The following is a 55,829-nucleotide window of genomic DNA, read 5'->3' as shown; positions in this document are numbered from 1 at the left end:
GAAGCAGGCCCTCGCCGCGCTCAAGCAGAGCACCTGATCCCCGGGCAGCCGACCCGACGGGAGCCGGGCCCTTCGGCCCGGTGTCCCGCGGGCCGTCCTCATTCTTGCGCGAAGGTCGAGCGGTCATGATCGCGACGGTGCAGCGGGTCTTCGTCGGCCTCATCGGGGCCATTGCCTTGCTGATGTATTCCTACCAGATCGTCTCGGTCTGGCTGTTCCGCCCCTTTGCCATCACCTGGTTCGGCGAGGTGGCGGTCTATATGCTGGTCTGGGCCATGTTCGTGGGCATCAGCGAACTGGTGCGCATCGATTCCCATGTGCGGGCGGACTTCCTCATCTCCCACCTGCCGGTGCGCACGCAGCGCTGGATGGAGGTGGTGAACTGCCTGGTGGGCATCGTCTTTGCCGCCTGCCTCATCTGGTACGGCTGGCAGATGACGTTCGACGCCTGGGACCTGGACGAACGCAGCCCCACCGGCCTCGCCTTTCCCTTGTGGATCTATTACGCGGCGGCCCCCGTGGGCGGCGCGCTGCTGCTGCTGCGCTTCGTGCAGCGCTTCTGGGCCTATCTCGCGAAGTTCGATGAAAAGACCATGGCGCTCCACAGCGCGGCGGAGATCTGAGCCATGACGATCCAGCTTTTCGGCATCGTCTTCTTCGCCATGCTCGCCATTGGCATGCCGCTGTTCCTGGTCCTGGGCGCGGTGGCGATGCTCATGTACGCGCTGAACGGCGACCCGCTCATCGGCGTGTTCCAGAAGATGCTGGACGGGCTGAATTCCGAGACGCTGCTGGCGGTGCCCTTCTTCGTCATGGCCGCCTCCTTCATGCAGAAGGGGGGCGTCGCCAAGGCGCTCATCGACATGGTGAGCATGCTGGTGGGCTCTGTGCGCGGGGGCCTGGCCATCGTGGCGGTGGTGGCCTGTGCGCTCTTCGGCGCCATCTGCGGCTCCTCGGTGGCCACCGCCGTCGCCATGGGCGGGATCCTCGTGCCCGCCATGCGCCAGCGCGACTATCCCATGCCCTTCACGCTGGGCGTGCTCGCGGCCTCGGGCACCCTGGGCATCCTCATCCCGCCCTCCCTCGCCATGATCCTGTTCGCGCTGATCGCCGAGGAATCCGTGCCGCGCCTGTTCCTGGCCGGGGTGGTGCCGGGGCTGATCCAGGCGGCGATCTTCGTCGGCTATTCCATGTATTACGCCTATCGCCACAAGCTCCCGCGCGAGCCCCGCCGCAGCCGCGAGGATGCCGCGCAGGTGGTGCTGCATGCGCTGCCCGCGTTGAGCCTGCCCGTGGTGGTGGCGGTGGGCATCTATGGCGGCTATGTCACCGTCACCGAGGCTTCCGTGCTGGCGGCGGCGCTCTCGCTGCTCATTGCCCTGTTCTATTACAAGGGTTTTTCCTGGAAGGACTCGCTCTCCGAGATCGGCGATTCCGTGCAAGGGGCGGCGGTGATCACCATCATCATCGCCACGGCCCTGGCCTTCGCCCAGTGGCTGACCGCCTCCGGCGTGCCCGGCGCGGTGGTGCGCTACATCACCGAAATCGGCCTCCAGCCCTGGCAGTTCATGCTGATCATCAACGTGCTGCTGATCATCATGGGCATGTTCCTGGAAGCCATCTCCATCATGCTGATCACGCTGCCCATCCTGGTCCCGCTGCTGGGCCCCATGGGCATCGATCCCGTGCATTTCGCGGTGGTCATCACCATCAACATGGAACTGGCCTTGCTGACCGCACCCGTGGGCCTGAACCTGTTCGTGCTCTCCAACGTGGCCAAGCAGCCGCTCAGCGTGGTCACCAAGGGCGTGTTCCCGCTGGAGTGCCTGCTGTTCGTGCTGCTGATGGTGGTCAGCTACGTGCCGTTCCTGTCGCTCTGGCTGCCCAACCTCGTGTTCGGCAAATAGCCTGCCCCGTCCCCGCCGGGCGCCCGGCGGGGTTACAGCCTCCCCAAGAAGGTCGATGCCGATGAGCAGATCCCCCGTCCTCTCCGATGTCTCCGGCGCTGTCTGGAAGATCCTGGTGTCGGTGGGCGACACCGTCGCCGAGTATCAGGAGCTGATGCTCATCGAATCCATGAAGATGGAAATTCCCGTTCTGGCGCCGCGCGACGGGCGCGTGGCCGAGCTGCTGGTGGGCGAGGGCGATGCGGTCGCCGCCGAGCAGATCGTGGCTTGGATCGACTGACATGGCTTTCGAGACCGAACGGGCGGAGCTGGAAGCCCGCCGCGCCCGCGCCCTCGCCATGGGCTCCCCGAAGCGCCTCGCCGAACGCAAGGCGGCCGGCATCCTCAATGCCCGCGAGCGGGTGGCGCATCTCACCGATGCCGGCAGCTTCGCCGAATGGGGCCTGCTGGCCGTGTCCGCCCGTGCGGAGGATCATCATCGCGCGCCGGCCGATGGCTATGTGAGCGGCACCGCCTTCGTGGAGGGGCGGCCGGTGGTGGTGCATGCGGCCGACTTCTCCACGCTCGGCGCCTCCACCTCCGCCATTGGCGACAAGAAGTTCCACCACGCCAAGGCCAATGCGGCCAAGAATGGCGTGCCGCTGGTGCTGCTGAACGAATGCGCGGGCTCGCGCATCCCCGACATCATGGGGGCACAGGGCCTGCACCGGGCGGGCGAGCACTCCGAACTCTGGCGCGACCGCTCCTCACCCTGGGCGGCGGCCATTCTGGGCCTGACCTATGGCGACGGCTCCTTCTACGCCTCCATGTCCGACTTCGTGGTGATGCGGAAGGGGGCGGTGATGGCCGTCTCCAGCGAGCATGTCACCTCCGTGGCTCTGGCCGAGGCCAATGATCCGCGCGAGTTCGGCGGCTGGGAGGTGCAGACCCAGGTGACCGGCGTGGTGGACCGGGCGGTGGACACCGACGAGGAGGCCCTCGACCTCATCAAGCGCTTCCTGTCCTACTTGCCCTCCCACGGCCAGGAATTGCCGCCCCGCATCGCCCCCGGCGCGCCGGGCGGCGACCAGGACAAGCTTTTGGACCTGCTGCCCGAGAGCCCCAAGCGCACCTATGACGTGCGTCGCATGCTGGAGATCATCTTCGATGCCGGCACCCTCTTTCCGCTGAAGGAGCGCTTCGCGCCCGTGGCCTATACGGGCCTTGCGCGTCTGGCGGGCGAGACCGTGGGTGTGATTGCCATCAATCCCCTGCACAAGGGTGGGGCGCTCGATGCGGATGCCTGCGACAAGGTGGTGAGCTTCATCGTCCTGTGCGACAGCTTCAACATCCCGCTTATCACCTTCGCCGACACGCCCGGCTTCCTGGTGGGCGCGGCGGGCGAGCGGCAGAAGATGCCGGGCAAGATCATGAACTATCTCCAGGCGCTGGGCGCGGCCACCGTGCCGAAGCTCTCGGTCATCCTGCGCAAGTCCTATGGCCAGGCGCACCTCAATATGGGTGCCGGATATGCGGACGAGATGGCGGCCTGGTTCACCGCCGAGGTCAGCCTCATGGGCCGCCAGCCGGCCATGAACGTGCTTCATCGCCTGAAACCCGGCGAAGGACCCGAGCGCTATGCGGAGCTGGAGGCGGAGCTGGCCCGCGACACCTCGGCCTATGCGCTGGCCGAGCCCTTCATGGCCCAGTCGGTGATTTCGCCGCCCGAGACCCGCGACTGGCTGATCCGCATGCGCGCGCTCCATGCCCGGCGCCCCACCGGCGGCATCGGCCTGCGCCGGCTCGCCACCTGGCCCACCACCTATTGAGGCCGCCTATGTCTGGCACCAGCGACACCCCTCCCGCCATCGACCTGCGCCAGCGGTCCGCGTTCGGCTTCTTCACCACGGAGCAGATCCGGTTCGCCGACCTCGACCTGAACGGCCACGTCAACAACCTGTCCTTCCTCGCCATGATGGAGAGCGCCCGCCAGCGCTTCATCGCCGGCCATACGCCCTTGGTGCTCACCGACGCGCAGACCTACATGCTGGTCCATATGGAGGTGGATTTTGTGGGCGAGCTTCACTATCCCGGCGCGGTCGAGGCCGCCTGCCGGGTGGTGGAGGTGCGCCGCTCCTCGGTGGTGTTCGGGCAGGCGCTGTTTGCCGGCGAGCGGGCGGCCGCGACGCTGAAGGCCGTCACGGTCAATGTGGACCGCCGCATCCGCAAGGCCGCGCCCTTCACCGACGAGGCGCGGGAGAAGCTGCTGGCCCTCCTTGCCGCCTGAGACGGAGCCTCAAATACGAACGGCCCGCGAGACCATCTCGCGGGCCGTTTTTGTTGGCTGTCCTGCCCTCAGGCGATGCGGTCGCCAGGCTTGATCTGCACCGTGCGGCTGTCGACGCCCGGCAGCATCTTGGAGGGGTCGCGCGTCACCACCACGTCGATGACGGTCGGTACGCCGCAGGGCACCAGCGCCGCCTTCAAGGCACCCGCCACATCCTTCGGCCGCTCCACGCGGATGCCGCGGCAGCCCATGGCATTGGCCACCGCCGCATAGTCGATCTCGCTCAGGTCCGAGGACTGGTAGGCGCCCTGGCCATACATGAGGTGCTGGAGCGCTTTCACATAGCCGGAGGCGGCGTTGTTGATGACGATGACGGCGAAGTCCAGCTCCAGCCGGCGGGCGGTCTCCAGCTCGCCGAGCATCATGTTGAAGCCGCCATCGCCGGTCAGCGCGAAGACCGGGGCCGGTCGGGCGGCGAGCGCCGCGCCGATGGCACCGGGCAGGCCATAGCCGATGGAGGCCGAGCCGCGGTCGGGCACGAAAGAGCGGCCGGCGCGGGGGGAATCGAACAACAGTCCACCCCAATGGGCCGCGAAACCGCCATCGGCCACCAGATAGCCGTCCTCCGGCATGGCGGCGTTGATCTCGGTGAGGAGGCGGGCGATGTCCACCGGCGTCTCCTGGGAGTTGAGCCGGTCACCCACCTTGGTGCGCCAGGCCGCCATGCGGGCGGCGATGTCGGCGGGGCGGCCGGCCCAGCGGGCCGCGAGCGCCTCGCGGGACGGGGCGAGCGCCGTGGCGAGATCCTCGATGCCGAGGCGGGCATCGCCCCACAGCTTCACGGCGGACGGCACCGTGCGGTCGAACTCCTCGGCCACGCAATCCAGGTGAATGAGTGCCTTGCCCGGGGAGGGGATGGTGTAGCGCTTGGTGGCGATCTCGCCCAGCTTGCAGCCCACCACGATGAGGAGGTCGGCCTCCTCGATCAGCGGGTTTGCGATGCGGTCATAGCGGCCGAACAGGCCCGCATTGAGCGCGCTGGCGCAGGGAATGGCGCCCTTTCCGGAGAGCGTATGGGCGACGGGAATGTTGAAGGCTTCGGCAAAGGCGGTGAGCGCCTGGGCGGCGCCGGAAATGTGCACGCCGCCGCCCGCCAGGATCACCGGCGCCTTGGCCTCCGCGATCCGGGCCGCCGCTTCCGCGATGCTCTCCCCATCGGGGCGGGTGCGCAGGGCCGGAACGCTCTGGAAGCGGGTGTCCACCTCGAAGGCGCTCACGGGGAAGTCGTGGACCGCGTGCGAGATGTCCTCGGGAATGTCCAGCACCACGGGGCCGGGCCGGCCCGAAGTGGCGACCGTATAGGCCCGGCGCACCAGTTCGGGAATGCGGGAGACCATCTCCACGCGGATGACCTCCTTGGAGACCGGGCGCAGCAGGTCCACCTGCCGGCATTCCTGCGTCATGTTCTTCCAGGAATGGGCGCGGTGGGTGTCGCCGGCCAGCACCACCAGGGGCGTGCCCGCATTCAGCGCTTCCATGAGGCCGGTGACGAGGTTGGTGGCGCCAGGTCCCAGCGTCGCGTCGCACAGGCCCACACGGCCGGAGACCTTGGCATAGGCGTCGGCCGCGAAGATGCCGGCGCGCTCGTCATTGATGAGGATGTGCTTGAGGCCGAGGCGCCGGGCGGCATCATAGAAGGGCAGGAGCTGGAAGCCGCCCATGCCGAACACCACGCCGCCGCCATAAGCGAGGATCATGCGCGCGACGGCCTCGCCGCCGGTGATGGAATAGACGCCGTTGACGGCAGCGGACTTGAGGTCGACGTGCTGGTTCATCTGAAGGGTCCTTGAGGCAAAGCACGGCCCGTCCCGCCGCGTCCGAGCGGCAGGAAGGGGAAGTCAGGGGCCGGGGCGCGCTGCGCCGCCGGCGGGTTGAGACCGGAAAAGGTCAGTTCACTTCGGCGCCGGAGGTCTTCACCACCTTCGCCCACTTGGCGGTTTCCGAGGAAATGAGCTTGGCCAGCGCGGCCGGAGTGCTGGAGGCGGGATCGGCGCCGATATTGTCGAACTGCTGCTTGGTGCTGGGATCGGCGAGCAGCTTCACCACCGCGGCGTTCAGCTTGTCGATGATGGGCTGCGGGGTCTTGGCCGGGGCCACCAGCGCGAACCAGGACAGCACCTCGCAATCGGGCAGGCCGGCTTCCGCCATGGTGGGGATGTCGGGGGCGGCGGGGGAGCGGGTGGCGGAGGTCACCGCCAGCGCGCGCAGCTTGCCGGCCTTGATGTAGGGCAGGGAGGAGGACAGGTTGTCGAACATGGCCTGCACCTGGCCGCTCATCAGGTCCACCACCGCAGGCGCGCTGCCCTTGTAGGGCACGTGGGTGAGCTTGACGCCCGCCACCATGTTGAACAGCTCGCCCGACAGGTGGATGGACGATCCGCTGCCGGAGGAGGCGAAATAAATCTTCTCGGGGTTCTTCTTCGCCAGCGCGATGAATTCCTGCACACTATTGGCGGGAACACTGGGATTGACCACCAGGACGTTCGGCACGGTGGCCACCAGCGAGACCGGCGCGAAGTCGCGCTCGAAGTCGAACGGCAGCCGGCGATAGAGCGTGGTGTTGATGGTGTTGGCGATGGTGCTCATGAACAGCGTGTAGCCATCGGGCGCGGACTTCGCGACGAAATCGGAGGCGATGGTGGCGCCCGCGCCGGGCTTGTTGTCGATCACCACCGGCTGGCCCAGCTCCTCGGAGAGCTTCTGGCCGACGATGCGGGCGATCTGGTCCGTGGACCCGCCGGCGGCATAGCCCACCACCAGATGGATCGGCCGGGTGGGAAAGGCTTCCGCCTGCGCGGGCAGGCTGCCCATGAGCGGGGCGGCAAGAAGCGCCGTGGCGCCCGCAAGGGTGGACAGCAGCAGATGTCGGCGATCCATGGCGTACCTCCGTCGACGGGGAGGAAGTTGACTTGTCCATATATTGGACTATAATTTCCCGTCTGATCGTGATGGAAGCTACGTAGGCCGAACAAACAAGTCAACACATAGGTTTTGGTCAGGTTTAGTGACATAAAAATAGTCCAATATATGGATATTACGGGAGGGCGGAAATGGCGGGTGGGGAGGGGGAAGCCGGTGGCACGCAGAGCATCCGGCGCGCGGCCAGCGTGCTGCGGGTGCTGGCCCAGCGCAGCCAGTCCGGCGCGCGGATGGTGGACATCACGCGGGAGACGGGGCTCATCCACGCCACCGCCCACCGCATCGTGCAGGGGCTGATCGGCGAGGGGCTGGCGCGGCAGAACCCGATGACGCGCCGCTATCATCTGGGCGCCTGGATCTATGAATTAGGCCTTTTGGCCGAGCCGCGCCTCGCGCTCAGTGACATGGCGGGCGAGGCGGTGGATCGTCTGGCGGAGAAGACGGGCGACACCGTCTTTGCCGCCGTGCGGGCGGGCGGCGATGCACTCTGCATCAAGCGCGCGGCCGGCAGCTTTCCCATCAAGGCCTTCACCATCGATGTGGGCGCGCGCATTCCGCTCGGCATCGGCTGCGGCGGCCTTGCCATGCTCGCCGCCTTGCCGGAGGAAGAGGCGAACGCCATCATGGCCTCCAACGGGCCGCGCCTGTCCGCCTTCGGCGATCTCGGCGTGGAGGCCATGGCGCGCCTGGTGGCCGAGGCGCGGGCGCGGGGCTACGCCACCAATCTCAGCCGCGCGCCGGGCGTGGTGGCGGTGGGCGTCGCCGTCCTCAATCCCGATGGCGGCCTTGCCGGCTCCCTCTCCGTCGCCGCCATCGAAAGCCGCCTCACCCCCGAACGCGTCGACCAGATCGCCCGCCTGCTGCGGGCCGAGGCGCGGCGGATCGAGAAGGCGGGGGAGGGGGATAAGGGCGGTTAGGGAGGCTGGCGGTCTAAAAATACCGCTCTTCCTGCAATTTTGCTTGAAAATCGTGGCCCAGGCGCCTCCCTCAGGCGCCTATACGCGCTCTGATGCCCGCGATTCACCCATTTGGGTGATGTGCATTCCGCTTGGGCAATCAACCCTGTCCCCCGGGTGATCGAGCCGGAGTCCGCCCGCTGCTGCGGTGCCGCTGGGCTCTTCATGGGTGGGGTGAGCCATGCTGTACGACTTGACGCAGACTGAACTGATCCAGGGCGATCCGACGCAAGATTTTCTTGGGCTCGATTCATTGGGTATGTCGGCGTCAGAGCAGGCTGAGATTATCGCGGCCCTCACTGCGGCTGGTGTTTATAGTCCGGCAAACCCAGATGCTCTGGCTTCAGTTCGAGTAAGTGCGGAGGTGACGCGCGATGAAGCGATTGGTAACACTTCAGATGCGCTTATTTATACGAATTTTTCGGGTGTTTCTGTCCGTATTGAGAATGAAGGGCCAGGGGGAGGTATTATCGCCGCCAGTTGGGGTGCCGACTTTCTGGATAGCGCCGGCTCCCACAATGTCCTGATCGGTGGCCCCGGAAACGACCTTTTGGGAGTCTCGGAACAAGCGCGGGGAGACACCCTATTTGGGGGGGAGGGATGGGATGGATTATATTCGAACGCAGCCGCGCTTGCATTTATTCCGAATACAAATCCCGGCGAATTCAACGTTCTTTATGGCGGCGAAGGCGGCGATAACATTTCTACTCTTTTCTCTGGCAGTGTCCTTTACGGCGGTGCCGATAATGATTCGTTATATGCTGCCACGGAGGTGAACCAAGGTCAGTTCGCCGGCGACACGCTTTATGGCGGCGATGGAGACGATTGGCTTTTTGGCGCAAATAGCCCCACATGGCACGTTATTAATGGGGTTACTGTCTCGGGCGGGGCCATTATTTATGGAGACGATGGGAATGACTTTTATTTCGGTCAGAATTTTTTTATTTTGGAGTACGGGCCTAATGTAGGAGCGTCCGACACCGTTTATGGTGGTCTGGGGGACGATACCTTATCAGCCGTGTCTGGGATCTCGTTGCTTTATGGGGATGCGGGTAACGATAGGATTTACAGTCCCTATGACCCTATTTATGCGAGTGTGAGCGGCGGTCTCGTTGCCCCAATGCTGGGGGGAACAATATACGGCGGAGAGGGCAGCGATTACATTTCTTTGAGTGGGGGCGCGGTTTCGGCCTATGGAGGGGAGGGAAACGATACAGTAGAAACTTACGGGGATAATGGATCGCACCTCATATATGGAGGTGATGGAAATGACTTTATTCAAATCTTCACAATGTGGAGCGGTTCCTCGTATGGAGAGGACGGAAATGACACAATCGGTGGGTCGGTAGGTGGTCTTGATACGGCTTACGGGGGAAACGGGGACGACTATTTGTTCACCGATGGTGGATCTTCTGTCCATTATGGGGATGTAGGCCTCGACCGTCTGGAGGGGATCGGAAACAGCACCCTGTACGGTGGATTTGGCGCAGACACCATGTCCTCTACCGGCGGAGACGTCCTTTACGGCGATGCCGATGCTGACGTGATCAATGTCGGAGCGGGTGCGACAGGTGTGGCGACGGTCTATGGCGGCGACGGTGGAGATTCCATCACGTCCTCCTTGCCCCAAGGGAGCGTTTTTATTTCGGGAAATCTTCTGTACGGAGACGCCGGCGCCGATACGATTGCTGGCGGGGTCGGAGCGGCTACCATTTACGGTGGAAGCGACGCCGACCAGCTCTCAGTAGCCCTCGGTTCCAACCTGCTCTACGGCGATGCTGGCGCCGATTATATGCTCGGTGGTCTGGACACGACGTCCGGCACAAAGGACACCCTCTATGGCGGCGACGGCAATGACGAGCTGAGCAGCCGCACCACCCACGCTTTCATGGATGGCGGCACGGGGGCGGACACCATCGCTGGCGCGAGCGGCGCGGACACCATATTCGGCGGCGACGGCAATGACCTCCTCTGGGTGACCCTGGGCAGCAACATCATCTATGGCGATGCCGGCGTGGACGTGATCACCGGCAGCGCGCAGGCGGGGGGCATCGACACGCTCTTTGGCGGCTTCGGCGACGACATTCTGGCCACCCGCGCGGCGGCGGGCCTGCTTTATGGCGATGCCGGCAACGACCAGGTGAGCGGAGACAGCGGGGCCGACACCCTCTATGGCGGCCTCGGCGATGACGACGTGTGGGTCACCCGCGGCAGCAATGTCCTTTACGGCGACGAGGGCGTCGACTTCATCCGCACCGGGACGCTGCCTCCGGCCGGCACGGTCGACACCGTCTATGGCGGCGCCGATGGCGACAATATCGCCTCCAATGTGAATGGCACGCACGCTCTGCTCTATGGCGATGCGGGCGCCGACACCGTGGTGGGGGCCAGCGGCCAGGACACCCTCTTTGGCGGCGAGGATGCAGACCTCATGTGGGTGAATGGCGGCTCCAACCAGCTCTATGGCGATGCCGGCGCCGACAGCCTCGTGGGCGGAATGACACCTGCCAGCACCGATACCCTTTATGGCGGGCTCGGCGACGACAGCCTCGTCACATTGGAGGACGGCTCCCATGGCGTCCTCTATGGCGGCGAAGGCGCGGATGCCGTGGTGGGCGCCAGCGGAGCCGATACGCTCCACGGCGATGCCGGCGCGGACGAGATGTGGGTGAATGGCGGCTTCAACCTGCTCTATGGCGAAGACGGCAACGACACGATCACCGCCTCCGTCGCAGGGCCGTCGGGCGGCATCGACACCCTCTTTGGCGGTGCAGGACAGGACGAACTGATCGGCAGCCTCAGCCCCAATTCCATGCTGGCCTATGGCGGAGCGGATGGGGATAGCCTCGTGGGCGGCGCCACAAATGCCACCCTTTATGGCGGCGAAGGGGACGACAGCGCCTGGGCCTCGGTGGCCGGAAACCACCTCATGTCTGGGGATGAGGGCAACGACACCCTGTTGGTGGCGGGGGGCGGCAACACGCTCTATGGCGGCGAGGGCAATGACGACCTGTTCGTCACCGCCGCGGGTGCCACCAGCATGTTTGGCGGGGCGGGGAGCGATGACTTCACCGTCCTGGCCCGCGGCGGCAGCGGCTCCGTGGATGGCGGCACGGGCGAGGACGGGCTGTGGTTCAAGGCTTATGCGGCCGCCGACGTGCAGTCCCACGTCCTCGCCAACGGGGTCACGACCATCACCTTCACCGATGGCGCCGTCTATACGGTCAGCGATGTGGAGGTGGGGGCCTTTGGCGCCAACGCCGACACGGTGGCCTTCAGCACCTGGTCCTGATGGCGGGGGCGGAGCGCTTCCAGGAAGGCGGCCGGCAAGCCGGCGCGCGGCCTGCGGGCGGATGACGGGAGCGGCACCGACGCGCGGTGCTGTTCCCGGTCATCGGACCAGCAGGCGCCCTCAATGGCGCAGGCCCGGCGCCTCCTGGCCGGTGCGGGCCACATATTCGGTGTAGCCGCCGCCATATTGGTGCACGCCCTCCGGGGTCAGCTCCAGCACCCTGTTGGAGAGGGCGGCCAGGAAGTGCCGGTCGTGCGAGACGAACAGCATGGTGCCCTCATATTCGGAGAGCGCCGCGATGAGCATTTCCTTGGTGGCGATGTCCAGATGGTTGGTGGGCTCGTCCAGCACCAGGAAGTTCGGCGGATCGTAGAGCATCTTCGCCATGACGAGCCGCGCCTTCTCGCCGCCCGAGAGCACCCGGCAGCGCTTCTCCACGTCGTCGCCTGAAAAGCCGAAGCAGCCGGCGAGCGTGCGCAGCGAGCCCTGGCCGGCCTGGGGAAAGGCGTCCTCCAGGGTCTCGAACACGGTCCGCTCGCCCTCCAGCACGTCCATGGCATGCTGGGCGAAATAGCCGAGCTTCACGCTGCCGCCCACGGCGACGCTGCCCTGGTCGGGGGGCGTGGTGCCCGTGACGAGCTTCAGCAAGGTGGACTTGCCCGCACCGTTCACGCCCATCACGCACCAGCGCTCACGCCGGCGCACATGGAAGTCGAGGCCCTCATAGATGACCTTGCTGCCATAGGCCTTGTGGACATTCTTCAGGCTCGCCACGTCCTCGCCGGAACGGGGCGCGGGTTGAAACTCAAAAGCCACGCTCTGGCGGCGGCGGGGCGGCTCCACCCGGTCGATCTTCTCCAGCTTCTTCACCCGGCTCTGCACCTGCGCCGCGTGGGAGGCGCGGGCCTTGAAGCGCTCGATGAAGGCGATCTCCTTGGCGAGCATGGCCTGCTGGCGCTCGAACTGGGCCTGCTGCTGCTTGTCCGCCATGGCCCGCTGCTGGGCGTAGAATTCATAGTCGCCGGAATAGGTGGTGAGCGAGCCGGCGTCGATCTCCACCACCTTGTTGACGATGCGGTTCATGAAGGCCCGGTCATGGGAGGTCATCATGAGGGCGCCGTCATAGCCATTCAGGAAGTCCTCCAGCCAGATGAGGCTTTCGATGTCCAGATGGTTGGAGGGCTCGTCCAGCAGCATCACGTCGGGGCGCATGAGCAGGATGCGGCCGAGCGCCACGCGCATCTTCCAGCCGCCGGAGAGCTTGCTCACGTCCCCGTCCATCATCTCCTGGGAGAAGCCGAGGCCCGCCAGCACCTCGCTGGCCTTGCCCTCCAGGCCGTAGCCGCCCAGCTGCTCGAAGCGGGCCTGCACCTCGCCATAGCGCTCCACCAGGGCGTCCATCTCGTCGGCGCGGGCGGGATCGGCGAAGGCGTGCTCCAGCTCGCGCAGCTCGGCGGCCACCTCGCTCACCGGGCCGGCGCCGTCCATGGCTTCCGCCAGCGCGCTCTTGCCGGACATCTCGCCCACATCCTGGCTGAAATAGCCGATGGTGATGCCGCGATCGACGGACACCTGCCCCTCGTCGGGCAACTCCTCGCCGGTGATGAGGCGAAAAAGGGTGGTCTTGCCGGCGCCGTTGGGACCCACGAGGCCGATCTTCTCGCCCTTGAGCAGCGTCGCGGACGCCTCGATGAAGACGATCTGCTTGCCGTTCTGCTTGCTGATGGAATCGAGACGGATCATGCGCGCGCGAAATCCCGTGTGGATGCTGCAGCGCGATTAGGCCATTTGCGCCGCCGGGGGAAGGGCGAAGGGGGCCCTTCGCCTCACTCGGCGGCGGAGGGCTGTGGCTCTGGCGCGCCGGGGGCTGCGTTGGGGTCGCCCGGTTCGGTCTCCCAGGCAAGGCCTGGAATGGCGACGATGCGGCGGCCCTTCCCGTCGAGCCGGGTCACGATCACCTGCCGCTCTTCCATATAGGCCAGAAGCCGGCGGGCACGGCCCGGCGAGCGGCTGCCATAGGCATGAGCCACCTCGGCGTCGGAGGGGCAAGGGCGGCGGTCATGGGCGGCGCGGGCGAGCGAGAGGAACACGCCCTGCATGTCCTCCGGCAAGGCGCTGGCCATGGTGATGACCTCCGCCCAGGGGGAATCCTCCGCTTCCGCTTCGGCAATGTCGATGCCCGCATGGGCGACCGCGAGGCGACGCCGGAAGGCGGACAAAGAGAGCGCCTCGCCGCCCACGCGGCGGATCCGGCAGCGCACCAGGAAGTCCTGGTAGAGCACGGCAATGGTGCGAAAGCCCGCGTCCGGCTCTGCCAAAATCTCCCGCAAGGCGGCATCGATGGCGGCCTGGCGCTGCTCCGGCGAAAGGGTCGGCACCGGGGTGGGGGGCTCGGGCACGGGCGGCGGGGCGGCCGGGGTGGTACGAGCAAGCTGGGCGAGCACGTCGGCGGTGGGCGCCACCGGCGGCGGGCGGCGGGGCACCAGGAGGCGGCTTTCGTCGGCGCCGGGCGTGAAGATGAGGTCGTGCGCCTCCTCGCCCGAGGCGGGCCCGGGCAAGGGCAGGAGCTTGGGGCTGGTGGACCGGGCGGAGGTTTCCACCGGTCCGATGCGCACCGGCAGGGGACGGCGGGCCATGGCCGGGCCGAGGGCGACGAAGTTGCCGCTCTCCAGGTCCCGGAACATCTCCGCCTGCCGGCGCTCCATGCCCAGCAGGTCGGCGGCGCGGGCCATGTCGATGTCGAGGAAGGTGCGGCCCATGAGGAAGTTGGAGGCTTCCGCCGCCACGTTCTTGGCGAGCTTGGCCAGGCGCTGGGTGGCGATGACGCCGGCCAGCCCTCGCTTGCGGCCGCGGCACATGAGGTTGGTCATGGCGCCGAGCGAGACCTTGCGCGCCTCGTCCGAGACCTCGCCGGCGGCGGCTGGGGCGAAGAGCTGCGCCTCGTCCACCACCACCAGCATGGGATACCAGACGTCGCGGTCGGCATCGAACAGCCCGCCCAGGAAGGCGGCGGCGGCGCGCATCTGCTGCTCGCTGTCGAGCCCCTCCAGGTTCAGCACCACCGAGACGCGGTGCTGGCGCACCCGCGCGGCGATGCGCTGGAGATCGGCCTCGCCCCTCTGGGCATCCACCACCACATGGCCGTAGCGGTCGGCGAGCGTGACGAAATCGCCCTCGGGGTCGATCACCGCCTGCTGCACCCAGGGCGCGCTCTGCTCCAAGAGGCGGCGCAGAAGGTGCGACTTGCCGGAGCCAGAATTGCCTTGCACCAGCAAGCGGGTCGCCAGCAATTCCTCCAGGTCCAGCACGGCCGTGCCTCCGCCGGAGCGGGTGCCGAGGTCGATGGACACCTTTGTGGGCGCCGTCATCGGGCCGGGCGTCCTGCGGGGGAGGGGTGGCAGATCATGGGCGAGACTCATATCGATTCGCGCCAGGGGTTCAACTGCGCGGCGGCGCACATCTGGCTGTTTTGAGGTTATTTGATACCATTTTGAGTGAGGCTGCTGTGCAAGGGCTTGGTGGGCCTAGAGATCCTCAATGGCAATTCTCCGCAGCCGGCCCCGTCCTGAAACGCCGCACTGTGAACGCCAAGGTGCTGGAGTGCCGTCTGGGTCTTCTGCGCCCCACGTCCGGCTCCCCGGCGCGGGCCCGCGTTCCGGTACTCGCGTGCGGCAGGTGCGCGCGGTAAGGTCTCGGCCCCATAACGTAGGAGGAACGCCATGCACGTTTTCCGTTCCGCCGGCTCGTTCTTGACCGGCCTCGTGTTGACCGGCCTCGTGTTGGCCAGCCGCGCCTTGGCCGGTCCAGCCATGGCCCAGGACAGCTGGCCGGACCTCGTCGGCACATGGGTGGGGACCAGCCGCGCGATCGTCATGGCCAATGGCGGGCATTATACCGGCAGCGGCCAGGGCGAACAGCCACGCTTCGTCTCCTCCGAACTGGTGGTCACCTTCACGCAGCAGGATCGCGGCCGCTATATCGGCACCATCACCTCCGCCGGCCACGCCGAGCCGAAGCTGATGGTGGTTGCAGAGGATCGCAAGACGCTGCGCACGACCGATAATGACGGCACCTCAATGGGGACGATCCTCGACGCGAACAGCTTTGAGCTGTGCTACGCGCAGAACAACCCCTCCGTCGTGTCCTGCGTGGTGTTCCGCCGGCGCTGAGGCCTAAGGTCCATCTTCAAACGAGCCGGCTCCGCAAGGTCTTTCCGGTCTACACATCCTGGATGGGAATTCGCAGCAGCTTGATCGAATTCAGGAACACCAGAAGGTCCGGCCCCAGGTGCAGGAGCGCCGCCTCCACCGGGCCGATCCAGCCCAGAAGCGCGGCGGTGATGCCTGCCACGTGCACCACGCCGACGCCGAAGATGAGGTTCTCCTGGATGGTGCGATAGGCCCGCCGGGCGATGGCGCGGGCGCTGACGATGCGCATCAGGTCGTCGGTCATAAGGGCGATGTCGGCCGCCTCCAAGGCGGCCTGCGTGCCCCCGCTGCCCATGGCGATGCCCACATCCGCCCGCGCCAGGGCCGGGGCATCGTTGATGCCGTCGCCGATCATGGCGACGCGCGCGCCTTGCTTCTGCAACTCGGCGATGGCGCTGACCTTGTCCTGCGGGCGCAGGTTGGCGCGTGCGTCGTCGAGGCCAAGCTCCGCCGCGACGGCGGCCGCGGTCGCCGCATTGTCGCCGGTGAGCATGACGAGGCGGCGGACGCCGGTGGCCCGCAGCCGGCTGAGGGCTTCCCGCGCATTGGGCCGGATGGTGTCGGCGATGAGGATGGCGCCGACGAACCGCCCGTCCACGGCCACATGCAGTGGGGTGCGGCCGCCCTGTTCCACAGGCGCGTCGAGGGCGACGCCATTCTCCCGTAGCAAGGCCGGATTGCCCACCAACACTTGCCGGCCGCCAATGACCGCCTTCACGCCGCGCGCGATGATCTGCTCGTATTGGTCCGGTTCCGCCACCGCGAGGCCCATGGCCTCCGCGTGGGCCACCACCGCCTCGGCGAGCGGATGGGCCGAGCGCCGGTCGGCGGCCGCCGCCAGGGCCATAATCTCTGCCTCGGTGAAGGCGGGATCGCGGATCTCGACGCCGACCACCCGGGGCGCGTTGGCGGTGAGCGTGCCGGTCTTGTCGAACACCATGGTGTCGACCTTGGCGAGGCTCTCCAGATAGATGCCGCCCTTCACCAGGATGCCGCTGCGCGCCGCGCGCGCGATGGCGGCGATGATGACGAGCGGGGTGGCCAGCCCCAGCTCGGCGGGTGAGGTGAAGATCAGCAAGGTGACGATGGTGCGCACGTCGCGGGTATAGGCATAAACAGCCAGCAGGAAGAGGAGCACCACCGGGATCAGCCAGGCCGCCACCTTGTCGGTGAGCTTCTGAACCGGCGCCTGCTCCTCGCCCGCGCTTTCCACCAAGGCGACGATGCGGGCGAAGGTGGTGTCGGTGCCCACCTGGGCGGTGCGCACGTCAAGCGCGCCTGCGACAAGAATGGTGCCGGCATAGACGCCATCCTCGGCGGCCTTGTCCTTGGGCACGCTCTCGCCGGTGATGGGCGCCTCGTCCACGGAGCCCATGCCCGCGACCACGGTGCCATCCACCGGGATCTTCTCGCCCGCCCGCACCAGCACCACATCGCCGGGGCGCAGGGTTTCGATGGGCACGGCATGCTCGCCGTCCGCCGCGCGGACGAGGGCGGTCTGCGGCACCGAGCCGACGAGGTCGCGGATGGAGGCCCGCGCGCGGTCCATGTTCAGGTCGGCGATGAATTCCGCGATCAGGATGATGACCATCAAGATCGCGCCGGCCACCGTCTCGCCGCCGATGAGGGCGATGATCGTGGCGATGGTGACGAAGATCTCGGTGCCGATCTTGCGGTCGTGAATGAGGTCGCGGAGCCCGATCCGCACCAGCGGATAAAGCCCCAGCGCCACCGCCAGCCACAGCGCCTCGATGGGGATCAAGGCTCGCCAGTACAGCAGGGCGGCCAGGCCCGCGATGGCGATGCGGGCGAGGGCGAACCAGCGCTCGGGCGTCATCAGCTCGGACCAGCGCACCGGAGGGAGCGCGGTTGCGGAGGATGGGGGCGGAACGCTCATGGGTCATGCCTCGCAGCGTCTTGTCCGGCCATATGCCTGCGCCTTCTTCTCCTGGATAGCAGGACGGGGGCGCTCGGCAATGTCCACCATGCCGCAGCCTGGATTTCGGGCGTACTGACCGGCTGCCGCAATCCTGGGCAAATGCCCCCTCCGCGTGCAGATATAAACAGACTTGACTGTTTGTAAGTGTAGTGCCTTGCTGTGCCCGCAATTCAGATGGGGGCGAGGGTGGCGCAGCGCAGACGATCCCAGCATGAGCGGACGGCGGAGACCTCCGCTCGCCTGCGCCATGCCACCATCGACCTGCTGCACGACCAGGGCTTCTCGCGCCTCTCCACCCCCCAGATCGCTGCCCAGGCCGGCGTCTCGCGGGGCGCGCTGACGCACCATTTCTCCAGCAAGGAGGAATTGGTGACGGACGCCATCAACGACATGCTGGAGCGTGTCACCGTCGACCTGCACCGCTTCGCCGAGGACTTCTCCGCGCGCGGTGGGTCGAGTGATGAGATCGTCGACTATATCTGGCAGATGATGTCGGATCGTCTGTTCTATGTGACCATGGAATACTTGCCGGAGGCCCGGCACAATGATGAATTCAAGGATCGCCTCATCCCGGTGGTGAAGAAGTTCCATGCCGGCCTTGATGCCGTCTGGATGGCGCTGGCCGACCGGCGTGGGGCGGATGTTGCCCATACCCGGACCGTGATGAACGCCACCATGTGCCTGGTGCGCGGCATGATCGCCCAGACCGTTCTGCGCGAGGACCCCGCTTATTACCGGGAGATGCTGGCCTTCTGGAAAACCCAGGTGGCGGCGCAGTTTCCCGAGGAACGCGCGCCCGCCGCCCCTCCCGCCGACATCCCCGCCCGGCCCGCCAAGGCTGGCGCCGCCCGCGCCCCGCGGGCCAGATCGACAAACCGGAGCTGACCCATGGCCTTTCTCTTCACCAATGCCCGTATCGTCGACGGGACCGCACCCGAGCGCGGCGCGCCGGTGGAGGTGCTCGTCGAGGGCGAGCGCATCAAGGAGGTGGCGCCGAAGATCAGCGCGGCGGGGGCCGAGGTGGTGGATCTGAAGGGCCGCACCCTCATGCCCGGCCTCATCGACGCCCATGTGCATACCATCGCCTGCCTCGCCGACCTCGGCGCCAACGCCAAGCTGCCGGACAGCCTCGTCGCCGTGCGCGCCATGAAGCTCATGGGCGAGATGCTCATGCGCGGCTTCACCACCGTGCGCGACCTCGGCGGCGCCGATCGCGGGCTGAAGGTGGCGGCGGCGGAAGGCTTTTTGCCCGCGCCCCGCATGGTCATCTGCGGCAAGGCGCTGAGCCAGACCGGCGGCCATTGCGACTTCCGCGGCCCCTATGACGACCGCGAGACGCCCCGCACCGGCTTCCGCCTGGGCGCGCTCGGCCGCGTGGTGGACGGCGTGCCGGAGATGCGCCGCGCTGCCCGCGAGGAGATCAAGGGCGGGGCCGACTTCATCAAGATCATGGCCAATGGCGGCGTCGCCTCGCCCACCGATCCCATCCACTTCCTCGGCTTTGCCCGGGAGGAATTGCTGGCGGTGGTGGAGGAGGCGGAGAATGCCGGCACCTATGTCTCCGCCCATCTCTATACGGACGAGGGCATTCGCCGGGCGGTGGAATGCGGCGTCCATTCGCTGGAACACTGCAATCTCATCCAGGCCGACACCGCCAAGCTGGCCGCGCAGAAGGGCGCCATCGCGGTGCCCACGCTTGTGACCTATGACAAGCTCGCCTCCGAAGGCGCCGCGATGGGCTTCCCGGCCGGCTCCATCGCCAAGATCGACAGCGTGCGCCTGGCCGGCATGGAATCCATTTCCATCATGCGCGAAGCCGGCCTGCCCATGGCCTATGGCTCCGATCTGCTGGGCGAGATGCACCGCCACCAGTCCGAGGAGTTCGTCATCCGTGGCCGCGTGCTGCCGGCCCATGAGGTGATCGCCTCCGCCACCACCATCGCGGCGAAGCTGCTGCGCATGGAGGGCCAGATCGGCACCATCGCCGCCGACGCCTTCGCCGACCTCATCGTGGTGGAGGGCGACCCGCTGGCGGATCTCTCGCTGCTCACCGGCCAGGGCCGCCACATGCCGCTCATCATGAAGGGCGGCGCCTTCGTCAAGTCGTCCACGCTCGCCTGAACCAACAAGCCTCCAGACCCAAGAACTGCAAACCAAAGGGAACACGACCGTGACTCTTTCCCGTCGCCAGACGCTCGCGGGCCTTGCGGGCACGCTTCTCCTCCCCGCTCTCACGCGCGGCGCGCTCGCCCAGACGGCGGCGTTCCGCATCGGGGCGCTGAACCCCGTCACCGGTGCCGGCGCCCCCTATGGCTCCGGCATGCAGAAGATGATCCTCGCCGCCGCCGAAATGGTGAACGCGGCGGGCGGCGCCGCCGGGCGCACCCTCGAAATCTCGGCCGAGGACACCCAGACCCAGCCGCAGGCGGCGGTGCTGGCGGCCAAGAAGCTCATCGAGGTCAACAAGGTGCAGGCGATCCTGGGCACCTGGGCCTCGGGCGTGTCGCTGGCGGTGGCCCCGCTCACCAACGATGCCGGCATCCTCCTGATGCACACCTCGGGCGCGCCGGCCTTGTCGGTGCCTCCCGCCAATGCCAAGGGCCTGCTCTATCGCTTCCAGGCCACCAATGACCGCTTCGGCCGCGCCTTCGCGGAAGTGGCCAAGAAGGAAGGCTTCAAGCGCCCCGCCACCATGGCCTTCAACAATGCCTCCGGCATCGGCAACACCGAGGGCTTCAAGAAGGCCTGGGAAGCGCAGGGCGGCAAGGTGGTGGCCGAGGTGGTCTATGAGCCTAACCAGCCCAGCTACCGCGCCGAGCTGCAGAAGGTGCTGGCCGCCAAGCCCGATGTGATCGTCATGGGCTCCTATCTCGCCGACACCACCATCATCCTGCGCGAATGGTTCCAGACCGGCGAGACCACCAAGTTCATCATCCCCGCCTGGGCGGCCAACCCGCAATTGGTCCAGGCGCTGGGGCCGGAGGTTACGGAAGGCATCATCGCCGTCGACAGCATCTCCAACGAGGGCTCCGAGGCGTTCAAGGCCTATGATGCCGCCTACCAGAAGGCCATGGGCCAGTCGGGCCTGTCCAATGTCTATGCAGCCATGACCTGGGACATGGTGGTGGTGCTGGCGCTGGCCATGGAGGCCGCCGGCCCCAATGCGGACGTGGCCGCCATCGCCGCCAAGCTGCGCGAGGTGGCGGGTCCCGGCGGCAAGCCGGTCTCCACCTTCGCGGAAGGCAAGGCGGCGCTGAAGGACGGCAAGATCGACTATCAGGGCGCCTCGTCCATCCTCGACTTCGACCAGTATGGCGACGTGACGCCCGACTTCTCGGTCTCCTTCGCCTCCAAGGGCAAGATCGAGCGCAAGTATGTGGTGAAGCTCTGACCTGACACGGGGCCGGCCGCATGTGTCGGCCGGCCTCCCTCTTCGCCTTCCCCTGTGTCGCCCGCCTTCGCGCGGGACGAGGACTGAGCCCGTGATTCCGTGCCCCTTCCCGCGCCGCTGCGGCGCCCCCATCCTGAGCCGGCCATGAGCGGTTTTTTGGAACTCGCCATTTCCGGCCTCATGTCCGGGCTCGTCATCGGGCTCGCGGCGCTGGCGCTGACCCTGGTGTTCGGGGTGGCCCGCTTCGCCAATGCGGCGACGGGAGATTTCATGACCTGCGGCGCCTATGCGGCGCTGGCGGGCTTCGCCGCCACCGGCTCCATCGTGCTGGGTGGCCTGGTGGGGCTCGCGGCCGGGGCGCTGGTGGGGGTGCTCTCCTATCTCCTGGTGTTCCGGGTGCTGGAGGGGCGGCCTTCGGTGTCGGCGCTGCTGGCTTCCATCGGTGTCGGCTTCGTCATCCGCGCGGTGCTCGGCCTCATCTATGGCCATGGCCAGCAGGTGTTCCAGTTGCCCCTGGTGCGGCCCTGGCGGGTCTATGACCTGCGCATCCAGCCCAACGACCTGAAGATCGGCATTGCCGCCCTCGCCACCCTGGTGGTGGTCTTCCTCATCCTGCACGCCACCCCCATGGGCCGGCGCATGCGGGCGGTGGCGGATGATCCCATGCTGGCGCGGGTGTCGGGCATCGCGCCGCGCAAGGTGATGCTGGGGCTCTGGGCGCTGGGCGGCGCGGTGGCGGCGCTGGCCGGCGTGCTGCTGGGCATCAAGACGGTGGTGTCGCCGGAAATGGGATGGGAGATGCTGATCCCCGTCTTCGCGGCGGCGGTGCTGGGCGGCATCGGCCATCCGGTGGGGGCGGTGGTGGCCGGCGTGCTGCTGGGCGTGCTGCAGGAGATCGCCACGCCCTATGTTGGGTTCACCTACAAGCTGGCGCTCGCCTTTGTGGTTCTGCTCATCGTGCTTCTGGTGCGGCCCAAGGGCCTGTTCGGCCGGGTTGAGGGGGTGCGCTGATGGACGCCTATCTGATCGCCATCGCCATTATCGGCGCCATCTATGTGCTGCTCGCGCTGGGGCTGAACCTGCAATATGGCCTCACGGGCATCGTCAATTTCGGCCATGTGGGCTTCTTCTGCGTGGGCGCCTACACCACTGCGATCCTGTCCACCCATTCCCTGTCCATGCTGATCACCTTCCCGCTCGCCGCGCTCTTCGCCATGCTGGCGGCCTGGCCGCTGGGCCTTGCCAGCATCCGCCTGCGGGAGGACTATTTCGCTATCGTGTCGCTGGGCTTTTCGGAGGTGGTGCGCCTCGTCGTCACCTCCGAGCGCTGGCTCACCCAGGGCGTGCAGGGTATTCCCGGCATCCCGAAAATGTTTGGCATGTTCTCCGGCACCACCCAGGCCTTGGCGGTGCTCGGCCTGCTGGTGCTGCTGAACCTGCTGGCGGTGGCCGCCATGGTGCGCATCGTGCGTTCGCCCTTCGGGCGCATGATCGAGGCCATCCGCGACAATGAGGAGGCGGTGAAGGCGTTGGGCAAGGACCCGGCGGGCTTCAAGATCCAGGTTCTGGTTTTGGGCGCCGGGCTCGCGGGCATCGCCGGGGCGGTCTATGCCCATTATATCGGTTACATCTCCCCCGACCAGTTCGTGCCGCTGATGACCTTCCAGGTCTGGATGGCCATCATCATGGGCGGCGTGGGGCGCATATCCGGGGCACTGGTGGGCGCGCTCCTGCTGATGGTGTTCCTGGAAGGCTCCCGCTTCCTGCGCGATCTCATGCCCTTCATCTCGGAAGTGGCCATGGCGAGCGTGCGGCTCGGGGTCGTCGGCCTCGCCCTCGTCCTCTTCACCATGTACCGCCCGCAGGGCCTGATGGGGGATTTCACCCGCAAATGACGCTCTCCATCCAAGGACTGACCAAGGCCTATGGTGGCCTGCGCGTGGTGGACGATGTCCGCTTCGAGGTGCCCGCCGGGGCGCTGGTGGGCGTGATCGGGCCGAACGGGGCCGGCAAGTCCACCCTCTTCTCCCTCGTCACCGGGTTCCTGGCGGCGGATGCGGGCGAGGTGGCCTTCGAGGGCCGTTCGCTCGGACGCGCGAGCCCCATGGAGCGGGCGCGCGCCGGCATGGTGCGCACCTTCCAGGTGCCGCGGGAATTTTCCCACCTCACCGTGCGCGAGAACCTCATGGCCGCAAGCCCCGGGCAGGCGGGGGAGGGGCTCCTCTCCGCCTTCTTCCGGCCCGGCCTCGTGAAGGCGCAGGAGGCGCACATCGCGGAGAAGGCGGAGGAGACCATCGCCTTCCTGCGCCTCCAGAAGGTGGCGGACCTGCCCGCCGGGCGCCTCTCCGGCGGCCAGAAGAAGCTGGTGGAGCTGGGCCGCGCCTTGATGACGGGCGCGCGCATGATCCTGCTGGACGAGCCCTTCGCCGGCGTGAATCCGGTGCTGATCGAGGAATTGTCCGTGCGCATCCGCGAACTGAATGAGCGGGGCATCGGCTTCCTCATCATCGAGCATGACCTGCCGGCGCTGAACCGCCTCGTCTCGACCCTGCACGTGATGGATCGCGGCCGCCTCATCGCCTCCGGCACGCCAAGTGAGGTGCTGGCCGATCCCAAGGTGCGGGACGCCTATCTTGGGGGAGCGGCCGCGTGATGCTGACCATCGAAACCCTCGCCGGCGGCTATGGCGAGGTGAACATTCTCAACGGCATCGACCTGACGCTCTCGGCGGGCGAGATCCTCACCGTGGCCGGCACCAATGGCGCCGGCAAGTCCACCCTCGCCAAGGCGGTGGTGGGGCTGCTGCCCCGCGTCACCGGCCGGGTGCTGCTGGAGGGGCGGGACATCACCCATCTGCCCGCCGAGGCGCGGGCCCATGCGGGCATCGGCTATGTGCCGCAGGTGGCGAACGTGTTCCCCTCTCTGTCCATCCGCGACAATCTCGCGGTGGTGGAAGGGGTGCGCGACAAGGCCGTCCGTATTGAGGAAATGTTCGCCCTGTTCCCGGCCCTTGCCGAGCGGCGGCGGGCGCGGGCGGGCAGCCTGTCGGGCGGCGAACGCCAGCAACTCGCTTTTGCCCGGGCGCTGATGACGCGCCCGGTGGTGATCGTGCTCGACGAGCCCACCGCCGCCTTGTCACCCGCCAAGGTCGACGAGAGCTTCGCCCGCATCGCGGACCTGGCCAAGACGGGGACGGCGGTGTTCCTCATCGAGCAGCGCGCCCGGCAGGCCCTGGCCATCTCCCATCGCGGCGCGGTGCTGGACGGCGGCAAGGTGGCCCTTGAAGGCCCCGCCGCCGACCTGCTCTCCGACGAGCGGGCGGCCAAGCTCTATCTCGGCCAGGCCTGAGCGAACCCGTTCAGGCCGGATCGGGCGCCATCGCATAGACGCGCACCCAGTGCCCGTCGGGGTCGGCGGCCACGAAGCTGCGGCCGAAATCCAGGTCCGTCGGCGGCAGAAGGATATGGGCGCCCTTGGCGACCCAATCCGCATGGACGGCGTCCACGGCCGCCGCATCGGGAAGGCTGAGGCCGATCTCGCCACCGCCCACGGCTGATGAAGAAGCGGGCGTCACGCCCTCCCGCTGCCACAGGCCGAGACCGGTGCCGCTGGGCAGGCGGAAGAAGACGAAGGTGGGGCTCTCCTCCACCGGCGCGATGCCAAGGAGCCGGGCATAGAAGGCCCCGCTCGCCTGTGCGTCGGCCACATGGAGGAGGATGGAGGTGTTCACGAACATGGTGGGTTCCCGTCATTGAGACGGGCGCACCCTATGGGAGCCTGCTGTCAGTTTCTGGCAGCAGCAACTTTTTCCGTCGCGGGCGTGATGCCCTCCCGAGTCTGCCATTCCCGCAGGAGCACGAGCCGGCGGCGGGGATAGCGCGCCTCTTCCAGCCGCGCCTCCACGATCCGGTCGGTGCGGAAGGAGCGGAAATCCGCCCGCATTTCACACCAGCCCAGCACCACGCGGGCATGGTCGAAATAGGCCAGCGCGAAGGGCCAGATTACCCGGTTCGTGGGCACCAGGGCCGCGTCGCAATAGGCGATGGAAAGCTTGCGCTCCCGGCGGATCGCCGTGCGCAGCAGGGCGAGGTCCACCTGTTGGACGGGGAGAGGCGCCGACGGTCCCACCAGGAGCGCCGCAGCGTGGGGATCGGGATCCATGTCCAGCGGCACGACGGCGCGGATGCGAGCGAGCGCGGCACGGGCGGCGGCGCTGAGCGCCCCGTCTCCCCGGTCCGCCACCCATTTCATGCCCAGCATCACCGCCTCCATCTCCTCTGCGGAGAACATGAGCGGCGGCAGCAGGAAGCCGGGTTTCAGCACATAGCCCACACCCGCCTCGCCTTCGATGGTGGCGCCCTGGGCCTGGAGGCTGGCAATGTCGCGATAAAGGGTGCGCAGGCTCACGCCGGTCTCGTCCGCCAGCACTTTTCCGCTCACCGGGCGGCGGTGGCGGCGCAGGACATCGAGAAGCAGGAGCAGGCGTTCGGAGCGGGACATGGCCGGATTCACACGGAGGAGGCCGCCCGATCATGGCAGCCCCCATCGCCCCGCGCCACCGACAGCCTAAAGACGCAGCACGATCTTCGCCGCCGCCGTGCGCCCGGCGTCGATGTCGGCGAAGGCCTGCGGGCCCTCCGCGAGGGGGCGTTCCTCGATCCAGTCCAACGCCCCGAGCCGGCCATTGGCCAGCGCGTCCACCGTCGCTCGGAAGTCAGACGGGGTGTAGCAATAGGTGCCGGTGACGATGATCTCCTGCAAGGTGATCCGCCGCACGTCGAAGCCCGCTTCGCCGGGTAGAAGGCCCGCGTGCACGATCACGCCGCCCGGCCGCACCAGTCGGCTCGCAGCGGCGCGCGTGGCCTCCGCACCCACCGCATCGATGACGAGGTCGATGCTGCCATCGGCTGGCTCTGTGCCATCGCCCGGCGCGTAGCAGAGGAAGTCGCCGGCGCGCCGCACCGTCTCGCGCCGGCCCGCATGGGGCTCGGCCAGGAAGATGCGCGCCGCGCCCTGCATGCGCAGCACCAGAGCGGCGGCAAGGCCGATGGCGCCGCCCCCCAGCACCAGGCAGCGGGCGGCGGGCAAGGGCTGGCCCAGCAGGCGCGCGCCCGTATTGACCGCGTGATAGGACACCGCCACAGGCTCCGCCAGCGCCGCATGGGCGATGGGCAGATGCTCGGGCACCGTCACGAGGTTTCGCTCGGGCACCCGCACCCGTTCGGCGAAGGCGCCGGGACGGGGCGGCATGGAGAGGATCTGGCGCGACGCGCACAGATGCGGGCGCCCGGCCTCGCAGCTGGAACAGGTGCCGCAGGTCACCAGCGGATTGACGGTCACCCGCTCTCCCGCCCGTGGCCCGGAGGCGATGCGCCCGGCCGCCTCGTGGCCGAGCACCAAAGGCGCGGGGCGGCGGGTGTCATGGCCGTGATAGGCATGCATGTCCGACCCGCAAATGCCCACCGCCTCCACCCGCACCAGCACCTCGTCATTGCCGGGGATGGGCTCGGGCTCGGTGCGCAGTTCAAGGTGGTGGGGGCCGGTATAGACCAGGGCTCTCATTGGGGATGTCCGCTCAAGACTGGTTCATTTGGCGGTGAAGCCGCCATCCACCGCCAGGATCTGGCCGGTGACATAGGCCGAGGCGTCGGAGGCGAGGAAGACGGCGGGACCCACCAGGTCCTCCAGCCGGCCGTTGCGGCCGATGGCGGTCTGGGCGGCATTGGCGCTGGCGCGCGCCTCGTCCTCGAACACCGCCTTCGTGAGGGCGGTGGGGAAGAAGCCCGGTGCGATGGCGTTGCAGGTGATGCCGTGGCGCGACCAGGCCTCGGCGGTCGCCCGCGTCAGTTGCGCCACTGCTCCCTTCGCTGCGCCATAGGGCGCGGAATTGGGGAAGGCGCGGAAGGATTGCAGTGAGGCGATGTTGATGATGCGCCCCCAGCCCCGTTCGGCCATGCCCGGCGCCAGGTCCCGCGTCAGCAGGAAGGGCGCGCGCACATGCACCGCCATGTGCAGGTCGAAGGCCTCCGCGCTCACCGCGCCGAAGGGCTGGCGCAGATTGATGCCGGCGGCATTCACCAATATGTCCACCGCACCGGCTTCGCGCGCCAGCGCCTCGGCGGCGCCCGATGCGGCGAGATCGGACACCAAGGCGGCGGCTGTGATTCCGTCGCGCTGGAGGTCTTCCACCGCGGCGGACAACTCCGCCGCGCGCCGGGCGGTGAGCAGCACCCGCGCGCCGGCCTTGCCGAGGGCGGCACCGATGGCAAGGCCAATGCCGGAACTGCCGCCGGTCACAAGGGCCGTGCGGCCCGTCAGGTCGAAGAGGGACGACAAGGCGAACATGGCTTCCCCTCAGGCGTCCACCGCCGCGCCCATATCGAAATTGTGCCCCGGAAAGTATTTGGCGAGGCGCTGGTCGCCGGTGCGGGCGTGGGCCTCCATGCCTTCCAGGCGCGAGATGCGGGCGGTGACCTGGGCGATGGTCTTGCAGCCCTCCCGGGTCATGCGCTGCCAGGTGAGGGGCTTGAGGAACTTGTGCACCGACAGGCCGGCCGAATAGCGGGCGGCGAACTTGGTGGGCAGGATGTGGTTGGGGCCGGACGTCTTGTCGCCGAAGGCAACAGTGGTCTCCTCGCCGAGGAAGAGCGATCCGTAATTGGTGAGGTTCTCCAGCCACCAATCGAGGTCGGCGGCGTGGATCTCCAGATGCTCGCTGGCATAGCGGTCGGAGACTTCAACCAATTCCTCGCGGGTGTCGCACACGATCACTTCGCCATAGTCGCGCCAGGCGGCGGAGGCGGCGTCGCGCGCCACGGGCGGCAGCTCGTTGATGAGGGCGGGCACATGGGCCATCACCGCCTCGGCCACCGCGCGGGAGGAGGTGAAGAGCCAGGCGGGGCTTTCATGGCCGTGCTCGGCCTGCCCCACCAGGTCCACCGCCACCATCAGCGGGTCGGCGGTCTCATCCGCGATCACCGCGACCTCGGAGGGGCCGGCGAACACGTCGATGCCCACCTTGCCGAACAGCATGCGCTTGGCCTCGGCCACGAACTTGTTGCCGGGGCCGACAATGATGTCCGCCGGCTTGCCGGTGAAGAGGCCGAAGGCCATGGCGGCGATGGCCTGGACCCCGCCCAGCGTCATCACCATGTCGGCGCCCGCCACCTTCATGGCATAGAGCACATAAGGGTGGATGCCCTGGCCCCGATAGGGCGTGGAGCAGGCCACCACCGTCTTCACGCCCGCTGCCTTGGCGGTGGCGATGGACATATAGGCGGAGGCGATATGGGCATAGCGGCCGGTGGGCACATAGCAGCCGGCCACATTGCAGGGCACCAGCTTCTGCCCGGCAGTCAGGCCGGGCATCAGGTCCACCGAGAAGTCCCGCACGCTGTCGCGCTGGGCCTCGGCGAAGCGGCGCACCTGCCCCGCGGCGAAGGTGATGTCGCGGCGGATGGCTTCCGGCACCTCGGCGGCGCGGCGGTCCATCTCCTCGGCGGTGACGAGGATGGGACCGTCCCATTTGTCGAGCTTCAGCGCATAGTCCTTGACCGCCGCTTCGCCGCGCCGCTCGATCTCCGCCAACATGGCGGTGACCACATCCTGCGCGGTTCCGGTCTCGGTTTCCGGCGTCTTGCTCGCCCGCTTCAGATACGCGATAGCCATCTCACATACTCCATTGCGCGCGCCGCGCGTCCGGGCTTGCGGCCTCAGTTGGTCTTGTCGAATTCGGTGGCGAAGGCCTTGAGCTTGGGATCGGCGGCCACCTTCTTCATGAAGCTGTTGTCCACATAGGTCTTCGGATCAGGGGCGGAGGGCAGGGTGCCCACCTCGGCCATGAAGCCGCCGATGCGCGCCAGCCAGCCGTCGAATTCCGAGGCGCCCTTGGCGCGGTCCATGAGCGCGATCTGCTGGGCCAGGGAATAAGTGGGCCGCAGGGCGAATTCCTGGTCGATGGCGGCGTCCGAGGCTTCCACGCCGCCGGCGGCATAGAAGCGCTTGGTCATCTCGCGGGCTTCCTTCGGGTGCGCCTTGGCCCAGCCCCAGCCGCGCACATAGACCGCCAGCACCTTGGCCACGTCCTCCGCATTGTCCTTGGCAAAGGCGGGGCGCACCACCAGCGCGCCAGGCACCATGGCGCCCGCATCGGCGCCCGAGCACAGCACCTTGGCGCCGGCCTTTTCCTCCAGCGTGTAGGTGTTGGGCGCCCAGACCCCGGACACTTCCCCATTATTGGCCATCACGGCCGAAATGATCTGCGCCTGTCCGAGATTGACGAACTGCATGTCGGAGGATTTCAGCCCCCATTTGGCAAGGCAGGCGCGGGCGGCATAGTCCACCGTGGAATTGGTGGTCAGGAGCAGCTTCTGTCCCTTCAGCTGGGACGGGTCCTTGGTGATGGCGGCGACCTTGTCGGCGCGCGTCATCATGGCGTTGGTCTTGGATTCGTCGTTGGTGATGCCGGCGGTGACGAGGCCGAAGCGGGAGGCGCCGAGCACCGCGGGCACCGAGCCGGTGCCGCCGACGTCCCACGATCCCGCCTGCGCCGCCGCCACCTGGGGCGCGCCCGCCGGGAAGGTGACGAAGGACGGCTCCAGGCCCACCTCCTTCCACCATCCCTTCTCGGTGGCGATATAGAAGGGCAGGGCCCAATAGAGGGACGGCTGGTAGGAGATGTTGATCTTCTTCAGCGACTGCGCCTCCACGGCCGGGGCGCCGAGGCCGATGGCGCAGGCGAGCGCGGCGGCCAAAAGGGTCCTCTTCGTCGTCGTCATCGTCATGGCGGGTTTCCTCCTGTGGCGCCGGTTGTCCGGCTTTGTGATCCGGCGCTCAGTGGTCGGCGCCGGCCTTTTCCTCGCGAAGCGACTTCCAGATGTGGGTGCGCAGATGGACGAAGGAGTCGAGGTCCATCACATCCTCGATGCGGCTGTAGCTGTCCCAGCGCTCAGCCTCGCGCACCGACTTCACGTCGATGACCTCCTTGATGCGGCCCGGGCGGCGGGTCATGACGGCCACGCGGTCGGCGAGATAGACCGCCTCCTCCACGCCATGGGTGATGAAGAGCACGGTGCGCGGATTGAGCCGGGCAAGGCGCACCAGTTCCTCCTGCATCACCACGCGGGTCTGGGCGTCCAGCGCGCCGAAGGGCTCGTCCATGAGCAGCACCTGCGGGTCGAGCACATAGGCGCGGGCGATGGCGACGCGCTGCTGCATGCCGCCGGACAATTGGTGGGGATAGGCCTGTTCGTAGCCGTTCAGCCCGATCATGGCGATGGCATCGGCCACGCGCTGGCGCCGCTCGGCGGCAGGCACATTCTTGTTGCGCAGGCCGAGCTCGATATTGTCGGTGACGGTCTTCCAGGGAAACAGCGCGAACTGCTGGAACACCACGGCGCGGTCGGGCCCCGGCCCCGTCACTTCGCTGTTGCCCACCAGGACACGGCCGGAGGAGGGGAATTCGAAGCCGGCGGCGAGGCGCAGGCACGTGGTCTTGCCGCAACCGGAGGGGCCGACAATGGCCACGAACTCCTTGTCGGCCACGCTGAGATTGATGTCGTCCAGCGCCTTGACGTGGCCGCCGAAATCCTTGCCCACGGCATCGAAGCGGATGCTGCTCATCTCTTCCTCTCAAGCTCCGCCGAGACGGCGATGAATGCGCGCTTCCAGCGTGCGCAGGGCGACGTCGATGAGGACGCCGATGAAGCCGATGGCGGCCATGCCCACCATCACCGTGGTGGTGGAGACCGCGCCCTGGGCCTGCACCATCATGAAGCCCACGCCGGTGGAGGCGACGATCAGCTCCGCGCCCACCAGCGACTGCCAGCCCAGCCCCGCGCCGATGCGCAAGCCGGCAATGATGGAGGGCACCGAGGCCGGCAGCAGCACTTCCAGGATGATGCGGTGGCTGGGCGTGCCCAGCATTTCCGCCGCTTCCAGATAGCGCGGGTCCACATGCCGGGCGCCGCGATAGGCGTTCAGCAGGCAGGGCGGGAAGGCGCCGGAGAAGATGATCAGCACCGGCCCGCCGAAGCCCGTTCCGAACCAGAGGGCCGCGAACGGCACCCAGGCGATGGGGGCGATGAAGCGCAGGGCGTCGAAGATGGGCGAGACGATGTCGTCCAGCAGGCGGAAGCGCCCCATCATCAGCCCCAGCGGCACGCCCACCGCCACCGCCAGCAGGTAGCCGGCGCCGAAGCGCTGGAGACTGGAAAGGAGATGAGCCGGCAAGGTGCCGCCGGCAAATTGGGCGGTGAGGAGGTCCGCGAGCCGCCGCGCCACGTCCAGCGGGCCCGGTAGGAAGGTTGGGGCGACAAAGCCGCTCGCGGAAAGGGCGGCCCAGAAGGCAAAGAAGCCGACAAGCCCGATGGCGCCGAGCGCCATGCGGCTGGAGGGAGCCAGGGTCGCATTCATGCCGCGGCTCCCCGCACGCGCACCCAGGTCAGCGTCCGCCGTTCAACGGTGGCCAGCAGCGCCGTGGTGAGCGCGCCGAACACGGCGACGCTCGCCATGCCCACCAGGATCATGCCCGGATAAAGGTCCTGCTGGGCGAGGTTCAGGAGGTGGCCGAGGCCGGCGAGCGCGCCCACCAGTTCGGCGGCAACCAGCGTCGTCCAGCTCGCCTGGAGGGAGAGGCGCAGGCCCGTGAAGATCATGGGCGCGGCGCCGGGCACCAGCACTTCCCGCACGAAGCGCCAGCGGGGCGTGCCCAGCATGCGGGCGGCCTCGATCAGCGGCCGGGGAATGGATTTCACGCCCGCCTGGGTGTTGATGACCGAAGGCACGAAGGCGGCGAAGAAGATCACCATGATCTTGGCGGCATCGCCCAGCCCCAGCCAGAGGATGGCGAGCGGGATCCAGGCCAGCGGTGGGATCGGGCGCAGCAGCATGAAGACCGGGTTCAGCAGGGCTTCTGCCACTGCGCTCCAGCCCATCAGCAGCCCGAGCGGCACGCCCACCGCGATGGAGCAGAGGAAGCCGAGGGTCACCAGCTTGAGCGAATGAACCACATGCACCAGGAGGGTCGCATCCCCATAGCCGCGGGTGAGCGCCTGGCGCGCGGCGATGAAGGTGTCGCCGGGCGTCGGGAAGCGGCCCGGCGAGATCATGCCGGTGACGCTGGTGAACACAAACCACGCCGCAGCAAGAGCAGCGAGCGTCGCCACTCCCACCACGGCCCGTCGTCCGAGCCGCATGGACGTTCCTCCCACATGTCGGCGCTCCATCTGCGGGAGCGTTGGCGCACCGAGGCTCTGCGGCCTCGCGATGAAAGCGCTTACATGACGCTATCACCCCGAGCGGGACTGTCAAGCAGAGGCATGCAAGAAATTTCTTGTCGGCCCGTGGGGAAGCAGGTCAGATAAGGATGAAAGCGCCTTCATGCGCCCATGCACCGCAGCAGGAGGGGACCGCCCCATGCCCCCGAGGACGAAGGCAACGCTGGAGGATGTGGCGCGGCTCGCCGCTGTCTCCACCGCCACCGTGTCGCGGGCCTTGTCCCATCCCGATTTGTTGCAGCCGGAAACGCTGGAAAGGGTGCGCGCGGCCATCGCGCAGCTGAATTACGTGCCAGGGGGCGCCGCCCGTGCGCTCGCCTCGGGCAAGACACTGACCATCGGCGCGGTGGTGCCCACACTCGACCACGCCATTTTCGCCCGCGCCATCCAAGCCATGCAGACGGAACTGGCGGCCAAGGGCTATCAGCTTCTGGTTGCCGCCAGTGACTATGTGCCGACCCTTGAGGCGGCGGCGGTGCGGGCCATGCTGGCGCGCGGCGTGGACGCGCTCATGGTGGTGGGCGCGGACCATCTGGACGAGACCTGGTCGCTCTTGACCACGTCCAGCGTGCCGGTGGTGCTGAGTTGGTCCTTCGACGCGCGCCTGCCCTCCATCGGCTTCGACAACCGCGCCGCCGGCCGGCTGCTGGCCGAGCATCTGCTTGGGCTGGGGCATCGCCGGTTCGGCATGATCTCCGGCCATCTGCGCGCCAATGACCGCGCCCGCATGCGCGTCGAGGGCGTGCGGGCCGCCCTGGCGGAGCGGGGGCTCGAACTCACCCCGTCCCAGATCATCGAGACCTCCTTCACGCTCGCGGGCGGACGCGCAGGGCTCGTGGAACTCATGGGCCGCGCGCAGCCCCCCACCGCCGTCATCTGCGGCAACGACCTCCTGGCCGCCGGCGCCTTGCTGGAGGCGCAGGCGAGCGGCCTTGCGGTACCGGAGGCGCTCTCCATCGTCGGCATCGACAATCTGGAGATCGCTGCCCATCTGACCCCGCCCTTGACCACGGTGCACCTGCCCACCACGGAGCTCGGGCGCGCGGTGGCCGAGCATCTGCTCGCCCGGCTGAAGGGCGAGGCGCGGCCGGCGCGGCTCGAATTGCCGATCGAGCTGGTGCTCCGCCGTTCCGCCGCCCCGCCCCGGGAGGCGCAGGCGCAGGACGCCTCCCGCACCCAAGCGGCGGGCGGTTAGGGGCCACGTCAGTCCGCGTCGCGCGCCAGCAGACCGCTCTTGAACAGCAGACCTGCGGCGGCCGCGCCCAGCAGGGGCGCCAGGATGAAGAGCCAGACCTGTTCCAGCGCGTGCCCATTGCCGCCAGCTCCCACCAGGGCCGGTCCCAGGGAGCGGGCAGGGTTGACGGACACGCCGGTGATGTTGATGCCGACAATATGGATGGCGGTCAGGGTCAGCCCGATGGCGAGGCCGGCGAGGCCGTGCACATGGGTGGGGTTGCCGTTCTGGGTCACCCCGAGGATGGTCACCAGGAAAAGGAAGGTGGCCACCATTTCGAACAGGGCGGCGGAGAGCAGGTTGTAGCCGCCCAGATAGCCGGCCCCCCAGCCATTCTGCCCCAACGCCCCGGGCGTCCAACCGGCGCCCTTTCCGGACAGGATGACATAAAGAACGAGGGCGCCGGCAATGGCGCCCAGCACCTGCGCGATCACATAGGTCACGAAGTCCCGCTTCGACATGCGGCCCGCGATCAGCACGCCGAAGGACACGGCCGGGTTCACATGGCATCCCGAGACCGGGCCGATGCCGTAGGCCATGGCCACGATGGCGAGGCCGAAGGCGAAGGCAATGCCGAGCACGTCGATGGCGGTCGCCCCGGACCCCATCCCGCCGACAACCGCCGCGCCGCACCCGAAAAGCACCAGGGTGAAGGTTCCGATAAACTCCGCCACCGCCTTTTTCATGTCGCACCCCCCAAAGGATCCCGCAGGCGCCCCGCCATTGCGGCGGCCCATGAAGGGACGCTAGCACGGCAAGCTTGAGCGTCACGATTAAGGTTTGGTAAGGCTTTCGGCCGGTTGGAGCGCGTCGCGTCCTGCGCGCATGGCAGAGGTGGTCTGACCTGAGGCCGCAGCCCGTCCCTGGACGCCGCCGGCAAAAACGCTAAGGTCGCGCGCGCTCGGCGGCCCCCTTCGCGGGATGCCGCAGCGTCATACCGAACCGGGGCCCGGAGCGGCATCTCGGTCGTCATCGCTGAAGGACCGAAGATCGTGCACCACAGCAATTCCCATTCGCCGCAACTCTCGCTGGCCAAGGACAAGATCCGGGTTCTGCTGCTGGAGGGCGTGAATGACAGCGCCGTCGAACTGATGACGTCGGCCGGCTATTCCAACCTGACCCGCCTGACCAAGGCGCTGGACGGGGAGGCGCTGAAGGAGGCCATCAAGGGCGTCCACATCCTAGGTATCCGCTCGCGCACCCACATCACCGCCGAGATCATGGAAGCGGCGGATCGCCTGATTGCCATCGGCTGCTTCAGCGTCGGCACCAACCAGGTGGATATCGACGCGGTGCGCGCCTATGGCGTGCCGGTCTTCAACGCCCCCTTCTCCAACACCCGCTCGGTGGCGGAACTGGTGATCGGCGAGATCGTGATGCTCTATCGCCGCATCATCCCCCGCTCCAACGCCGCCCACCAGGGCGGCTGGGACAAGTCGGCGTCCAACAGCCACGAGGTGCGCGGCAAGACGCTGGGCATCGTCGGCTACGGCAATATCGGCTCGCAGCTCTCGAATCTGGCCGAAGCCATGGGCATGAAGGTGATCTTCTATGATCACACCGACAAGCTGCGCCACGGCAACACCGAATCCACCACCAGCCTGCATGAGCTGCTCGCCGCCTCCGACGTGGTGAGCCTGCATGTGCCCGAGACCCCCGCCACCCACGGCATGATCGGCCGCGACGAGATCGCCGCCATGAAGCCGGGCGCCTACCTCATCAACAACAGCCGCGGCACGGTGGTGGACCTCGACGCCCTCGCCGATGCCCTCAAGGCCGGCAAGTTGCGCGGCGCGGCGGTGGACGTGTTCCCGGTGGAGCCCGGCTCCAATGCGGAGCGCTTTGCCAGCCCCCTCCAGGGCCTCGATAATGTCATCCTCACCCCGCACATTGGCGGCTCGACGGAAGAGGCCCAGGAGCGCATCGGCGCCGAGGTGGCGCGCAAGCTGATCGACTATTCCGACAGCGGTTCCACCATGGGCGCGGTGAACTTCCCGCAGGTGCAATTGCCCGCCCGTCCCCTCGGCACCCGCTTCATCCAGGTGCAGCGGAACGTGCCGGGCATGCTGGGCCGCCTCAACGAGGTGCTGGCCCGCCATTCGGTGAACATTGCCGCCCAGTATTACGAGACCCACGCGGACGTGGGCTATGTGGTGCTGGACGCGGACGCCTCGGCGGCCGACAGCCAGCGCGTGCTGGAGGACATCCGGGCCCTCGACGGCACCATACGCGCCCGGCTGCTCTACGAATACAAGCTCTGAGCGATGCCAGGCGCCGCGCCCCTTTCCAAAGGGGCGCGGCGCCTGAAGCATTTCCGAGCGAAGGGGGAACCGGTTCGCGTGAAGGAAATGCGTCAAAACAACGAGAAAGAGCGCTGCGGCATTTCCGTGAAATCCTGAAGCGCTCTACGCCCCGACGGTGAGGGCGAGCGTGCGGCTGATGGCGGTGAAGTCGCGCCCGCTTTGTGCGCTCCAGCCGTTGAAGGCGTCCTGAACGGCGGCAAAGTCCCGCTTGCTGGAGGGGGCCTTGGCCACCACGCCCTCGCGGATGAGGGCCGCCACCATGTCCTTGGTGGTGATGAAAGCGGGCTTGCCCAGCGCCCGCAGCACCCGCATGCCGCTATCGCCCCCCAGATGGCTGCCGCGCGTCTTCAGGAGCTCCAGCAGGCCCACATAGTCAGCATCCGGCCAGCGGGCGATGACGCCGGCGGCGGAACCCTGTTCGGCGGCAAGGTCCACCACCATCCGCGCATTGGCCTGCACCGCCTTGATCTTGGCGCCGTTGCGCACGATGCCGGGATCGGCGAGCAGGGCCTCCAGCTTCTCGTCGGGCATGAAGGCGCAGGCATGGGGATCGAAGCCCTCGAAGGCGCTTTCGAAGGCCGGCCACTTGGCGGCGATCACCTTGGAGGAGAAGCCCGCATTGAAAATGCGGCGGGCCATCTCCGCAAGCACGCGATCATCGGGTGTGGCGGCGATCTCGCTTGGCGGGCGGGAGGGCGTCTCGGCCAGCAGGGCGTCAAGCGCGGCGGGGCCGCCCTTGCGGGCAGCGGCATCGGCGAAGATGGCATCGAACGGGCGTGTCATGGGCGCTCCCCGGAAGGCAGGCGACGTTAAACCGCCCCTGGCGCAGGGAGCAACGGAGCGCGGGGGGCAAGCACACGGGTTGTGATCCCGCCGTTACCGGGGCAACGTCTGCGCTCTTTTTTGCCCAGCGCCCCGGGTTCGCGTCCCCATGAACGAAATCGCCTATGTCTATTTCGCCGAAGTCATCCGCCTGGGCTCCATCCGCCAGGCAGCGGAGGCACTGCATGTGTCGGCTTCCTCCATCAGCCGGCAGATCGCGCGGCTGGAATATGAGTTCGGCGCACCGCTTCTGACCCGCCATCCGCAAGGGGTGAAGCTGGCGCCGGCGGGGGAGATTGTGGGCCAGTTCATCCGGGGGCGCTCCCGCGAATGGCAGCGCCTGAAGGCCGCCATCGATGCCCTCAAGCGGCTGGAGAGCGGGCATGTGACGGTCTTCACCGTGGAGGGCATGCTGGGCGGCTTCCTGCCCCGCGTCATTTCCGAGTTCGCCGAGGGGCATCCCGGCATCACCTATGAGGTGGTGGTGCGCGGCACCGACGACGTGATGATCGCGGTGGCCGAGGACAAATGCGACATCGGCATTTCCTTCCACCCCTATCCCCGCCCCAGCGTGCGCACGGTACGGGAGATCCACCAGCCGCTGCTGGCGGTGATGGCCCCGCACCATCCCCTTGCCGGTCGTGAGAAGCTCTCGCTGGCCGACATTGCGGGCGTTCCGGTGGGCCTGCCCGACCGGTCCTTCGGCATCCGCCACCTGGTGGACCAGGCGGTGAAGGGCGAGCAGGTGGAATTGTCCGTTCGGCTGGAAACCAATTCCATCGACATGACCCGCCAGTTCGCCCTCTACGGCATGGGGCTGACTTTCCTGCCGGCCTTTTCCTTCGAGCGGGAGATCGCGGCCGGAACCTTGGTGGGGGTGGAGGTGGAGAACGAGGCCCTCGCCAGCGCCCGGGCCCATGTATGCGTGCACGCGGAGATCGAGCCGACGCTCGCGGCCCAGCGCTTCCTGGACGCCATGGATGCCCGGATTCGCGCCATGTCCCTCAAATGAGCAGGGGCGGGATACCGCCTGACCTCGGTGTTGCGCAAAATGCAACGCCCCGCAGCGAACTTTCTTCTTCCCCGGAACGCATTCGCTGCGTCAGTATTCCCGTCACACAAAAACAGAGGGGTTCGGAACCATGGCATTTTCCAAGGGTTCACCGCGGCTTCGAGGCCTGCGCCTCGGGCTTGGCCTGGTGCTGGCTGCCGCCTTGTCCACCGCTGCCGCCGCCCAGGAGGTGATCAAGGTGGGCGCGCCCCTGCCGCTCACCGGCCCTCTCTCGCCGGAGGGCCTCAAGCAGCAGCGCGGCTACAATTTGTGGGCCAAGACCGCCAATGCCAAGGGCGGCATCAAGGTGGGCGACAAGGCCTACAAGGTCGAGATCGTCTATGTGGACTATGAGTCCAACACGCCCCGCGCCGTGCAGTCCGCCGAGCGGCTGATCACCGGCGACAAGGTGAACTTCCTGTTCTCGCCCTTCGGCTCCGGCGCCGCCAAGGCGGCCTCCTCGGTGTCCGAGCGCTACCGCATCCCCACCATCGCCGCCACCGCCTCCTCGGTGGAGGTGTATGACCAGGGCTACAAATATCTCTTCGGCACCTTCACGCCCAACGACACCCTCACCAATCCCCTGGCCGACATTGTTTCCAAGTCCGGCCAGAACGTGAAGACCATCGCCATCTATGCCCGCAACGACCTGTTCCCCCGGGCCATTGCCAAGGAGATGGAAAAGTCCGCCAAGGCGCGCGGCATCGAGGTGATCTCGTTCGACGAATATGCCATCGGCACCATGGACCATGCCTCGGCGCTGACCCTCATGCTCCAGCGCAAGCCCGACTGGGTGTTCGGCACCGGCTATATCAACGACCTCATCCTGATGCGCCGGCAGATGGCGGACCTGGGCCTCAAGCCCAAGGTGCTCACCATGATCGCCGGCCCGGCCTATCAGGAATTCATCGATGCCACCGGCCCGCTGGCCGAGAACATCTCCTCCGCCGCCTGGTGGCATCCGGCGGTGGCCTATGACGGCAAGGACATTTTCGGCAAGACGGCCGACTATGTGGCCGCCTTCCAGGCCGAGTACAAGGCGATCCCCGATTATGCGGAAGCTTCGGCCAGCGCCGCCGGCGCCATCCTCCAGATCGCCATCGAGAAGGCGGGGTCCGTCGATCCCGAGAAGGTGCGCGATACGCTGGCCAGCCTCGACGTCACCACCTTCTACGGCCAGGTGAAGTTCGGCCCCACCGGGCAGATCGTCTCGCTGGAGCCGCCGGCCTTCCAGATCCAGGACGGCAAGGCCAAGGTCTTCTACCCGGCCTCGGTGAAGCAGACCGACCTGAAGTTCGGCATCGCGAAATAGTCATGGCCGGCGCGCCGCTGGTGCGGCGCGCCGCGGCCGGGCCTGAAGGCTCCGCCGCCCGCACGCTTTGAAGCACTTCCCCGCCTCGGCGGGATGGCAGCGGACCCTTGCCCATGATCTATCTGCAAATTCTCGTAAACGGCCTGGTGCTGGGCGGGCTCTATGCCTGCATCGCGGTCGGATTTTCCCTGGTGTGGGGCGTGCTCAACGTCATCAACATCCTGCACGGCACCTTCGTGGTGCTGGGGTCCTATGTGGCCTATTTCTGCTACGTGCGCCTCGGCATCCATCCCTACTTTTCCGTGGCGATCGCCGGCGCCGTCCTGTTCGCGCTCGGCTATGCCCTCCAGGCCGGCCTCATCAACCGCGTCATCGGCGCCCCCGTGCTCACCACCCTGGTGCTCACCTTCGGCCTCGACCTGATCCTCAACAATGCGACGCTGGTCGCCTTCTCGGCCGACTACAAGACCATCCAGCTCGCCCATCCCCTGGGCAGCAAGGTCATCGGGGGCATCGTGCTGCCGCTGGACCGGGTGGTGGCCATGCTGCTCGCCCTGGCGCTGACGGTGATGCTCTACTTCGTCCTCGCCCGCTCCCGCATCGGCCGCGCCATCGTGGCGGTGCGCATGGATGCGGAGGCGGCGGCGCTCATGGGGGTCAATGTCAAGCGGGTCTATGCCATCACCTTCGGCATCGGCGCGCTGATGGCGGGGGCGGCGGGCAGCCTGCTCGCCCTCATCTTCCCCATCTCGCCCCTGGCCTCCACCGAATATCTGAGCCTTGCCTTCGTGGTGTGCGTGCTCGGCGGCCTCGGCTCCATCCTCGGCGCCATGGTGGGCGGCCTGGCGCTCGGCATCATCCAGAGCTTCGGCGCCCTCTTCATCGGCCCGCAGCACGGGCTCACCGTCTCCTTCGTGCTGCTGATCCTCCTGCTCATCTTCAAGCCCACGGGCCTGATGGGAAAACGGGGCTACGAATGATCCGCACCCTTCCCGTCCTCGTCTTCATCGCCCTTGTCGCGGCCTTGCCCGTCTTCGGCGACAATTATCTCCTGCGGCTCGGCACCATGTTCGCCATGTATGCGGTGCTGGCCTATTCCTGGAACGTGATTGGCGGCTTTGCCGGCTATCCCTCGTTTGCCACCGCCGCCTTCTTCGGCCTCGGCGCCTATGCCGGCGCGCTTCTGCAGGGGGCGGGCGTGCCCATGCCGTTTGCCTGGGCCTCGGCGGGGATCGTGGCGGCGGTGTTCGCGCTGCTGCTGGGCTTTGCCATCCTGCACCTGAAGGGGCACTACTTCGCCATCGCCAGCCTCGTCATCGCCCAGGTGCTGATGGAGATCGCCACCTCCTGGTCGAGCTTCACCGGCGGCGGCATGGGGCTGAACCTGCCCGTGCTGCGCATCCCGGTGGATGCGCAGGCGCGGCTCTTCTTCTGGTCCATGCTGGCGCTGGCGTTCCTGGCCTTCCTGATGAATCTCGCGGTCGCCCGCACCCGCTTCGGCTTCGCGCTCACCTGCATCCGCCAGAACGAGGATGCCTCGGCCATGGTTGGCATCAACCCGACCCTCTACAAGGTCGCCGCCTTCGTGTGCTCCTCGGTGTTCGTGGGCGCGGCGGGGGCCATGTATGCCTCCTGGGTCTTCTATATCGAGCCGGGCGACGTGTTCCGCGTTCTGGTCTCGGTGAAGCCCATCGTCATGGTGATGCTGGGCGGCGCCGGCACGGTGCTGGGGCCGGGGATCGGCGCGGTGTTGTTTTTGGTGCTGGAGGAGGCGGTGTGGCGCTCCTTCCTTTCGGTGCATGCGCTCGTGCTGGGCGTCATCATCGTCGCCCTCATCTTCTTCCTGCCGCGCGGCGTGCTCGGCCTCATCCGCCGCCGCCGCGCCCGCAAGGTGCCCGTCTTCGCCCCGGGGAGGAGCGCATGAGCCCGGTTCTGGAATTGAAGGGCGTCTCCCGCCGCTTCGGCGGCCTGAATGCCCTGTCCGATGTGGACCTGGCGGTGGAGCCCGGCGAGGTCGTGGGCCTCATCGGCCCCAATGGCGCCGGCAAGACGACGTTGGTGAATGTGGTGACCGGCGTCTTCCGCCCCACATCCGGCACCATCACCTTCGATGGCCGGCGGATTGATGGGATGAAGCCCTACCAGATCAGCCGGCTCGGCGTTGCCCGCACCTACCAAGTGGTCCAGCCCTTCCCGGAAATGACCGTGCTGGAGAATGTCATGGCCCCCGCCGCCTTTGCCGGCGGACGAGACCTGACGGCGGCGCGCAAGCGGGCCGAGGAGGCGCTCGACTTCTGCAACCTCTCGGATGCGGGCGGTGCGCTCGCCTCCGAGCTGACGCTGGCCGGCCGCAAGCGCCTGGAGCTGGCCAAGAGCCTCGCCATGGACCCCAAGGTCCTGTTGCTGGATGAGGTCAATGCCGGCCTCAATCCGGCGGAGATCGACAATGCGCTGGACCTGATCCGGCGCATCACTGCGGCGGGTGTCACCATCATCCTCATCGAGCATCTGATGAAGGTGGTCATGAGCTTGTGCACGCGCCTCGTGGTCCTGCATCACGGCGCCAAGATCGCCGAGGGCACGCCCGAGGCGGTGCGCACCGACCGGCGGGTGATCGAGGCCTATCTCGGCAGCCGCTATGCCGAGGCGCAGGCGGGAGGCGCGGCATGAGCGAGACCTTGCTCTCCATCACCGGCCTCGAAAGCGGCTATGGCGACATCCAGGTGCTCTGGGGCGTGGACCTGGAGGTTCAGGCCGGCGAGATCGTCTGCCTCGTGGGCTCCAATGGCGTCGGCAAGACGACGCTTCTGAAGACCATTTCCGGCCTGCTGCGGCCCAAGGCTGGCTCCATCCGTATGGGGGAGCAGGAACTGGCCGCCGCTACGCCCGAGGCGGTGCTGCGCGCGGGCATCGCCCATGTGCCGGAAGGGCGGCGGCTGTTTCGCACCATGTCGGTGCGCGACAACCTGCTCATGGGGGCCTATCTGCGTTCCCCCTCCGACCGGGCCGTCGCCGAGGACCTGGACAAGGTCATGCGCATGTTCCCGCGCCTCGCCGAGCGGGCGAACCAGGATGCCGCCACCCTTTCGGGCGGCGAGCAGCAGATGTGCGCCATCGGCCGTGGCATCATGGGGCGCCCCAAGCTCCTGATGATCGATGAGCTGTCCCTCGGCCTTGCCCCAAAGGCAGTCGAGCAGCTTTCCGAAAGCCTCAAGGAGATCAACCGCTTCGGCATCTCCATCCTGCTGGTGGAGCAGGATGTGATGACGGCGCTGGAGCTCTCCCACCGGGGCTATGTGATGGATCGCGGACGCGTCTCCATGAGCGGCACCTCCGCCGTCCTGGCCGCCGCGCCTGAGGTCCGCGAGGCCTATATGGGCATGTGAGGCCCGGCCTTTCCCTGTTCCGTTTTGCGACCGGCCCCTCGCGGCCGAACGACCCCGCACGCATGAAGGACTTCAGCCATGACAGCGCCTCTCCCGAGCCGCACCGCCCCGACCACCGAGGCCATCCTCAGCCCCTATGACGGCCATGTGGTGGGCCACATGCCGGTGGCGGGGGAGGCGGAGGTGGAAGCCGCGCTCGCCCGCGCCACCGCCGCCTTCCCGCTCATGAAGCGCCTGCCGCGCTTCGTGCGGGCGGACATTCTCGACCGTGCCGCGGAGATCATCGACCGCCGCCGGGAGGAGATCGTCCGCCTCATTGCCGGTGAGGCGGGCAAGCCGCTTTATGATGCGCGTGGCGAGGTGTCCCGCTCGCTCTTCAACCTGCGCAACGCGGCCCGCGAAGCGCGCGCCTTCGCCGGCCATGAAGTGCCGCTCGACGTGGACAGCGCCGTGTTCGAGTATCAGACCGCCTCGGCGGACGGGTCCGCGCTCAGCCTCTCCGATGCGGACCTTGAAACCTTGTCGAAGCTGGGCCGCCGGGTTGGCCTCGCCCGGCGCTATCCCATCGGGCCGATCCTCGCCATCACGCCCTTCAACTTCCCGCTCAACCTGGTGCTGCACAAGGTGGCCCCGGCCATCGCGGTGGGCAATACGGTGGTGCTGAAGCCGGCGCCCCAGACCCCGCTCACCTCGGCCCTCCTGGCGGAGGTCTTCGCCGAGGCGGGGTTGCCGGACGGGGCGCTCACCGTGGTCCATTGCTCCGTGCCGCTCGCCGAGCGGATGGTGCGCGACGACCGGGTGGCCATGGTCACCTTCACCGGCTCGGCCAAGGTGGGCTGGCACATCAAGGAGCAGGCGGGGAAGAAGAAGGTCTCGCTGGAGCTGGGCGGCAACGGCGCCGTGCTGGTGGCCCCCGATGCCGACATTCCCTTCGCCGCCGCCCGCTGCGTGCGCGGCGGGGTGGTGTTTGGCGGTCAATATTGCATCGGCGTCCAGCGCATCCTGGTGCACGATCAGGTCTATGAGCGGTTCGAGGCCGAACTGGTGCGCCGCGTCGCCGCCTGCAAGGTGGGCGATCCGCTCCAGGAAGGCGTCGATGTGGGCCCGGTGATCGATGAGGGTTCGGCGCGGCGCATCGAAAGCTGGATCAACGAGGCGGTGGCCGCCGGCGCGCGGGTGCTGGTGGGCGGCAAGCGCCACGGCGCCATCATCGAGCCGACCGTTCTCACCGACACCACCCCCGACATGAAGGTGGAGTGCGAGGAGATTTTCGGCCCCGTCGTCACCCTCTCCCATGTGAGCGACATGGACGAGGCGGTGCGTCGCGCCGCCGATTCCAAATACGGCCTTCAGGGCGGCTATTTCACCAACGACCTCGCCCGCGCGTTCCGGGCGCTGGAGGACTGGGACGTGGGCGGACTCATGATCAATGACGTGCCCATTTATCGCATCGATTCCATGCCCTTCGGCGGCTGGAAGGAAAGCGGCCTCGGCCGCGAGGGCACCCGCTATGCCATGGAAAGCATGACGGATATCAAGTTCCTCGTGGTCAATTACGGATGAGGCCCGCCATGGGGGCAGATGTGCGCAAGGTGGCGGTGGCCGGGCTCGGCGCCGTCGGCCTGAAAGTGGCGGCAGCGCTGGCGCGCGGCCTGGACGGCCTGGACCTGGTGGCGGTGTCCGCTGCCGATCCGGTGCGCGCGCAGGCGCGAATGGCGGGCTTTGCCCGCGTGCCTGACGTCCTGCCCCTGGAGCGGTTGCCGGAGGTGGCCGACATTGTCGTCGAATGCCTGCCCCCCAGCCTCTTCCGCGCGCTGGCCGAGCCGACGCTGGACGCTCGCCGCACCCTTGTGGCGGCGAGCGCTGGCGCCCTCATCGCCCATTCGGACCTCCTTGATCGCGCCAAAGCGGGGCAGGGGCGCATCCTGCTGCCCTCCGGCGCGCTCGCGGGCCTCGACGGGCTTCATGCGGCGGTGGAGGCGGGCCTGGAGGCCGTGACGCTTGTGACCCGAAAGCCTCCCACCTCGCTGGGCGGGGACGCGTCCCTTGAGGCGCACTGCCTGTTTGCCGGAACAGCACGGGAGGCCATCGCCCGCTTCCCGGTCAATGTGAATGTGGCGGCCACCGTCGCCTTGGCGGGCCTGGGACCGGACCTCACCCAAGTGGAGGTGTGGTCCGACCCCGCCCTGGAGCGGAACGAGCATCACCTTTCGGTCACGAGCCGTGCGGGCAGCTTCACCCTGGTCGCGCGCAACTGGCCCGACCCTGACAACCCCAAGTCTTCAGCCATTACCGGCTTTTCCCTCATCGCAGCGCTGCGCCGCCTCGCCTTGCCCGTCACCATCGGCACCTGAGCGGCCTCATCCCAAGGAGACATCATGAGCACCAAGGACTTTGCCCCCGGCGGCTATCGCTATGTGCCCGGCGTGTTCCAGTATTCGGCCGGCGTCGCGGCGCTGCCGGGCCATGTGATCGAGCGCGTGCGCTTTGCCAATCCGGTGCCGCTGAAGGAAGGCTTTGCCCGCATCGCGCACATCATCGGCGCGGCGGGGCGTCCGCTCACTTCCTTCTGCGCCTGCGAGCTGCGCTCGCCCGCGCCCTTTACCGAGGACGGCTTCAAGGCGTTCAACGCCATCTATGCGGGAACCCTGAAGGAATGGGGCCTGTTCGAGATGGGCGACAATCCGGTGGCACGCTCCAATGTGTGCCCGGAGATCAACCCGCCCGCCGAGCCGAGCTTCCACGCTTTCTCCTATGTGCGCGTGGAGGAAGGGGCGGCGCCGTCCTTCGTGGTGGCGGGCTCGGGCGAGGCGCCGGAGGGCCGCGACAGCTATGGTGGCCACGCCATCGCGCCGGGCGATTGCTCGCCCGAAGGCCTGCGCCAGAAGGCGCGCTGGGTGCTCGGCGAGATGGAGCGCCGCATGGGCGCCATGGGCTTTGCCTGGGCAGACACCACGGCGGTGCAGCTTTACACCGTCTACGACATCCACCCCTTTCTGGGGGAGGAGATCGTCACGCGCGGCGCGGCCCGCCATGGCCTCACCTGGCATTTCAACCGGCCGCCGCTGGTCAGCCTCGACTATGAGATGGACTGCCGGGGCGTGGCGCTGGAGCGCGTGGTGGCCGGCTGAGGAAAAGAAAGCGGCGGCCTCCTGTGGGGCCGCCACTCTCAAGCTTTGGGATCAGGCTTCGTGGATCAGTTGGCCGGCCACGCCGCCAGCGACGGCAGAAACCGCGCCAGCGACGGCGGTTCCCCCTGCGAAGGCCCCGACGCCTCCGCTGCTGAGGGCCGCCAAAGCAGCGATCACGGTGGGCGCCAGGGGGCCGGACACCATCGCCAGAGCACATGCGCCGCCAAAGGCCAAGGCGCCCAGAGCACCGCCGCTGATGGCACCAATCGCCCAAGCGGGCAGGCCGCCATTCACGCCTTCAAGGGCTTGTTCCGGAATCTGCTGGCCCTGGGCGGCATTGAGAAGGGCCTGGGCCGATTCGAACACGCGCTCGGATTCCTCCTTGCTCATGGTATAGCCGTTCGCCTCCACGAACGCCTGCAGGTCTTGCGGGCTTTTCGTGCCTTCGCTGAAGGCGCGAAAGGCTGCTTCGTCCTTCATCAATTCCACCAGGAATTCGGCAAAGGTCGCTGGCTTGGTCTGCGTCATTCTGGTCTCCTGAATATGTCGTTCTCTTGCAGCGTTGAAGCCGCGCAGTCTGTTAATTGAACAGGTCGTAGATCTTCTCAGCCGCGTAGCCGGCCACGGCCCCGACTGCACCACCCGCGGTGGCTCCCGCACCGGTGCTCGCGGCGGCCAAGCCCAGAAACTGCAAGCTTTGAAGGGCTATCGCCCCGCCCGCCACTGCAGGCGCACAGGCTCCGCCGACCACGATCCCTGCCAAGATGCCGGCTGCTGCGCCGATCTTCAGCCAGGACAGGCCGCCGGACAACGCTTCCAGTTCCGCGTCAGTCAGTTCCCCCGACTGCCGAAGGGCCTCGAGGCGCGTGGCGGCCTCTTGGCCGACACCGAAAATGCCGTCCGCCTCGCTCTGGCGAAGGGGCAGGCCGCGTTCCGCGAAAAAGGTCATCAGGGCGGCGGGATTGGTGACCTGCTCATTGTAGCGGGCGGCCTGCGCCGGATCCTTCAAGGTCTCCGCCAGAATGTCCTGGAATTTCTGGAACCGCGGATTCACTGGGGTATCTAAAGCCACGTTCATCATCTTGACCCTCGTCTTGGCTCCCGCATCCGCGCTGTGGGATCGGGGACACGCCTTGGCTTCCTGCTTGAGACCGCTTGGTTTCGTTGCGTCGTTGCATCCGCAACCCCGCCTCGACTCCGCGGCCGCGGCGGAAGTGGATCTCGTGTGCTCCGGCTTTCGCCACGTAAGCGTTGCCTGGACGGGTGCGTTTTGCTGAGAGATCGTGACGCAATTGTGGTTTTTTAGATCGATGTGATGAAAAATGATCCGCATAGCATGTAATGTGAGATTTATTACTTATTCTTTCGGTGCCGAGTTCTTTGTATCATTTCCTTTTATTTCTCGAGCCGTTTTGGCGGCTGTCCGGCCGGGGCTGGCGAAGGCGCGGGGGCGGTGCTAGAGGCGGGCCGAGGCGACACCTGCAGTCCGTCCGCCCGCTGTCCAGGCGGTGCCGAGGCGTGGAGGGGCCGCCGAACGTCAGCGCACCGGCGTCCGCCGGAAGCGGTCATCAAGGAAGGACGAGACGATGAGCATCGAGCGGCTCGACAAGGGTCCCCGCATGAGCCAGGCCGTGATCCACGGCGACACGGTCTACCTGGCCGGCCAGGTGGGCGAAGGGCCGGATGTGGCCAGCCAGACCAAGGCGATCCTGGAGTCCGTGGACAGCCTGCTCGCCCGCGCCGGAACGGATAAGTCGCGGCTGCTGTCGGCCACCATCTGGCTTGCCGACATGAACGACTTCGCCGCCATGAACGCCGTGTGGGACAGCTGGGTCGACCCCAACAACGCGCCTGCCCGCGCCACCGGCGAATCCCGCCTCGCGGCGCCCAAATATCTGGTTGAGATCATCATCGTCGCCGCGCGCGGCTGACGCACCATGCCCCGCCTCCCAACAGAGGCGGGGCATCCCACTCAGGCGTTGGCCAGGGCCTTTTGCGCCTGTGCCCTTGAGCGTTCGGAAAGCGCGGCCGGGGCATTGGGCCGCTCGTTCACCACTTCCGCCCGCAGGCGGGGCAGGGCCTCGGGATGGGCCTCCTGCAAGAAGGCGATCAGCTTCTCGCGCACCTCGCATCTGAGGTCGAAGGCGGCGCCCGCATGGACTGCGCTCACCAGGATGCGCACTTCCATCACGGTCTCGCGGAAGTCCGTCACCGCCACATTCACCACCTGCCGGTCCCACAGCAGGGAGGCGGACGCGATCTCCTCCACCTTCTTGCGCACTGCCGCCACCGGTACCCGGTAATCGAGATAGATCATCACCGAGCCGATGAGCGCCGAGCCTTCCCGTGTCCAGTTCTGGAACGGCTTTTCCATGAAATAGCTCAGCGGCAGGATCAGGCGGCGCCAGTCCCAGAGCTTCAGCACCACATAGGTGGAGGTGATGTCCTCCACCTTGCCCCATTCCCCTTCCACCAGCAGCGCGTCGTCGATGCGGATGGGCTGGGTGACCGCAAGTTGGATGCCTGCGAACAGGTTCTTCAGCACCGGCTGAAGCGCAAGGCCGAGCACGATGCCGGCGACGCCCGCCGAGGCCAGAAGGCTGACGCCGTATTGCCGGACTTCCTCAAATGACATGAGGGCGGCCGACAAGGCGAGGGTGAAGATGATGGTGCCCGCCGCCCGGCGCAGGATGCGTGTCTGGGTGACGTGCTTGCGGGCCAGGAGATTGTCGTCGGCATCGAGCTTGAAGCGCCGCAGGTAAACCGTCACCCAGATGTGCAGCGCCGTATTGGCCAGCCATGCCACCAGGGCGATGAAGCACAAGGCGAGGCCTTGCTGCACGAGCGCGGTCTCGCGCACCGTCAGGGGCGCGATGCTGGCCGCGAACCCCAGTGCCACCGTAATGGCCGCCAGCCGCGTGGGCCCCTCCGTGCGCGACACGAGGGAGCGCCAGAACAGGTCCATCCCCGCCACGACGCGGGTGAGGATGCGAAACGCGATCCCATGGAGGAACCGCGCCAGCAGGACGGCCAGGAGAAAGACGATGAGGCTCACGACCCAGCTCGGAACCCAGGCCAGAGAGCCGTTCAGAGTTTCGACCACGTATTCGACGTGCTCCATCTCACCTCCCTCGATGTTCCAAGAAGGGCAACAGCAGGAAGGCTTATGGGTTCCCATCTGACTGCCGGGCGGAACCGGGGCCAGGCCCGGAAACGCCCGGCAGGGCGGGGGGATCAGTGGGCTTTGCCGGCCCGCGCGAGGCGGGAGGCAAGCTGCGAATCCGGCTCCCCCTCCAGGAGCGGGTCGAAGCCGCCCACATGCCGGCTCCAGGCATAGGCCACCAGCAGCCCCTTGGCGCGCGGCAGCAGGGCCAATGCCGTGGCGAGCGCCACCGCCTCGCTGATGGCCAGTTCCAGGAGAAGGGAAACGCCGCCCACTTCCTCCAGCACCCCCGCCACCAGAAGCGCGAGGGCGAGCGCCACCGGGCCGACCAAAAGCGCGATGGCATTGCCCACGCGGCCATGATGCAACGCCTCGCCGCAGCACGGGCAAGCCTCTTCCAATTCGGCAAAGCCGGTCACCACGGGCCCGCCGCCACAGGCCGGGCAGCAACCGGCCCAGCCGCGTCGCAGGGCGAGCGCCACAGGGCGGGGCGGGTTGAAGCCGTTATCGGCATAGACGGGACGCACGGACAAAGCGGGACGCGCGCGCCCGCTGACGCGCGCATGCGCGTCGAAATCCAGGTTCGACATGATGAGATTTCGTATTCCGGGCCAAAGCGGCCCTGCCAGGGGACAGCGCGGGACGATCCACCGCGCCGGCTCAGGTCGGCCGTGCGATCCCCGGTGGCGCTCGCGCCTGGTGCGCCGTCATGGCCCGTCCCGGCACCGCGCGCGCCACTTGCACCGCTGGCGCCGCGCGCCAGGAGCCGATGGGCGCGGGCAAGGCCATGGGGCTGGGCAGAAGACCGCCGCCGTGCACCAGCAGGCAGGCCGCGCAGGTCATCAGCCCTCGGGCCGCGCCGCCGGAGTCGTCGTGGGGCGTGTCCTCCTGGCTGCGGCACAAATCCGGCCAACTGCCATCGGGCAAAGCGAAAGCGGACAGGTCGATTTGGGGATTGGCCTGCGCCACCGGCTGGTGGGCAAAGCCAAGCAGCAGCATCGCCAGCGCATAAAGCGCGGCGACCGCCCGTCGCGAACCCCTGTGCAATCGGCCCCCGCCCATGCCCCGCTTCTTCCGCATCGCCCGCTTCAGGTCAAGCTGAGCGTGCGCTGCATCATTTGACCGGATCGGGAGGGGTGGCATTGACATGGGCCAAATCGCAGGGCGTGTCCTTCCCTTGGGCCCGCTGTTGTGAGGTGCGCCTCTTTGGTGCTTGAGAGCCGGGCCGTGGGGCCATCTCCGGGCATGGGAAACGACGAGGGACACAGGACGGCGAGATGGCGGGCGCAACAGATATGATCATCCGGAACATGGAAGCTGCGGACGGCGCGGCATGGCGGGATCTGTGGGCCGGCTACAATGCCTTCTACGCGGCGCGCGTGCCGGAGGCGACGACGGCCCACACCTGGTCCCGCATCCTGGATCCCGCCTCCCCTCTCTTCGGCCGCCTCGCCCTGGCCGAGGGTCGCCCGGTGGGCTTCAGCCTGTGCGTGCTGCATGAGGGCACCTGGGTGCGCGATCCCATCTGCTACCTGGAGGACCTGTTCGTCGATCCGCAGGTGCGCGGCAAGGGCGTCGGGCGGGCCTTGATCCAGGACCTGGTGGATCTCGGCCGCGCGCGGGGCTGGGCGCGGCTCTACTGGCACACCCGCGCCGACAATCCCGCCCGCCGGCTCTATGACAGCTTCCTGCCGGCCGACGACTTCGTGCGCTACCGCATGGATCTGACGTAAGGCTCAGGCCCGATAGGTGGAGACCTGCGTCAGAAGCCAGGACCTGAACGCCTGGACGGCGGGCGTCTCCTGCTTTCCCTCCGGCAGGACGATGTAATAGCTCTGCGCGCTGGAGAAGGGGCGCGGGCAGGCTTCCAGGAGCCGGCCGGCCGCCAGTTCCTCCTCGATGAGATAGCGCGGCAGCAGGGCGAAGCCGGCACCCGCGAGGGCCGCCTCGATGACCATGTTGAACTGGTCGAAATGGTGGCCCTGGAATGCATTCACTTCCGCCAGGCCCTGCGCCTCGAACCATTGGCTCCACAGCTTGGGGCGGGTGCTCAGGTGAAGGAGGGGGCCGTGCGCGATGCCGTCGGGCGTGGACGGCTGGCTGGCGAAGGCGGGGCTCGCCACGGGCACGATGAGTTCGTCGCACAGATAGGTGCAACTGGCATGGGGCCAGACGGGCTGGCCATAATGAATGGCCACGTCGAAATCCCCGCGCGACAGATCGAAAGGTCCGCGATGGCAGGCGATATTGAAGCTGATGCCGGGATGGAGCTTCAGGAAGCCCGGCAGGCGGCGCATGAGCCAGCGGCTGCCGAAGCTCGGCAAGGTGGCGATGGTGAGCAGCGCCTTGCCGTCGGAGGCGGCCAGCGCCCGGCGCATGATCTCCTCGCTCTGGTCCAGCAGCCGCGCCACCTGCGGCAGCAAGGCCCGCCCCGCTTCCGAGAGCACCACGCGCTTGCGCACGCGCTCGAACAGCACGACGCCCAGCTGGGTCTCCAGGGTGCGGATCTGCCGGCTGACCGCGCTCTGGGTGAGGTTCAATTCCTCCGCCGCGCGGGTGAAGCTGCCGTGGCGGGCGGCGCAGGCAAAGGCCTGGAAAACCCCCAGGTCCGGGATGAGGCTGCGCGTGAGGTTCATTCCCATCTCGCATCAACAAAGTCGAAAACGTCGCTGTAGCGGCATTGGCCGCTTGATTATCATGCATTGACCGAATGAATGAACCGCCCCATCGCCGCGTCCTGCGCGGCCGTGCGAAGGCGGGGTGAACCCGTGCGGAGAAGACCATGCCCGAGACGCTTGACCTGAAGCAGGAAACCGCCGTGCTCCTCGATCGCCTCGGCGTCGCTCGTGCGGCCTGGACGGGCGGCGACATAGTGTCCTTCAGCCCCGTGACCGGTGAGGCCATCGGCCATCTGCGCACCGTCTCGGCGAGCGAGGCTGCCGCCGCCATCGATGCCGCCCACGCGGCGTTCAAGGCGTGGCGCCTTGTGCCCGCGCCCCGGCGGGGCGAACTGGTACGGCTGCTGGGCGAGGAATTGCGGGCTGCCAAGGCGGATCTGGGGCGCCTCGTCTCCATCGAGGCCGGCAAGATCGCCTCCGAGGGCCTGGGCGAAGTGCAGGAGATGATCGACATCTGCGACTTCGCCGTCGGCCTTTCCCGCCAGCTTTATGGCCTCACCATCGCCACCGAGCGCGCGGGCCATCGCATGATGGAGACATGGCATCCCCTCGGCGTCACCGGCATCATCTCGGCCTTCAATTTCCCCGTCGCGGTTTGGTCCTGGAACGCGGCGCTGGCGCTGGTGTGCGGCAATCCGGTGGTGTGGAAGCCCTCGGAAAAGACCCCGCTCACGGCGCTCGCCTCCCAGGCGGTGTTCGAGCGCGCGCTCGCCCGCTTCGGCGATGCCCCGGCCCATCTCAGCCAGGTCCTGATCGGCGACCGGGCCATCGGCGAGGTGTTGGTGGACCATCCCCGCGTGCCTCTGGTCTCGGCCACGGGCTCCACCCGCATGGGCCGCGAGGTGGGGCCGCGCCTCGCCCGGCGCTTTGCCCGGTCCATCCTGGAACTGGGCGGCAACAATGCGGGGATTGTCTGCCCCTCCGCGGATCTCGACATGGCGCTGCGCGCCATCGCCTTCGGCGCCATGGGCACGGCGGGCCAGCGCTGCACCACGCTGCGCCGCCTGTTCGTCCATGAGAGCGTCTATGACACCCTCGTTCCGCGCCTGAAGGCCGCCTATGGCAGCGTGTCCTTGGGCAATCCGCTCACCACCTCTGCCCTGGTGGGACCGCTGGTGGACCGCGCTGCCTTCGAGGGCATGGAGCGCGCGCTTATCGCCGCGAAGGCCGAAGGCGGCACGGTGTTCGGCGGCGAGCGGGTGACGGAGGCGGGGCCGGAGGGCGCCTATTATGTGCGCCCGGCCTTGGTGGAAATGCCCCGCCAGTGCGGGCCGGTTCTGGAAGAGACCTTCGCGCCCATCCTCTACGTGATGAAATACACCGACTTTGACGCGGTGCTGGAGGCCCACAACGCGGTGGCGGCGGGCCTGTCCTCCTCCATCTTCACGCTCAATGTGCGCGAGGCGGAACGCTTCCTGGCGGCGGATGGCTCCGATTGCGGCATCGCCAATGTCAATATCGGCACGTCCGGCGCCGAGATTGGTGGCGCATTCGGCGGCGAAAAGGAGACGGGCGGCGGCCGCGAATCCGGCTCGGACGCCTGGAAGGCCTATATGCGCCGGGCCACCAATACGGTGAACTATTCCACCGCCTTGCCGCTGGCGCAGGGCGTGTCCTTCGACATCGGCTGAGCCTCGGCCGCAGGGACGACAATGGCTTCGGGCGCCTTCCCCGCCTGCCGCAAGGCGTGCATGCGGCGGAAGGCGGCCTCCAGGCCCCGGGTGAAAGCGCTGGCATCGAAGAGGGGGGCGCGCGCGCGCTCTTCCTTGAGGTGCGCCTTCATCGCCGCGAGCCGGACCGGATCGCGTGCCAGGGCCAGAGCGAGGGCCTCATAGTCCGCAAGTGTCGTGGTGATGAGGGCGGGCAGGCCGACTGCGGTGAGGAGGCTTGCCGCCACCCGCGCGGCGAAGCTCTCGCCCCTGCAGGTGAGAACCGGGACACCGGCCCACAGGGCATCGCTGGCCGTGGTGTGGGCGTTGTAGGGCAGGGTGTCGAGGAAGAGGTCCGCATGCGCGTGGCGGGCGAGATGATCAGCCAGGTCCATGCGCGGTGCGAAGATCAGCCGGTCCGGGTCGATGCCGGCGCTCGCGGCCTCATAAAAGAGATTGTCTCGCGCGGTGGCATTGGCCTCGAACAGCCAGAGCACCGATCCCGGCACCTGCGCCAGCAGCCGCATCCAGAGCCGGAACAGAGCCGGCGTGATCTTGTAGGTGTTGTTGAAGCAGCAGAAGACGAAGCCCTTCTCCGGCAGCCCGCAGGCGGCACGGCTGGGCGTCGTCTCGGCGATGGCGCGGCGGCTGTCATTGGGCTGGTAGGCGCCGGGAAGCTGGACGATCTTCTCGTCATAATGGCCGGCGTGGGCGAGGGGGGTGACCACCCGATCGCCGATGATGTAGTCCATGAAATCGGCGCCCATGGTGCCGGGATAGCCGAGGAAGCTCACCTGCACCGGCGCGGGCCGCAGGGCCAGGATCTCGGTGCGGCAGCCGAGCGTATAGCCCTTTAGGTCCACCAATATGTCGATGCCGTCGGCGCGGATGCGCTGGGCCGCCGCGCTGGCTGAGAGGTGCCCCACCTCCACGAAATGATCGAACCCCGCCATCACGCGGCGCCGCATGGCCGAGCCATCGTCCGGGCCGTGCGAATAGGCGTAAAGCTCGAAGGCGGACCGGTCGTGCCGCTCGAACAGCTCCACAGCCAGGAAGGCCGTGGCGTGATGGTAGAAGTCGCTGGACAGATATCCCACGCGGATCGGCCGGCCGGCCGGCGCCTGGGGCGCGGGCGGCAGGCGGTCGGCCGGCGAAAAGCGCAGAGAGCGCGCATAGAGCCGCGCGGCCCGCAGGTGATCGGCGGGCGTGACATGGGACGACAGGAGGATGAAGGGGCTCACCGGCGTTCCGGTGCGCTCCAGCAGGCGCGCGAGGGACGCCTCGTCCTCTTCCACGCTGCCCCACTGGCAGATCTGCCGGCTGGCATTGGCGGCGCCGAGGCGGGCGGTGACGTTGTCGGGCTCCTTTTGGAGCACCCGGCGAAAGAGGTTGAGCGCCTCGGGAAAGCGCTTTCCGTCCAGGCAGACGGCCGCCAGGTTGAGGAGGGCACCCACATGGTTGGGCTCCAGCGCCAGCGCCCGGTTGAGGCTCTCCACCGCCGCCTGCCGGCGCCGGGGATCGGACAGGAGGATCAGCCCGGCATTGGCATGGAAGGCCGGCGCGGACGGCTTTTCCGCCGCTGCGGCCTGGAACAGGGCCAGGGCTTCTCCATCGCGCCCCGCTTCATAGGCGGCAAGGCCGGCTTGTCCGAGATCCTCGGCGGTCAACTGGCCCGCCGTGACGGCCGCGCGCCAGATGCGGATCGCTTCGTTCGGGTCGCGTGGGAAAACGTCCCGCCCCCGTTGCAGGTCAATCTGCCCCGCGTGCGAGGACGTCGCGCGAAAGGGCAGGACGTGCGGTCTACGCGGCGCGCCAGCCATGACGCGCGGGGAGACGTTCCGCAGGGCGTTCCGACGCGCCTTCGACATGCCGCATCCTTCTGCTTGCACGGCCCGCGGCCGCCCGTTGGCTTTCGCGCACCCTCTCCGCTTCGCCTTGCCTGGGGCTGACGTCACGCCATGCGGGCGTGGATGTCGAACCAGCTTGTGCGTGGCGCGATGCGTGTGCCCGCGCGGTCCCGCACAGTCGTGGCGTAGAGATCTTCGAAGGCGTGCCGGTCGAGCCAGGGGCCGGGCAGGGCTTCGCCCCATGGCCCGGATGCCCCTTTCGGGAAGACGTAGGGCAGGTCCGGATCCCGCATGGCGGGCACTTGGGACTGGTCCACCAGCGTGAAGGCGCCATAGCCGGCCTCGGCCAGGGCGGCGATGTAATGAAAGCCGAAGCGGCAATCTTCGACGCTGACGAAGTCCGGCTTCCGCGCCTGCGCCCGCACCTGTTCGAGGACGATGGAGTCCACGCCCTCCACGTCAATCTTCAGATAGTGCGGCACGCCGTGGCGGGCGAACAGCATCTCAAGCGTGACGGCGGGCATCTCCACCGCGCGGGTCGGCGTGTCCTCGCGCCCGGCCCAGACCGGCTCGATGCTGCTCCAATGGTCGTTCGCCTCGTTCACATGGAAGGTGACGGTGCCCGCGCTCGACCAGATGGCGGCCTCCTCCAGATGGACGTGTCCGGCCGCGATCTCCTGGGCAAAGCGGATACGCGCGGCGGCCGCGAGGGCCGGGTTGGCCTCCAGCGCCACCACGTCGAAGCCCTTGGCCAGATAGTAGGCGGTGTCGTCGCCATTGTTCATGCCGAGATCCATGACCATGCGGCCGGCAGGTGAGAGGCTCATGAGGGAAGGCGCTCCTTGGGAATGGCGTAGACCACGGCGCCCGTGCCGCACCAGCCATGGGTGCGGATGAGCACGCGATAGTCGGGCAAGGTGTCCATCAGCCAGAGCGGCGTCGCCGCGAGGCCGTCGGCATTGTGGTAAATGGTGGCCGCGACGATGGGGCGGTGGCGCAGCAAGGTTTTCCGCGCCCCGTCCAGCGCCGCCAGCTCCGC

Annotated in this window: 55 protein-coding genes and 1 pseudogene (2 of these 56 running past the window's edge); 31 read left to right on the top strand and 25 right to left on the bottom strand. The window is 67.6% G+C overall.

All coding sequences use genetic code 11. From position 1 onward, the window contains the following. From dctP to PV781_RS21130, 6 genes are all read left to right on the top strand, one after another. A protein-coding gene (gene dctP / locus PV781_RS21155; protein ID WP_274777606.1) for a TRAP transporter substrate-binding protein DctP crosses the window boundary here: on the top strand, window positions 1-37 show its 3' end. 1,001 nt of this gene lie to the left of the window's left edge; only the last 37 of its 1,038 coding nucleotides appear in the window; its start codon lies beyond the left edge, outside the window; its stop codon occupies window positions 35-37. Between the two features lie 88 nt (window positions 38-125). Beyond that, on the top strand, window positions 126-623 hold the full coding sequence (locus PV781_RS21150) for a TRAP transporter small permease (protein ID WP_274777605.1): 498 nt from the start codon (window positions 126-128) through the stop codon (window positions 621-623). A 3-nt stretch (window positions 624-626) separates the two neighbouring features. Beyond that, window positions 627-1,907, top strand: coding sequence for a TRAP transporter large permease (locus PV781_RS21145; RefSeq protein WP_274777604.1), 1,281 nt, complete (start codon window positions 627-629; stop codon window positions 1,905-1,907). Window positions 1,908-1,968: 61 nt separating this feature from the next. Continuing rightward, complete coding sequence (locus tag PV781_RS21140; protein ID WP_274777603.1) at window positions 1,969-2,187, top strand: acyl-CoA carboxylase biotin carboxyl carrier protein subunit; 219 nt, start codon at window positions 1,969-1,971, stop codon at window positions 2,185-2,187. Window position 2,188: 1 nt separating this feature from the next. After that, window positions 2,189-3,715, top strand: coding sequence for an acyl-CoA carboxylase subunit beta (locus tag PV781_RS21135; RefSeq protein ID WP_274777602.1), 1,527 nt, complete (start codon window positions 2,189-2,191; stop codon window positions 3,713-3,715). 8 nt (window positions 3,716-3,723) lie between these two features. Continuing rightward, complete coding sequence (locus PV781_RS21130) at window positions 3,724-4,173, top strand: acyl-CoA thioesterase (protein ID WP_274777601.1); 450 nt, start codon at window positions 3,724-3,726, stop codon at window positions 4,171-4,173. Window positions 4,174-4,241: 68 nt separating this feature from the next. Here PV781_RS21130 and PV781_RS21125 read toward each other — a convergent pair whose 3' ends face one another. Next, complete coding sequence (locus PV781_RS21125) at window positions 4,242-6,008, bottom strand: thiamine pyrophosphate-binding protein (protein WP_274777600.1); 1,767 nt, start codon at window positions 6,006-6,008, stop codon at window positions 4,242-4,244. Between the two features lie 112 nt (window positions 6,009-6,120). Next, window positions 6,121-7,110, bottom strand: a complete 990-nt coding sequence (locus PV781_RS21120; protein ID WP_274777599.1) for a tripartite tricarboxylate transporter substrate binding protein — start codon at window positions 7,108-7,110, stop codon at window positions 6,121-6,123. Window positions 7,111-7,283: 173 nt separating this feature from the next. Between PV781_RS21120 and PV781_RS21115 the strand changes: the two genes are divergently transcribed. From PV781_RS21115 to PV781_RS21110, 3 genes and pseudogenes are all read left to right on the top strand, one after another. Further along, complete coding sequence (locus PV781_RS21115; protein WP_274777598.1) at window positions 7,284-8,069, top strand: IclR family transcriptional regulator; 786 nt, start codon at window positions 7,284-7,286, stop codon at window positions 8,067-8,069. A 220-nt stretch (window positions 8,070-8,289) separates the two neighbouring features. Further along, window positions 8,290-9,165 (top strand): annotated as a pseudogene (locus PV781_RS24155) (hypothetical protein); the annotation flags it as partial. A gap of 438 nt (window positions 9,166-9,603) precedes the next feature. Next, entirely contained in the window at window positions 9,604-11,400 is a 1,797-nt protein-coding gene (locus PV781_RS21110) for a calcium-binding protein (protein ID WP_274777597.1), read from the top strand. 120 nt (window positions 11,401-11,520) lie between these two features. Here PV781_RS21110 and PV781_RS21105 read toward each other — a convergent pair whose 3' ends face one another. Both PV781_RS21105 and PV781_RS21100 read right to left on the bottom strand, forming a co-directional pair. Beyond that, window positions 11,521-13,143, bottom strand: coding sequence for an ABC-F family ATP-binding cassette domain-containing protein (locus PV781_RS21105; protein WP_274777596.1), 1,623 nt, complete (start codon window positions 13,141-13,143; stop codon window positions 11,521-11,523). Between the two features lie 83 nt (window positions 13,144-13,226). Further along, window positions 13,227-14,768 (bottom strand): ATP-binding protein, encoded by a 1,542-nt coding sequence (locus PV781_RS21100; protein WP_274777595.1) that lies wholly within the window; start codon window positions 14,766-14,768, stop codon window positions 13,227-13,229. 351 nt (window positions 14,769-15,119) lie between these two features. Between PV781_RS21100 and PV781_RS21095 the strand changes: the two genes are divergently transcribed. Further along, a complete protein-coding gene (locus PV781_RS21095) occupies window positions 15,120-15,569 on the top strand; it encodes a hypothetical protein (RefSeq protein WP_274777594.1) in 450 nt (149 codons plus the stop codon). Window positions 15,570-15,618: 49 nt separating this feature from the next. Here the strand turns inward: PV781_RS21095 and PV781_RS21090 are convergent, their stop codons facing one another. Next, window positions 15,619-17,505 (bottom strand): heavy metal translocating P-type ATPase, encoded by a 1,887-nt coding sequence (locus PV781_RS21090; RefSeq protein ID WP_274777593.1) that lies wholly within the window; start codon window positions 17,503-17,505, stop codon window positions 15,619-15,621. A gap of 228 nt (window positions 17,506-17,733) precedes the next feature. Between PV781_RS21090 and PV781_RS21085 the strand changes: the two genes are divergently transcribed. The 7 genes from PV781_RS21085 to PV781_RS21055 all read left to right on the top strand — a co-directional run bounded on the left by PV781_RS21085 (window position 17,734) and on the right by PV781_RS21055 (window position 24,286). Next, on the top strand, window positions 17,734-18,432 hold the full coding sequence (locus PV781_RS21085) for a TetR/AcrR family transcriptional regulator (protein ID WP_274777592.1): 699 nt from the start codon (window positions 17,734-17,736) through the stop codon (window positions 18,430-18,432). Between the two features lie 3 nt (window positions 18,433-18,435). Next, a complete protein-coding gene (locus PV781_RS21080; RefSeq protein WP_274777591.1) occupies window positions 18,436-19,668 on the top strand; it encodes a metal-dependent hydrolase family protein in 1,233 nt (410 codons plus the stop codon). A gap of 49 nt (window positions 19,669-19,717) precedes the next feature. Next, entirely contained in the window at window positions 19,718-20,938 is a 1,221-nt protein-coding gene (locus PV781_RS21075) for an ABC transporter substrate-binding protein (protein ID WP_274777590.1), read from the top strand. A 144-nt stretch (window positions 20,939-21,082) separates the two neighbouring features. Continuing rightward, complete coding sequence (locus tag PV781_RS21070; protein WP_274777589.1) at window positions 21,083-21,949, top strand: branched-chain amino acid ABC transporter permease; 867 nt, start codon at window positions 21,083-21,085, stop codon at window positions 21,947-21,949. Then, window positions 21,949-22,833, top strand: a complete 885-nt coding sequence (locus PV781_RS21065) for a branched-chain amino acid ABC transporter permease (protein WP_274777588.1) — start codon at window positions 21,949-21,951, stop codon at window positions 22,831-22,833. Before PV781_RS21070 ends, PV781_RS21065 begins: the two co-directional genes overlap by 1 nt. Then, complete coding sequence (locus PV781_RS21060; protein ID WP_274777587.1) at window positions 22,830-23,591, top strand: ABC transporter ATP-binding protein; 762 nt, start codon at window positions 22,830-22,832, stop codon at window positions 23,589-23,591. Before PV781_RS21065 ends, PV781_RS21060 begins: the two co-directional genes overlap by 4 nt. Next, on the top strand, window positions 23,591-24,286 hold the full coding sequence (locus tag PV781_RS21055) for an ABC transporter ATP-binding protein (protein ID WP_274777586.1): 696 nt from the start codon (window positions 23,591-23,593) through the stop codon (window positions 24,284-24,286). The genes PV781_RS21060 and PV781_RS21055 overlap by 1 nt, the downstream gene beginning before the upstream one ends. A 10-nt stretch (window positions 24,287-24,296) precedes the next feature. Here PV781_RS21055 and PV781_RS21050 read toward each other — a convergent pair whose 3' ends face one another. The 9 genes from PV781_RS21050 to PV781_RS21010 all read right to left on the bottom strand — a co-directional run bounded on the left by PV781_RS21050 (window position 24,297) and on the right by PV781_RS21010 (window position 32,133). Continuing rightward, on the bottom strand, window positions 24,297-24,674 hold the full coding sequence (locus tag PV781_RS21050) for a VOC family protein (protein WP_274777585.1): 378 nt from the start codon (window positions 24,672-24,674) through the stop codon (window positions 24,297-24,299). Window positions 24,675-24,721: 47 nt separating this feature from the next. Next, complete coding sequence (locus PV781_RS21045; protein ID WP_274777584.1) at window positions 24,722-25,438, bottom strand: helix-turn-helix transcriptional regulator; 717 nt, start codon at window positions 25,436-25,438, stop codon at window positions 24,722-24,724. Window positions 25,439-25,504: 66 nt separating this feature from the next. Next, entirely contained in the window at window positions 25,505-26,500 is a 996-nt protein-coding gene (locus PV781_RS21040; protein WP_274777583.1) for an alcohol dehydrogenase catalytic domain-containing protein, read from the bottom strand. A gap of 24 nt (window positions 26,501-26,524) precedes the next feature. After that, a complete protein-coding gene (locus PV781_RS21035; protein WP_274777582.1) occupies window positions 26,525-27,283 on the bottom strand; it encodes an SDR family NAD(P)-dependent oxidoreductase in 759 nt (252 codons plus the stop codon). Between the two features lie 9 nt (window positions 27,284-27,292). Next, window positions 27,293-28,606, bottom strand: coding sequence for a sulfopropanediol 3-dehydrogenase (gene hpsN / locus PV781_RS21030; RefSeq protein WP_274777581.1), 1,314 nt, complete (start codon window positions 28,604-28,606; stop codon window positions 27,293-27,295). Between the two features lie 44 nt (window positions 28,607-28,650). Next, on the bottom strand, window positions 28,651-29,721 hold the full coding sequence (locus PV781_RS21025; RefSeq protein WP_274777580.1) for an ABC transporter substrate-binding protein: 1,071 nt from the start codon (window positions 29,719-29,721) through the stop codon (window positions 28,651-28,653). Window positions 29,722-29,770: 49 nt separating this feature from the next. Beyond that, window positions 29,771-30,559, bottom strand: a complete 789-nt coding sequence (locus PV781_RS21020; protein ID WP_274777579.1) for an ABC transporter ATP-binding protein — start codon at window positions 30,557-30,559, stop codon at window positions 29,771-29,773. Window positions 30,560-30,568: 9 nt separating this feature from the next. After that, the gene (locus tag PV781_RS21015) at window positions 30,569-31,351 is read right to left on the bottom strand and encodes an ABC transporter permease (RefSeq protein ID WP_274777578.1); all 783 of its coding nucleotides are present in this window, start codon (window positions 31,349-31,351) and stop codon (window positions 30,569-30,571) included. After that, window positions 31,348-32,133 (bottom strand): ABC transporter permease, encoded by a 786-nt coding sequence (locus PV781_RS21010; protein ID WP_274777577.1) that lies wholly within the window; start codon window positions 32,131-32,133, stop codon window positions 31,348-31,350. Before PV781_RS21010 ends, PV781_RS21015 begins: the two co-directional genes overlap by 4 nt. A 220-nt stretch (window positions 32,134-32,353) precedes the next feature. Between PV781_RS21010 and PV781_RS21005 the strand changes: the two genes are divergently transcribed. Then, the gene (locus tag PV781_RS21005; RefSeq protein ID WP_274777576.1) at window positions 32,354-33,409 is read left to right on the top strand and encodes a LacI family DNA-binding transcriptional regulator; all 1,056 of its coding nucleotides are present in this window, start codon (window positions 32,354-32,356) and stop codon (window positions 33,407-33,409) included. 8 nt (window positions 33,410-33,417) lie between these two features. On the opposite strand, the gene PV781_RS21000 is transcribed toward PV781_RS21005, so the two are convergent. Next, the gene (locus PV781_RS21000) at window positions 33,418-34,134 is read right to left on the bottom strand and encodes an aquaporin (RefSeq protein WP_274777575.1); all 717 of its coding nucleotides are present in this window, start codon (window positions 34,132-34,134) and stop codon (window positions 33,418-33,420) included. 306 nt (window positions 34,135-34,440) lie between these two features. On the opposite strand from PV781_RS21000, the gene serA reads away from it, so the two are divergent. Then, window positions 34,441-35,709, top strand: a complete 1,269-nt coding sequence (gene serA, locus PV781_RS20995; protein WP_274777574.1) for a phosphoglycerate dehydrogenase — start codon at window positions 34,441-34,443, stop codon at window positions 35,707-35,709. A gap of 144 nt (window positions 35,710-35,853) precedes the next feature. Here the strand turns inward: serA and PV781_RS20990 are convergent, their stop codons facing one another. Continuing rightward, complete coding sequence (locus PV781_RS20990; protein WP_274777573.1) at window positions 35,854-36,534, bottom strand: DNA-3-methyladenine glycosylase I; 681 nt, start codon at window positions 36,532-36,534, stop codon at window positions 35,854-35,856. Between the two features lie 148 nt (window positions 36,535-36,682). Between PV781_RS20990 and PV781_RS20985 the strand changes: the two genes are divergently transcribed. The 9 genes from PV781_RS20985 to cnbZ all read left to right on the top strand — a co-directional run bounded on the left by PV781_RS20985 (window position 36,683) and on the right by cnbZ (window position 45,453). Next, the gene (locus PV781_RS20985) at window positions 36,683-37,585 is read left to right on the top strand and encodes a LysR family transcriptional regulator (protein ID WP_274777572.1); all 903 of its coding nucleotides are present in this window, start codon (window positions 36,683-36,685) and stop codon (window positions 37,583-37,585) included. Between the two features lie 130 nt (window positions 37,586-37,715). Continuing rightward, the gene (locus PV781_RS20980) at window positions 37,716-38,936 is read left to right on the top strand and encodes an amino acid ABC transporter substrate-binding protein (RefSeq protein WP_274777571.1); all 1,221 of its coding nucleotides are present in this window, start codon (window positions 37,716-37,718) and stop codon (window positions 38,934-38,936) included. Window positions 38,937-39,049: 113 nt separating this feature from the next. Further along, the gene (locus PV781_RS20975) at window positions 39,050-39,916 is read left to right on the top strand and encodes a branched-chain amino acid ABC transporter permease (RefSeq protein ID WP_209103185.1); all 867 of its coding nucleotides are present in this window, start codon (window positions 39,050-39,052) and stop codon (window positions 39,914-39,916) included. Next, window positions 39,913-40,860 (top strand): branched-chain amino acid ABC transporter permease, encoded by a 948-nt coding sequence (locus tag PV781_RS20970; RefSeq protein WP_274777570.1) that lies wholly within the window; start codon window positions 39,913-39,915, stop codon window positions 40,858-40,860. The genes PV781_RS20975 and PV781_RS20970 overlap by 4 nt, the downstream gene beginning before the upstream one ends. Next, window positions 40,857-41,606 carry an ABC transporter ATP-binding protein gene (locus PV781_RS20965; RefSeq protein ID WP_274777569.1) on the top strand — a complete coding sequence of 250 codons (750 nt, stop codon included), beginning with the start codon at window positions 40,857-40,859 and terminating at the stop codon, window positions 41,604-41,606. The genes PV781_RS20970 and PV781_RS20965 overlap by 4 nt, the downstream gene beginning before the upstream one ends. Next, complete coding sequence (locus PV781_RS20960; RefSeq protein ID WP_274777568.1) at window positions 41,603-42,322, top strand: ABC transporter ATP-binding protein; 720 nt, start codon at window positions 41,603-41,605, stop codon at window positions 42,320-42,322. Before PV781_RS20965 ends, PV781_RS20960 begins: the two co-directional genes overlap by 4 nt. Before the next feature lie 78 nt (window positions 42,323-42,400). Next, a complete protein-coding gene (locus PV781_RS20955; RefSeq protein WP_274777567.1) occupies window positions 42,401-43,885 on the top strand; it encodes an aldehyde dehydrogenase family protein in 1,485 nt (494 codons plus the stop codon). Between the two features lie 8 nt (window positions 43,886-43,893). Next, complete coding sequence (locus PV781_RS20950; RefSeq protein ID WP_274777566.1) at window positions 43,894-44,676, top strand: aspartate dehydrogenase domain-containing protein; 783 nt, start codon at window positions 43,894-43,896, stop codon at window positions 44,674-44,676. Window positions 44,677-44,697: 21 nt separating this feature from the next. Then, complete coding sequence (cnbZ, locus tag PV781_RS20945) at window positions 44,698-45,453, top strand: 2-amino-5-chloromuconate deaminase CnbZ (RefSeq protein WP_425532445.1); 756 nt, start codon at window positions 44,698-44,700, stop codon at window positions 45,451-45,453. Between the two features lie 51 nt (window positions 45,454-45,504). Here cnbZ and PV781_RS20940 read toward each other — a convergent pair whose 3' ends face one another. Then, on the bottom strand, window positions 45,505-45,981 hold the full coding sequence (locus tag PV781_RS20940) for a hypothetical protein (protein WP_274777564.1): 477 nt from the start codon (window positions 45,979-45,981) through the stop codon (window positions 45,505-45,507). A gap of 52 nt (window positions 45,982-46,033) precedes the next feature. Continuing rightward, window positions 46,034-46,534: a hypothetical protein gene (locus PV781_RS20935; protein WP_274777563.1), complete on the bottom strand. Its 501-nt coding sequence runs from the start codon at window positions 46,532-46,534 to the stop codon at window positions 46,034-46,036. Window positions 46,535-47,039: 505 nt separating this feature from the next. On the opposite strand from PV781_RS20935, the gene PV781_RS20930 reads away from it, so the two are divergent. Beyond that, window positions 47,040-47,384: a RidA family protein gene (locus PV781_RS20930; RefSeq protein ID WP_274777562.1), complete on the top strand. Its 345-nt coding sequence runs from the start codon at window positions 47,040-47,042 to the stop codon at window positions 47,382-47,384. 41 nt (window positions 47,385-47,425) lie between these two features. Here PV781_RS20930 and PV781_RS20925 read toward each other — a convergent pair whose 3' ends face one another. The 3 genes from PV781_RS20925 to PV781_RS20915 form a co-directional block, all read right to left on the bottom strand. Then, window positions 47,426-48,574 carry a mechanosensitive ion channel family protein gene (locus PV781_RS20925; RefSeq protein ID WP_274777561.1) on the bottom strand — a complete coding sequence of 383 codons (1,149 nt, stop codon included), beginning with the start codon at window positions 48,572-48,574 and terminating at the stop codon, window positions 47,426-47,428. Between the two features lie 113 nt (window positions 48,575-48,687). Continuing rightward, a complete protein-coding gene (locus PV781_RS20920) occupies window positions 48,688-49,206 on the bottom strand; it encodes a DUF983 domain-containing protein (protein WP_274777560.1) in 519 nt (172 codons plus the stop codon). A 70-nt stretch (window positions 49,207-49,276) separates the two neighbouring features. After that, entirely contained in the window at window positions 49,277-49,678 is a 402-nt protein-coding gene (locus tag PV781_RS20915; RefSeq protein ID WP_274777559.1) for a DUF2946 family protein, read from the bottom strand. A 233-nt stretch (window positions 49,679-49,911) separates the two neighbouring features. Between PV781_RS20915 and PV781_RS20910 the strand changes: the two genes are divergently transcribed. Beyond that, window positions 49,912-50,349, top strand: coding sequence for a GNAT family N-acetyltransferase (locus tag PV781_RS20910; protein WP_274777618.1), 438 nt, complete (start codon window positions 49,912-49,914; stop codon window positions 50,347-50,349). A gap of 3 nt (window positions 50,350-50,352) precedes the next feature. Here the strand turns inward: PV781_RS20910 and PV781_RS20905 are convergent, their stop codons facing one another. Further along, window positions 50,353-51,252, bottom strand: a complete 900-nt coding sequence (locus PV781_RS20905) for a LysR family transcriptional regulator (RefSeq protein WP_274777558.1) — start codon at window positions 51,250-51,252, stop codon at window positions 50,353-50,355. 146 nt (window positions 51,253-51,398) lie between these two features. On the opposite strand from PV781_RS20905, the gene amaB reads away from it, so the two are divergent. Further along, the gene (amaB, locus tag PV781_RS20900) at window positions 51,399-52,925 is read left to right on the top strand and encodes an L-piperidine-6-carboxylate dehydrogenase (protein ID WP_274777557.1); all 1,527 of its coding nucleotides are present in this window, start codon (window positions 51,399-51,401) and stop codon (window positions 52,923-52,925) included. Here amaB and PV781_RS20895 read toward each other — a convergent pair. From PV781_RS20895 to PV781_RS20885, 3 genes are all read right to left on the bottom strand, one after another. After that, on the bottom strand, window positions 52,874-54,610 hold the full coding sequence (locus PV781_RS20895) for an O-linked N-acetylglucosamine transferase, SPINDLY family protein (protein WP_274777556.1): 1,737 nt from the start codon (window positions 54,608-54,610) through the stop codon (window positions 52,874-52,876). The two genes, amaB and PV781_RS20895, sit on opposite strands and share 52 nt — an antisense overlap. A gap of 284 nt (window positions 54,611-54,894) precedes the next feature. Then, the gene (locus tag PV781_RS20890) at window positions 54,895-55,617 is read right to left on the bottom strand and encodes an FkbM family methyltransferase (RefSeq protein WP_274777555.1); all 723 of its coding nucleotides are present in this window, start codon (window positions 55,615-55,617) and stop codon (window positions 54,895-54,897) included. After that, window positions 55,614-55,829 carry the final stretch of an FkbM family methyltransferase gene (locus PV781_RS20885; protein WP_274777554.1) on the bottom strand. It continues 1,047 nt past the right edge of the window, so 216 of the gene's 1,263 nt are visible here — the last part of the coding sequence; the start codon falls outside the window, past its right edge — the gene reads right to left on this strand; the stop codon is at window positions 55,614-55,616. The genes PV781_RS20890 and PV781_RS20885 overlap by 4 nt, the downstream gene beginning before the upstream one ends.

This window comes from Aquabacter sediminis (genome assembly GCF_028863665.1).
In the GTDB taxonomy this organism is placed as follows: Bacteria; Pseudomonadota; Alphaproteobacteria; order Rhizobiales; family Xanthobacteraceae; genus L1I39.
This window is presented reverse-complemented; position numbering and strand designations above follow the sequence as displayed.

Coding starts and splice junctions, on each gene's coding strand:
- PV781_RS21140 (WP_274777603.1), top strand. CDS start 1,969: ATGAGCAGATCCCCCGTCCTCTCCGATGTCTCCGGCGCTGTCTGGAAG.
- PV781_RS21100 (WP_274777595.1), bottom strand. CDS start 14,768: ATGACGGCGCCCACAAAGGTGTCCATCGACCTCGGCACCCGCTCCGGC.
- PV781_RS21120 (WP_274777599.1), bottom strand. CDS start 7,110: ATGGATCGCCGACATCTGCTGCTGTCCACCCTTGCGGGCGCCACGGCG.
- PV781_RS20985 (WP_274777572.1), top strand. CDS start 36,683: ATGAACGAAATCGCCTATGTCTATTTCGCCGAAGTCATCCGCCTGGGC.
- PV781_RS21150 (WP_274777605.1), top strand. CDS start 126: ATGATCGCGACGGTGCAGCGGGTCTTCGTCGGCCTCATCGGGGCCATT.
- PV781_RS20955 (WP_274777567.1), top strand. CDS start 42,401: ATGACAGCGCCTCTCCCGAGCCGCACCGCCCCGACCACCGAGGCCATC.
- PV781_RS21105 (WP_274777596.1), bottom strand. CDS start 13,143: ATGATCCGTCTCGATTCCATCAGCAAGCAGAACGGCAAGCAGATCGTC.
- PV781_RS20990 (WP_274777573.1), bottom strand. CDS start 36,534: ATGACACGCCCGTTCGATGCCATCTTCGCCGATGCCGCTGCCCGCAAG.
- PV781_RS20960 (WP_274777568.1), top strand. CDS start 41,603: ATGAGCGAGACCTTGCTCTCCATCACCGGCCTCGAAAGCGGCTATGGC.
- PV781_RS20930 (WP_274777562.1), top strand. CDS start 47,040: ATGAGCATCGAGCGGCTCGACAAGGGTCCCCGCATGAGCCAGGCCGTG.
- PV781_RS20920 (WP_274777560.1), bottom strand. CDS start 49,206: ATGTCGAACCTGGATTTCGACGCGCATGCGCGCGTCAGCGGGCGCGCG.
- amaB (WP_274777557.1), top strand. CDS start 51,399: ATGCCCGAGACGCTTGACCTGAAGCAGGAAACCGCCGTGCTCCTCGAT.
- PV781_RS21060 (WP_274777587.1), top strand. CDS start 22,830: ATGACGCTCTCCATCCAAGGACTGACCAAGGCCTATGGTGGCCTGCGC.
- PV781_RS21110 (WP_274777597.1), top strand. CDS start 9,604: ATGTCCTCTACCGGCGGAGACGTCCTTTACGGCGATGCCGATGCTGAC.
- PV781_RS21095 (WP_274777594.1), top strand. CDS start 15,120: ATGCACGTTTTCCGTTCCGCCGGCTCGTTCTTGACCGGCCTCGTGTTG.
- PV781_RS21130 (WP_274777601.1), top strand. CDS start 3,724: ATGTCTGGCACCAGCGACACCCCTCCCGCCATCGACCTGCGCCAGCGG.
- PV781_RS21020 (WP_274777579.1), bottom strand. CDS start 30,559: ATGAGCAGCATCCGCTTCGATGCCGTGGGCAAGGATTTCGGCGGCCAC.
- PV781_RS21145 (WP_274777604.1), top strand. CDS start 627: ATGACGATCCAGCTTTTCGGCATCGTCTTCTTCGCCATGCTCGCCATT.
- PV781_RS21015 (WP_274777578.1), bottom strand. CDS start 31,351: ATGAATGCGACCCTGGCTCCCTCCAGCCGCATGGCGCTCGGCGCCATC.
- PV781_RS21045 (WP_274777584.1), bottom strand. CDS start 25,438: ATGTCCCGCTCCGAACGCCTGCTCCTGCTTCTCGATGTCCTGCGCCGC.
- PV781_RS20965 (WP_274777569.1), top strand. CDS start 40,857: ATGAGCCCGGTTCTGGAATTGAAGGGCGTCTCCCGCCGCTTCGGCGGC.
- PV781_RS20940 (WP_274777564.1), bottom strand. CDS start 45,981: ATGACGCAGACCAAGCCAGCGACCTTTGCCGAATTCCTGGTGGAATTG.
- PV781_RS20890 (WP_274777555.1), bottom strand. CDS start 55,617: ATGAGCCTCTCACCTGCCGGCCGCATGGTCATGGATCTCGGCATGAAC.
- PV781_RS21125 (WP_274777600.1), bottom strand. CDS start 6,008: ATGAACCAGCACGTCGACCTCAAGTCCGCTGCCGTCAACGGCGTCTAT.
- PV781_RS21010 (WP_274777577.1), bottom strand. CDS start 32,133: ATGCGGCTCGGACGACGGGCCGTGGTGGGAGTGGCGACGCTCGCTGCT.
- PV781_RS21055 (WP_274777586.1), top strand. CDS start 23,591: ATGCTGACCATCGAAACCCTCGCCGGCGGCTATGGCGAGGTGAACATT.
- PV781_RS21005 (WP_274777576.1), top strand. CDS start 32,354: ATGCCCCCGAGGACGAAGGCAACGCTGGAGGATGTGGCGCGGCTCGCC.
- hpsN (WP_274777581.1), bottom strand. CDS start 28,606: ATGGCTATCGCGTATCTGAAGCGGGCGAGCAAGACGCCGGAAACCGAG.
- PV781_RS21080 (WP_274777591.1), top strand. CDS start 18,436: ATGGCCTTTCTCTTCACCAATGCCCGTATCGTCGACGGGACCGCACCC.
- PV781_RS21115 (WP_274777598.1), top strand. CDS start 7,284: ATGGCGGGTGGGGAGGGGGAAGCCGGTGGCACGCAGAGCATCCGGCGC.
- PV781_RS20975 (WP_209103185.1), top strand. CDS start 39,050: ATGATCTATCTGCAAATTCTCGTAAACGGCCTGGTGCTGGGCGGGCTC.
- PV781_RS20915 (WP_274777559.1), bottom strand. CDS start 49,678: ATGGGCGGGGGCCGATTGCACAGGGGTTCGCGACGGGCGGTCGCCGCG.
- PV781_RS20980 (WP_274777571.1), top strand. CDS start 37,716: ATGGCATTTTCCAAGGGTTCACCGCGGCTTCGAGGCCTGCGCCTCGGG.
- PV781_RS20970 (WP_274777570.1), top strand. CDS start 39,913: ATGATCCGCACCCTTCCCGTCCTCGTCTTCATCGCCCTTGTCGCGGCC.
- PV781_RS21000 (WP_274777575.1), bottom strand. CDS start 34,134: ATGAAAAAGGCGGTGGCGGAGTTTATCGGAACCTTCACCCTGGTGCTT.
- PV781_RS20910 (WP_274777618.1), top strand. CDS start 49,912: ATGATCATCCGGAACATGGAAGCTGCGGACGGCGCGGCATGGCGGGAT.
- PV781_RS21065 (WP_274777588.1), top strand. CDS start 21,949: ATGGACGCCTATCTGATCGCCATCGCCATTATCGGCGCCATCTATGTG.
- PV781_RS20925 (WP_274777561.1), bottom strand. CDS start 48,574: ATGGAGCACGTCGAATACGTGGTCGAAACTCTGAACGGCTCTCTGGCC.
- PV781_RS21070 (WP_274777589.1), top strand. CDS start 21,083: ATGAGCGGTTTTTTGGAACTCGCCATTTCCGGCCTCATGTCCGGGCTC.
- PV781_RS21025 (WP_274777580.1), bottom strand. CDS start 29,721: ATGACGATGACGACGACGAAGAGGACCCTTTTGGCCGCCGCGCTCGCC.
- PV781_RS20905 (WP_274777558.1), bottom strand. CDS start 51,252: ATGAACCTCACGCGCAGCCTCATCCCGGACCTGGGGGTTTTCCAGGCC.
- PV781_RS20950 (WP_274777566.1), top strand. CDS start 43,894: ATGGGGGCAGATGTGCGCAAGGTGGCGGTGGCCGGGCTCGGCGCCGTC.
- PV781_RS21135 (WP_274777602.1), top strand. CDS start 2,189: ATGGCTTTCGAGACCGAACGGGCGGAGCTGGAAGCCCGCCGCGCCCGC.
- PV781_RS20935 (WP_274777563.1), bottom strand. CDS start 46,534: ATGATGAACGTGGCTTTAGATACCCCAGTGAATCCGCGGTTCCAGAAA.
- PV781_RS21040 (WP_274777583.1), bottom strand. CDS start 26,500: ATGAGAGCCCTGGTCTATACCGGCCCCCACCACCTTGAACTGCGCACC.
- PV781_RS21050 (WP_274777585.1), bottom strand. CDS start 24,674: ATGTTCGTGAACACCTCCATCCTCCTCCATGTGGCCGACGCACAGGCG.
- PV781_RS21090 (WP_274777593.1), bottom strand. CDS start 17,505: ATGAGCGTTCCGCCCCCATCCTCCGCAACCGCGCTCCCTCCGGTGCGC.
- PV781_RS21035 (WP_274777582.1), bottom strand. CDS start 27,283: ATGTTCGCCTTGTCGTCCCTCTTCGACCTGACGGGCCGCACGGCCCTT.